The sequence below is a fragment of the uncultured Nocardioides sp. genome, from assembly GCF_947488025.1.
Taxonomy (GTDB): Bacteria; Actinomycetota; Actinomycetes; order Propionibacteriales; family Nocardioidaceae; genus Nocardioides.
Map to the genome: position 1 here is coordinate 57,672 of NZ_CANKYS010000004.1, position 54,489 is coordinate 112,160.

The following is a 54,489-nucleotide window of genomic DNA, read 5'->3' on the forward strand; positions in this document are numbered from 1 at the left end:
GCAGCGAACCGGAGTTGATCGCCTGGAGGTCGAAGAAGAAGGCCTGGATCATGTTCTTGGCCTGCTGGTTGACGACCAGGTTGGTGAAGTAGCGGCTCTCGATGCGCGAGGCGGTGTCGAAGTCGACCTGCGCACCCTCGACGGCGGCGCTCATGATCGCGCGCGGCGCCGGGTAGACCGCGCCCTTGGTCTGCTTGCGCAGCAACGCCGGGAAGGCCGGCAGGAACTGCGCGAGCGCGGGGGTCTTCGGCGTCCCGCCGGGCATCTTGTAGCCGGCGCGGTCCCACGGGTTCTTCGCGGAGTCCTCGTCCTGGTGCTCGAGGATCCACTTCTTCGCGGCGGGCAAAAGCTCCTCGCGGGTCGGCACGAGCTCGTCGACGAGGCCCTTCGCCAGCGCACCCTGCGGGTCGAACTGGGTGCCGGGCATGAGCACGTCCATCAGCGCGGACTGCAGGCCCAGCATGCGTACGACGCGGGTGACCCCGCCGCCGCCGGGCAGCAGGCCGAGCGTCGCCTCGGGCAGCCCGATCTTGACCGAGCGGTCGTCGACGGCGATCCGGTGGTTGGTCGCGAGCGCGATCTCGAGGCCGCCACCGAGGGCGGCGCCGTTGATGGCCGCGACGACGGGGCGCGGGTAGGTCTCGAGCCTGCGGAGGCTGGCCTTGACGGCCTCGCCCATCGCGAAGATCTCCTCCGCGTCGTCGGGCGTCGCCTTCATCATGTTCTTGAGGTTGCCGCCGGCGAAGAAGGTCTTCTTCGCGCTCGTCACGACGACGCCGGTCACGTCGTCGACCTCGTCGTGCAGGCGCCGCACGGCGGCCTCCATCGACGCCTGGTAGAGCTCGTTCATCGTGTTCGCGCTGGCCGTCGGGTCGTCCAGGGTCAGCGTCACGATGCCGTCGGCGTCGCGGTCGTAGCGGACGGCGGTCTGGGTGTCAGTGGTGCTCATTGCTCTCCTTCGCTGGTCGAGGAGGGACGAAGTCCCGTCACGAGACCAGGCTCGGCAGGTAGGGGTGGTCTCGTGACGGTCGCTGCGCGACCTCCTCGACCAACGGGAAGGTCAGACGAGCTCGACGATGGTGGCGATGCCCATGCCACCGCCGACGCAGAGCGTGGCGAGGCCGCGCTTCTGGTCGCGACGGGCGAGCTCGTCGACGAGGGTGCCGAGGATCATCGCGCCGGTGGCGCCGAGCGGGTGGCCCATGGCGATGGCGCCGCCATTGACGTTGGTGACATCGTGGCTGATGCCCATGTCGCGCATGAAGCGCATGGCGACGGCGGCGAACGCCTCGTTGATCTCCCACAGGTCGATGTCGTCGACCTCGAGGCCCGCCCGGGCGAGCGCCTTGCGCGCGGCGGGGGCCGGGCCGGTGAGCATGATCGTCGGGTCGGCGCCCGAGACCGCGGTGGAGATGATCCGGGCGCGCGGCGTCAGGCCCAGCGACGTACCGACCTCCTCGGTGCCGATCGCCATCACGGCCGCGCCGTCGACGATGCCCGAGGAGTTGCCGGCGTGGTGGACGTGGTCGATGGCGGGGACCCAGTGGTACTTCTCGAGCGCGACGTCGTCGAACCCGGCGTCCCGGCCGATCTGGGCGAACGACGGCTTCAGGCCGGCGAGTCCCTCGACCGACGTGTCCGGGCGGACCGTCTCGTCGCGGTCGAGCACGGTGATCCCATTGGGGTCCTTCACCGGGACGACCGCGTCGTCGAAGTAGCCGTTGGCCCACGCCTTCGCGGCGCGGTGGTGCGACTCGGCGGCGTACGCGTCGACGTCCTGGCGGTTCCAGCCCTCGATCGTGGCGATCAGGTCGGCGCCGATGCCCTGCGGAACGAAGCCGGTCTCCAGCGCAGTGGCGGGGTCCATCGCCCAGGCGCCGCCGTCGCTGCCCATCGGCACGCGGCTCATCGACTCGACGCCGCCCGCGATCACGAGGTCCTCGAAGCCGGAGCGCACGCGCTGCGCGGCCTGGTTGACGGCCTCGAGGCCCGAGGCGCAGAAGCGGTTGAGCTGCACGCCCGCGACGGTCTCGGGGTAGCCGGCCTTGAGCGCGGCGGTCTTGGCGATGTCGCCGCCCTGGTCGCCGATGGGGGTCACGACACCGAGCACGACGTCGTCGACGCGGGCCGGGTCGAGCGTGGGGTTGCGGGTCTTGAGCTCGTCGAGGAGTCCGACGACCAGGTCCACCGGCTTCACCTCGTGCAGCGAGCCGACGGCCTTGCCGCGGCCGCGAGGTGTGCGGATGTGGTCGTAGACGAATGCTTCTGCCATGTGGGCGATTGTGACACCATTACTGTCACAGTCCAACAGGTGTGGCGCGCGTCACCTGCCGGCCCCGGGTCGCCCACCCGGCGGGGTCTTCGGCGGACGGTGCGCAGACGAGAGGATGGTCCGGTGGAGACCGAGCTGCAGGCCGACCGGGAGACCGGGACGGACGTCGAGCTGCTGACGCTGGACGAGCTGACCGCGCGCACGGGCGTGAGCGCGCGCAACGTGCGGTTCTACGCCTCGCGCGGCCTCGTCCCGCCTCCCGTACGCCGCGGCCGCTCGGGCTACTACGGTCCCGACCACGTCGCCCGCCTCGAGCTCGTGCGCGAGCTGCAGGGGCACGGGTTCACGCTGTCGGCGATCGAGAAGTACGTCGAGCAGATCCCCGCGACCGCCACGCCGTCCGACATCGCCCGCCACCTCTCGCTGCTCGCCCCGGTCACCGGGGACCGGGACGTCGACGTGCCGGGCGGCCTGTCCGGCATGGGCATCTCCCCCGACGCCGCCGAGGCCGTCGCCGAGGTGTACGCCGAGCACGGTCGCCAGGTCGCCGAGGAGCTCTCCGAGATCGTGCGCACCAAGGTGTGGCCGCAGTTCCGCGAGGCCGGCTACACCGCCGAGCAGCTGCGCGAGTTCATCCACCGCCTCAAGCCGCTCACCATCGCCGGCCTCGTCACCGCCTACGAGCAGGCGATCGACGACAGCCAGGCGTCGTACGACGCCAAGCGGCCACGATGACCGGGGGTGCGGTCTACCTCATCCTCGGGCTGTCGCTGCTGCTGGCGACGCTCCTGCCGCACCTCACCCGCCGGGTGGCGCTGTCGCCGCCGATGGTCCTCGTCGGGGTCGGCCTCGCCATCGGCCTGCTGCCCCTCTCGGACGACGTGAGCCTGCAGCCGGAGGACAACCGCGAGCTCATCACCCACGTCACCGAGTTCACCGTGCTGGTGTCCCTCATGGGCGTCGGGCTGGCGATCGACCGGATCCTCCAGCTGCGGTCGTGGCGCTCGTGGCGGACCTGGTCGCCGGTGTGGCGGATGCTCCTGGTCGCCATGCCGCTGACCATCCTGGGCACCATGCTCCTCGGCTGGTGGGTCGCCGGGCTGGCACCCGCGGTCGCCCTGCTGCTGGGCGCGGTGCTCGCTCCCACCGACCCGGTGCTCGCCTCCGACGTGCAGGTGGGCGAGCCGCTCACCGATGACGTCGCCGAGGCCGAGGCCGAGGACGGGGTGGAGGAGGACGACGACATCCGGTTCTCGCTGACGGCCGAGGCGGGCCTCAACGACGGGCTTGCCTTCCCCTTCGTGCACCTGGCCCTGCTGCTCCTGGCCGGCGGCTTCGGGCTCGCCGATGCCGGAGCATGGCTCGGGTGGTACGTCGTCGGCAAGATCGCGATCGGGGTCGCGGTGGGGCTCGGCGCCGGATGGCTCCTGGGCCGACAGGCCTTCCACGCCCGCAAGGAGGAGCTGCGGCTGGCCGACGCGGGCGAGCCCCTGCTCGCGGTCGCCGCGCTGCTGGCGTCCTACGGCGCAGCGGAGCTCGTCGGCGGCTACGGCTTCCTGGCCGTCTTCGTGTGTGCGGTGCGGTTGCGCGCCTCCGACCGGGGCAACTCCTACCACCGTGCGATGCACGGCGTCGTGGAGCGCCTCGAACGACTCATGACCCTGCTGATCCTGCTCGTCCTCGGGATGGCGATGACCCGCGGGCTGCTCGACCACCTGGACTGGCGCGGCGTCGCCGTGGCGCTGGCGCTCGTGCTGGTCGTACGCCCGCTGGCGGGCTGGGTGGCCCTCGCGGTGCTCTCGCGCGACGAGCGCGAGGACGGCGGCCTGGACCGCGGGGAGATGGCCGCGGTGGCCTTCTTCGGGGTGCGCGGCGTCGGCTCGCTGTTCTACCTGGGCTACGCCGTGACCCATGAGCACGTGCCCGACGAACCGTGGCTCTGGTCCACCGTCGCCTTCACGATCATCGTCTCGGTGATCCTCCACGGCGTCACCGCGACGCCGGCGATGGCGCGCCTCGACGCCCGCAGGAGGGCCGCCTCCACGACTGGGTGAGGCGGACGTGCGGTGCGGGCTGACAGAGTGGGTGCATGTTGAGCACCCCACGACGTTCCTCTCCTCCGCTGCGCTCCCCCGACCAACGTCGCGGGGACCCCGCATGAGCACAGTTCTCGTCACCGGTGCCACCGGTTTCATCGGCCGCCGCCTGGTCCCCGCCCTCATCGAGGACGGCCACGACGTCCGTGCCATGACCCGGCACCCGGAGTCGTACGACGGCCCGGGTGAGCCGGTCGGCGCCGACGTGTCCGACCGCGCCTCGCTCGACGACGCACTGCGCGGCGTGGACGTCGCGATCTACCTCGTCCACTCCCTCGACGACCCCGACTTCGAGCGCAAGGACGCGCAGGCGGCCCGCAACGTCAGCGCCGCCGCGGCCGCCGCCGGCGTGAGGCAGATCGTCTACATGGGCGGCCTGGGCGACGACGGGGACGACCTGTCCGCCCACCTCCGCTCGCGTCGCGAGGTCGAGCGGCTGCTCGGCGAGGACGGCGTACCCGTCACGGTGCTGCGCGCGGCGATCGTCGTGGGCCACGGCGGGATCTCGTGGGAGATCACCCGCCAGCTGGTGAAGAACCTCCCGGCGATGGTCGTGCCCAAGTGGGTCAACACGCGCACCCAGCCGATCGCGCTCGACGACGTGATCCGCTACCTCGCCGGCGTCGTCGACAACGAGCAGGCCCTCGGCCGGGTCTTCGAGATCGGCGGCACCGAGCAGCTGACCTACCTCGAGATGATGCGCGTCGCGGGCGAGCTCATCAACGGCCGCTCGATCCCGATCGTCACGGTCCCGGTGCTGACCCCGCGGCTGTCCTCGCGCTGGCTCGCGCTCGTGACCGACGTCGACGCCACGACCGGGCGCAACCTGATCGACTCGATGTCGCACGAGGTCGTCGTCACGGACACCTCGATCCGCGACGTCGTGCCCGGAGAGCCGCTGTCCTACCGCGAGTCCGTACGACGCGCGCTGGCCGAGCGGGCCGCCTCGGGGGCCTGACCTCAGAACAGCAGCGGTAGCAGGAACAGCATCGACAGCGACCACGTGATGTGGGTCAGGATCGGCGCCAGCACGCCGCCGCTGGCCCGCCGCTCGAGGCCGCACACCGCGCCCAGGACGATGGCGGCGAAGCCGAGCATGATGTTGCCGGTGGCGAGGGTGGCCACGACGTAGGCCAGCGTCGTCCACAGCACCGGGTGCCGTGGGATGGCGGCGTACATCGCGCCGCGGAAGAACAGCTCCTCGGCGATGCCGTTGAAGAAGGTGATGACCGCGAGCACGGCCAGCGAGCCCTCGTCGGCGTAAGCCAGGACGGAGCTCACGTAGTCGGCGAGCGGCTCGATCTCGCGCACCACGAGCGATCCGAGGACGAACACCCCGACGAGCAGCAGTCCCAGCAGGATCGGCGCCACGACGGGCCGGATCAGGCCCTCCCCGTGCGCGATGCGGCCCAGGTGCAGCCGCCCGGACAGGAACGCGCCGGCCGCCCACACGCCGGCCAGCACGACCGCCGCGACGTAGAAGACGTTGCTGCCGGGCTCGAGGCGCAGTGACCAGCCGAGGACTGCCGCCCCGACCAGCACGACGATCGCCGCGACGACCTGGCGGCGGCGGAACGCGGCGGCGGTGTCGCGCTGGTCGCGCGGCACCACGTCCCACAGCGATCGCCGGATGAAGGTGCGCATGTGCGCCAGCCTAGGAGCCCGCCAACAGCGCGCGGACCCGCGGGATCACTTCCTCGCCGTAGAGGCGCACCGACTCCAGCCGCTGCTCGTGCGGGAGCGAGCCGACGGAGTACTTGAGCTGGAAGCGGGAGAGGCCCAGCGTCCGGACCGCCCAGGCGATCTTCTGGGCCACGGTCTCGGGCGAGCCGACGAAGAGCGCGCCCTGCGCGGAGGCGGCCTGCTCGAACTGGATGCGGGAGTACGGCGGCCAGCCGCGCTCGCGGCCGATGCGGGTGAAGACCTCGGCCTGGTGCGGGTAGAGCTGCTCGCGAGCCTCGTCGTCGGTGGCCGCGACGTGCCCCGGGGAGTGCATGCCGATCGGCAGCTCGGGGAGCTCCATCCGGCCGAGGGCCTCGCGGTAGAGGTCGGCGAACTGGACGAAGCCCGCCGGCGACCCGCCGATGACCGCCAGCATGAGCGGCATGCCGTACTGCGCCGCACGCACCACCGACTGCGGGGTGCCGCCGACGCCGATCCAGGCGGGCAGGCGGCCGGCGGCGGTGGTCGGGTAGACCCGCTGGCCGGTCAGCGGGGGACGGACGCTGCCCTCCCACGACACGGGGCCCTCGGCCTGGAGCGCGGCGAAGAGGTCGAGCTTCTCGGCGAAGAGCCGGTCGTAGTCCGACAGCTCGAGCCCGAAGAGGCCGAACGACTCGACGAACGAGCCGCGGCCGAGCTGCACCTCGGCGCGACCGTCGCTGACCGCGTCGAGGGTGGCGAAGCGCTGGTAGACCCGGATCGGGTCGTCGGAGGACAGCACCGTCACTCCCGTGCCGAGCCGGATCCGCTCGGTCTGCCCCGCGATCGCCGCGAGCACGACGTCGGGTGCGGAGATGGCGTAGTCGGGGCGGTGGTGCTCGCCCAGGCCGAGGTAGTCGACGCCCACCCGGTCCGCGAGCACGGCCTCCGCGACGACCTCGCGGAGGGTCTGCGGGTGGTTGCCGGGAGCGCCGTCGAGCGGAGCGTCGCCGAACGTGTCGAGCCCGAGCGTGGGGTGCTCGCGGGTGCCGAGCACGGAGAAGTCGAAGTCAGCCATCGGTTCCAGTCCTCCAGGTTGGTTGAAGGGTGAACCATCGTTGCGGGCGCGACATTCCACGCCTTCGACGCGCCACACCGCTGGTCGAGGAGGTCGCGCAGCGACCGTCACGAGACCGGGTCTCGTGACAGGCGCCAGGGCGCCTTCCTCGACCAGCGGTGGTGAGGCTCAGGTGGGACGAGGGTCAGCGACCGCGGCTGAACGACGACGCGCTGTGCGCGCGGCCGCCAGCCGACTGCCCGGCAGACTGACCGCCGCCGCTGCGACGACGCCCGCCGCCCTGGCCGCCGCCCTGGCCGCCACCCTGGCCGCCGCCGCCGGAGCGACGCCGCTGGCCACCACCGGTGGAGGACCCGCTGGGGGTCTCGCTGGTGTAGCTGGTCGGGTTGCCGCGACGCGACTGGCCGTTGGTCTGGCCCTGGCTGCGGGCGCGCTTGCGCTGGGCGTTCGCGCCGGTGGAGCGACGACCGCCGCCACCACCGCCGGTCGAGGCGGGCGCCTCGACGACGAGGCCGCCGGGGAGGCTGCGCACACCGGGAGCGAGCTGCTCGAGCATCGCGTGGCCGGGGCCGTTGACCTTGGTCGTGGTCGCCTTGATGCCGGCCTGACGGGTCAGGTCGCGCACGTCGCGCTGCTGCTCGTCGGTCATCAGGGTGATCACGGTGCCCTCGTTGCCGGCGCGAGCCGTACGGCCCGAGCGGTGCAGGTAGGCCTTGTGCTCGGTCGGCGGGTCGGCGTGGATCACGAGCGCCACGTCGTCGACGTGGATCCCGCGGGCGGCGATGTCGGTCGCGACCAGGGTCGTGGCCTTGCCGGAGTGGAACATCTCCATGTTGCGCGTGCGCGCGTTCTGGCTGAGGTTGCCGTGCAGGTCGACCGACGGGACGCCGCTCTTGTTGAGCTGGCGGGCGAGCGCCTTGGCGCCGTGCTTGGTGCGGGTGAAGACCACCGTGCGGCCAGGCGCGCTGGCGAGGTCCACCAGGACCGGCACCCGCTGCTCGCGGCTGAGGTGGAGGACGTGGTGCTGCATGCTCGCGACCGGGGACTGCGCCGAGTCGGCCTCGTGCGTCTTGGGCTGGCTGAGGTAGCGCTTGACCAGGACGTCGATCGCCTTGTCGAGGGTCGCGGAGAACAGCATCCGCTGGCCCTGCTGGGGCGTCTTGTCCATGATCCGGCGCACGCCGGGCAGGAAGCCGAGGTCGGCCATGTGGTCGGCCTCGTCGAGGATGGTGACCTCGATGTTGGAGAGGTCGGCGTAGCCCTGGCCCATCAGGTCCTCGAGGCGACCGGGGCAGGCGATGACGATGTCGACGCCCTTCTTGAGCGCGGTGACCTGCGGGTTCTGGCCGACGCCGCCGTAGACGACGACGGTCGACAGGCCGGCGGCCTTGGCCAGCGGGAGGAGCGAGGCCTGGATCTGGCCGACGAGCTCGCGGGTCGGCGCGAGGATCAGCGCGCGCGGCTTGCGCGGCATCGCGGGCAGCTTGCTCGCGTCGAGGCGGGCGACCAGCGGCAGCAGGAAGGCGTACGTCTTGCCGGAGCCGGTGCGGCCGCGGCCGAGCACGTCGCGCCCGGCGAGGCTGTCGGGCAGCGTCGCGGCCTGGATGGGAGTGGGAGTGGTGATGCCCTGCTGCGTCAGGATCTGCGCAAGCGAGGAGGGCACGCCGAGTTCGGCGAAGTTCATGTGAGTTGCTTTCGGTTGGCGTCTCGCCACCGTGAGCCGCTGGCCCGGGGGCGATGAGCGGCGTACGTGCCTCAGAAGTGAGGAAAGATCCCGAGGGACCTGCGTCCGGGGCAAGACCGGCCGGACGTCTGTGACCCCAACGCTAGTGGGACTGGTGGTGTTCGCGCGAATCCCTCGCCGTGTGGGGCGCGTCTCAGTCGCCCTCGCGCCGCCGCTCGAGCAGGACGGTGTCACGCCACACCCCGTCGAGCTGGGCGATGCGTGTGCGGACGGCAAGGGTGCGGTAGCCGGCCGAGCGGTGCAGGGCCAGGCTGGCGCGGTTCTCCGGGAAGATCGAGGTCTGGAGCGTCCACAGGCCCGCCCGGTCGGCCTCCGTCACCTGCGTGAACAGCAGCGCCTTGCCGACCCCCCGGCCGCGGGCCGCCTCGGCGACGTAGACCGAGCTCTCGCCCACACCGGAGTAGCACTCCCGCGACGACACCGACGTGATCGCCGTCCAGCCGACCACCTGCCCGTCGAGCTCGGCGACCCACGACAGGTCAGGCAGCCAGCGCGCGCGCATCTGCTCGGCGGTGGGCACCTGGGTCTCGAAGGTGGCGTTGCGGGTCGCGAGCCCCTCCGCGTAGATGTCGAGGACCGCCGGAAGGTCGGCATCGACCGTCGGGCGGGTGGTCACGTCGGTCGGCAGGTCCTCCGGGCAGCACGGCAGCGAGGACAGCGTGCCCATGACCACGTCGGCCGCGTGCGGGAGACCGGTGCAGCAGGCGACGTCGACCGAGACCATGCTCGAGGTGCCGACCTTGTCGACGACCACGAAGCCCACCTTCCTGAGCAGCTCGACGTGGTGGGAGCACGTGGACTGGCTGATCCCGAGGGCAGCCGCGAGGTCGCCCACCCTCATGGTGCCCGCGCCCGAGGTGGACAGGGTGTGCAGCAGCCGCACCCGCGTGGGGTCGGCCAGCACGGAGAACCACTCCGCGTAGTGGTCTGCGTCGTCCCGGGTCAGCGCTTGCGCCGTCATGCGACGAGAATACCTTGCCTTCATCGATATCGATCGATACAGTCACTTCATCGACGTCCGTCGATATGTGACCTGATCAGGAGACCGCCATGCAGCACCCCGTCGTCATCATCGGAGCCGGCCCGATCGGTCTGGCCGCCGCCGCCAACGCCGCCGAGCGGCGGATGCCCTTCCTCGTCCTCGAGGCCGGCGCGGACGCGGGCGCCACCGTCGGCGAGTGGGCGCACGTCCGCCTCTTCTCCTCGTGGGCGGAGCTCATCGACCCCGCGGCCCGACGCCTCCTGGAGGCGACCGGCTCGTGGACCGCCCCCGACGACGCCGCCTATCCCACGGGGGGCGAGTGGCGCTCCGCCTACCTGCAGCCGCTCGCCGACCTGCTCGCGACCGTTCACGGGGGCGAGGTCCGCTACCGCAGCCGCGTGGTGGGCGTCGGCCGCTCCGGGCGCGACCTGATGGTCGACTCCGGACGGGAGGCGGACCCCTTCGCCGTGCACACCGACGGCCCCTCGGGTCCCGAGCGAATCCTCGGCAGCGCCGTCGTGGACGCCTCGGGCACCTGGACCCGACCCAACCCGCTGGGCGCCGACGGCTACCCGGCACTCGGCGAGACCGCGCACGCCGACCGCCTGACCTACGGCATCCCCGACCTCCGCGACCCGGCTGTCGCAGCGACGTACGCCGGCAAGCACGTCGCCGTCGCCGGCAAGGGCGCGTCGGCGCAGGGCGTCCTCGTCGGGCTGGCCCGGCTCGCCGAGGCGCACCCCGGCACCCGTGTCTCGTGGCTGCTGCGCCGACCCTCCGTGGGTGACGCGTTCGGCGGCGGTGACAACGACCAGCTCGAGCAGCGCGGCAAGCTCGGCCAGGACGCGAAGGCTGCAGCCACCGGTGGCCTGGTGACCGACGTGACGCAGTTCCGCACCGAGTCCGTCACCGCCCAGGCCGACGGGCGCCTCACCCTCACCTCGATCGACGGCCAGCAGGTCACCGACGTCGACGAGGTCATCGTCGTCACCGGCTTCCGCCCCGACCTCGGCTTCCTCTCCGAGGTCCGGCTCGACCTCGACCCCGCGCTCGGCGCCGCGCGCGTGCTGGCGGAGCAGATCCACCCCGACCACCACAGCTGCGGCGACGTCGCGCCGCACGGCTACCGCGAGCTCGCCCAGCCCGAGCAGGACCTCTACCTGGTCGGGATGAAGTCCTACGGCCGGGCTCCGTCCTTCCTGGCCATGACCGGCTTCGAGCAGGTCCGCTCCGTCATGGCCGCGCTCGACGGCGACCTCGAGGCCGCCGGGCGGGTCGAGCTGGTCCTCCCCGAGACCGGGGTGTGCAACGGGGCCGGTGCCTTCGACGACCCCGACGCGGTGAGCGACGCCGGCGGCGGATGCTGCGGCGCGCCCGCCGTCGAGCCGCAGCTCGTCACGCTGGGCCGCTCCGGCCGGTGACGTACGCCGTGCAGCCCGGCGCCCTCGACGCGACCGGGCTGCGGCAGGTCGTCGCCGTGCTCAGCACGGTCCAGATCGTCTCGTGGGGCGTCCTCTACTACGCCTTCGCGGCCCTGCAGTCCTCCATCACCGCCGACACCGGCTGGTCGGGCGTGGCTGTCACGGGTGCGTTCTCGCTGTCCCAGTTCGTCGCGGGCGGCGCAGGCATCTGGGTCGGCCGGCACATCGACGCCGTCGGACCGCGGCGGGTGATGACGGCGGCGTCGCTCGTGGCCGTCCCCGGGGTGGGCGCCGTGGCGCTGGCACCCACCCTCGGCGTCTTCTACCTGGGCTGGGTCCTGGTCGGAGTCGCGATGGCCGGCGCGCTCTACCCGCCGGCCTTTGCCGCGCTGACTCGCTGGGCCGGAGCCCGTCGGGTCCGCGCGCTCACGACCCTCACCCTCGTCGCCGGACTGGCAAGCACCGTCTTCGCGCCGCTCGCCTCGGTCCTCGACGACGCGCTCGGCTGGCGCCAGGCCTACCTGGTCCTCCTCGGCGGCCTCGTGGTCATCACCCTGCCGCTGCACTGGTGGGGGCTCGACCATCCGTGGCGCGCCGCCCACCACCCCGCCCATCACGTCGAGCGATCCGACACGGTCGCCGCCGTCTCCCGCAGCACCCCCTTCGTGCTCCTGGCCGCGGCGAACGCCCTCACCGCACTGGCGGTCTTCGCGGTGGTCATCAACCTGGTGCCCATGCTGGTCGAGGCCGGCATGAGCCGGAACCTCGCGGCGGTGGCCCTCGGGCTCGGCGGCGTCGGGCAGGTCCTGGGCCGCCTCGGCTACGCCCGGTTCGCCGCGACGACCTCCGTGACGTCCCGCGGCGTGATCGTGCTCGCCGGGGTCGCCCTCACCACAGCAGCCCTGGCGCTCGCCCCCGCGTCGAGCGGCCTCCTGATCGGCATCGGGATGGCGCTCGGCCTGGCCCGGGGCGTCTACACCCTCGTGCAGGCCACCGCGGTCACCGACCGGTGGGGACCCGCGTCGTACGGCGCCCTCAACGGCATCCTGACCGCGCCGGCGTTGGTCGCCGGAGCGGCAGCGCCCTTCGCGGGCGCGATGCTGGCGGACCTGCTCGGCTCGTACGCCGATGCCTTCCTCGTGCTCGCAGGCCTCGCCGCGGTCGCCGCGGTGCTCATGGCGTACGCCACCCCGCGCGCGGCACGCGCCTGAGCCCGGCTCAGGCCTCGGTCAGCACCGACGGGGGCAGCTCGATGTCGGGCACCAGCTCGACCAGCAGGTCGCGAACGCGGCCGTCGAGGTCGGCGATGATCGCGCGCACGGTGGCCTCGTCCTGCCCGCCGGGGTCGGCGACCGGCCAGTCGACGTAGCGCACACCGGGCACGTAGGGGCACTCCTCGCCGCAGCCGAGGGTGATGGCCATGGTGCTGGCGGCGACCGTCTCCCGGGTCAGGAGCGTGGGCCGCTCGCGGGACGTGTCGAGGCCGAGCTTCTCCAGCACGGCGGCGACCTCGGGGTGGATGTGGTCGCCGGGCTGGGTGCCGGCGGAGTGGGCGACGACCCGACCGCCCGCGTAGTGCTCGGTGAGCACCCGGCTGATCACGGAGCGACCGCCGTTGCGGACGCACGCGAAGACGACCTGCGGCGTGGTGTCGGCGGCGTCGCTGGTGGCGGATGGGGTGGTGCTGGTCATCGGGTGGCTCCTGGGTCGGGGACGGTGGGTGCGGGGCTCGGGGGGTCACGGAAGAACCGCCGAGCCCAGAGGCTGACGTAGACGAGGGCCACCAGTGCCGGGACCTCGATCAGGGGACCGACCACGCCGGCCAGGGCCTGGCCGGAGGTCACGCCGAAGACACCGATGGCCACCGCGATGGCGAGCTCGAAGTTGTTGCCGGCGGCGGTGAACGAGACCGCGGTGGCGCGTGGGTAGTCGAATCCGAGGAGGTGGGTCAGCAGCATCGAGCCGCCCCACATCAGGACGAAGTAGGCCAGGAGCGGGACGGCGATGCGCGCCACGTCGAGCGGCTGGCTGGTGATGGTGTCGCCCTGCAGCGCGAACAGCAGGACGATCGTGAACAGCAGGCCGTAGAGGGCGGCGGGCCCGATCCGGGGCAGGAACGTCGACTCGTACCACTCCCTGCCCTTGGCCCGCTCCCCGAGCGTGCGGGTGAGGAAGCCGGCGAGCAACGGGATGCCGAGGAAGACGAGGACGGACTTCGCGATCCCCCACACCGAGACGTCGAGCGCCGTCTGCTCGAGACCGAGCCAGCCGGGCAGGACCTGGAGGTAGAAGTAGCCGAGGAAGGCGAACGCCAGGATCTGGAAGACGGCGTTGATGGCCACGAGGATCGCGGCGGCCTCCCGGTCACCGCAGGCGAGGTCGTTCCAGATCAGCACCATCGCGATGCAGCGGGCGAGCCCCACGATGATGAGCCCGGTGCGGTAGTCCGGCAGGTCGGGCAGGAGGAGCCAGGCGAGGGCGAACATCAGCGCGGGCCCCACCACCCAGTTGAGGAGGATCGAGGCGCCGAGCATGCGCCGGTCGCTGGTGACGTGGCCCAGCTCGTCGTAGCGGACCTTGGCCAGGACCGGGTACATCATGACCAGCAGGCCGATCGCGATCGGCAGCGACACCGACCCGACCTCGACCGCGGCGAGCGCGTCGTCGAGCCCGTCGACCGTCCTTCCGAGGAGGAGCCCGACGGCCATCGCGACGCCGATCCACACCGGCAGGAACCGGTCGAGGGTCGAGAGCCGCTGGAGGACGGGGTCGGTCGCAGCGGCGGGTGCCGTCTCGCCGACGGTGTCACTCATGCGCCCGCCCCGGCCAGGGTCGGCGCCGCCGCTGCGGCGAAGAGGCTGCCGAGGGCGTGCATCGCCTCGGGGCGGGCGATGTAGTAGACCCACGTGCCGCGCTTCTTCCGGTGGAGGAGACCGGCGTCGTGCAGCACCTTGAGGTGGTGGCTGATGGTGGGCTGCGAGAGGTCGAAGTAGGGCAGCAGGTCGCACACGCACGCCTCGCCGCCCTCGTGGGACAGCACGAGTGACAGCAGTCGCAGTCGGGCGGGATCGGCGACCGCCTTGAGCATCGACGCCGCGCCGGCCGCCTGCTCGACCGTGATCGGCTCGCGGGCGAGGGGCACGCAGCACGCGAGCCCGTCGGCGGTGGAGGGGACGCAACGGTCCGGTGACTTCGACATGTGTCTATGTTGACAGACGTCGATGCGGTGCGCCACCTTGGGAACCACGACATCGACCGATGTCGATATTGCTCCTGGAGGTCCGCCATGCCCCCGTCCCCGACCGATCCGGCTCTGGACCCGACCGTCTCAGGCGGACACCGCGACGCGATGGCCTCGGCGAGGACAGCGCTCCTCGAGGAGTTCGCCGGCACCTTCGCACCCGAGACCGTCGCCGCGTGCCTGGCGGACTCCTACGCGCGGCTGCTTCCGGCGAGCATCACCGCGCACGTCCCGCTGCTCGCCCACCGGTTCGCCCGCGAGCGCCTCCGGGCGGCGACCCGCGGCAGGACGGCGTACGACGGCGGCGTGGCGCGGGCGCCGATGGTGCTGTTCGTCTGCACCGCCAACTCCGGTCGCTCGCAGCTCGCAGCCGCCCTGGTCGTGCACCGCTCCGCCGGCCTGGTCGAGGTGGCATCGGCCGGCACCTCGCCCGGCCCCGCGGTGCAGGCGGAGGTCGTGGCCGCACTGGCAGAGATCGGCATCGACGCCTCCGACCTCTTCCCCAAGCCGCTCACCGACGAGGTCGTGGCCGGCGCCGACGTCGTCGTCACCATGGGGTGCGGGGACTCCTGCCCGGTCGTGCCGGGGCGCCGCTACCTCGACTGGGGTGTCGCCGACCCGGCGGGGCAGGACCTCGACGCGGTCCGCGCGATCCGCGACAACATCGACGCCCGGGTGACCGGGCTGCTCGCCGGACTGCGTGGCCCACGCGGGGCGTACCTTGCCCCTCATGCCCCCTGAACCCGTCGACGTCGAGGTCGCCGTCGTCGGTGGAGGTCAGGCCGGGCTGGCCACCGGCTTCTACCTCAGGCGGGCCGGGCTCGCGCCGGGGCGCGACCTCGTCGTCCTCGACGCGGCGGACCGACCGGGCGGTGCGTGGCCCCGCACCTGGGACGGGCTGCGCCTCTTCTCCCCGGCCGGCTACTCCTCCCTCCCCGGCTGGATGATGCCGCCGTGGGACGACGCGACCCGCGGCTACCCGCCCCGCGACCACGTCGTCGACTACCTGACGCGCTACGAGCAGCGCTACGACCTCCGCGTGCTGCGTCCGCGCCGGGTCGAGGCGGTGACCCGGGCCGACGACGACCCCGACGGCCGGCTGCTCGTCACGGCCGGCGACCGCTCCTGGGCCGCGCGGGCCGTGGTGTCCGCGACGGGCACCTGGGAACGGCCGTTCTGGCCGACCTACCCCGGGATGCGGACGTACGCCGGCCGGCAGCTGCACGCCGCCGACTACCGGGTCCCCGACGACTTCGCGGGCCAGCGGGTCGTGGTCGTGGGCGGCGGCAACTCCGCCGCCCAGGTGCTGGCCGAGGTGTCGACCGTCGCGCAGACCACGTGGGTCACCGCGCGGGAGCCGCGGTTCCTGCCCGACGACGTGGACGGCCGGGTCCTCTTCGCGACGGCGCGCGAGCGGATCGCCGCGCTGGAGCAGGGCCGCGAGCACGCCGGGGTCGCGGGCCTGGGGGACATCGTCATGGTCGCGAGCGTCAAGGAGGCGCGCGACCGAGGTGTGCTGCGGGCCCGCCCCGCGTTCAGCCGCCTCGACCGCGACGGCGTCGTGTGGGCCGACGGGTCCCGCCAGGACTGCGACGCCGTCATCTGGTGCACCGGCTTCCGACCCGCCCTGCGCCACCTGCAGCCGCTCCGGCTCCACACCCGTGACGGCCACGTGCGCGTCGGTGGCCCGTCAGGGACGGCCGCCCTCGACGAGCCCCGGCTCCACCTCGTCGGCTACGGCGACTGGACCGGCCCGGCGTCCGCCACCCTGGCGGGCGTCGGACCGTCGGCGAGGGCCACCGCCGCCACGATCGAGCAGCGGATCTCGTCCCCGGCCTGACCGGGATTCAGGCGCTGCCGCGCCGCACGAGCGTCGGCGGGATGATCACCCGCATCGGACGGCTGGAGGCGGGGTCGTCGACGCGCTCGAGCAGCAGCCGGGTCGCGCGCTCGGCCATCTCGGTGACCGGCTGCCGGACGGTGGTCAGGGCCGGAGAGGTGCGCTCGGCGACGCCGAGGTCGTCGAAGCCGACGACAGCGATGTCGTCGGGGACCCGGCGACCGAGCTCGGCGAGCACCCGCAGGGCGCCGGCGGCCATCAGGTCGGAGGCCACGACCAGGCCGTCCAGGTCGGGGTGGCGCTCCATGAGGGCGCGCGCCGCGGCCTCGCCGCTGGCCTCGGTGAAGTCCCCGTGCTCGACCGCGTCGGCGGGAAGGCCGGCGGCCGACACCGCCTGTCGCCACCCGGCGAGCCGGTCCTCGGCAGCAGTCATGTCGGCGGGTCCGGCGATGGTGCCGATGCGGGTGCAGCCGCGCGCGAGCAGCGCCTCGGTCGCCTCGCGCTCCCCCGCCACGTTGTCCACGTCGACGTACGCCACCCGGTCGCCGCCGGTCCACGGACGACCGCCGAAGACGCAGGGCAGGCCGATGTCGGCGAGGTGCTCGGCGAGCCGGTCGTCGCGGTGGTGGGACGTGACCAACGCACCGTCGACGTGCCGGTTGGTGAGGTAGCGCAGGGTCCGTGCCGTCGACGCGCCCGGTCTCGCGAGCAGGAGCACCAGCTGGATGTCACGCTCGGCGAGGACCCGGTTGACGCCGCGCAGGGTGCCGGCGAAGAACGGGTCGGAGAAGACCCGGTCGTCGGGCTCGGGCACGACCACGGCGATCGAGTCCGTACGCCGTGTGACGAGGCTGCGGGCCGCCGGGTTGGGGACGTAGCCGAGCGTGCGCACCGCCGTGTCGACGGCCGACTGGGCGCGCGCGCTCACCCGCTGGCCGCCGTTGATCGCGCGCGAGGCCGTGGCCCGGGAGACACCGGCGACCCGGGCCACCTCGTCGAGGGTGGGCTGACCCGCGCCGGCCGGGGTGCGCGAAGTGGTCACGCGCGACACGCTAGTCGGCCGCGTCCTCCGGCGCTGGCAGGACGCCGGTGCGGGCCAGCTCGGCGTACCAGTGGGCGCTCGACTTGGGCGTACGACGCTGGGTGGCGTAGTCGACGTGGACGAGGCCGAAGCGCTTGGCGTAGCCGAAGGCCCACTCGAAGTTGTCGCAGAACGACCACTGGTAGAACCCGCGGACGTCGACGCCCTCCTCGATCGCCCGGTGCACAGCGCGCAGGTAGGAGTCGAGGAACGCGATCCGGTCGGGGTCGTGCACCCGCCCCTGCTCGTCGAGCCGGTCGTCGAAGGCGGCGCCGGTCTCGGTGAGGTGGATCGGGAGGTGGGGGTAGTCGTCGTGGAGGCGGCGCAGCAGCCGGTGGAGGCCCTCGGGCTGGATCTCCCACCCCATGGCGGTCAGCGGGAGCCCGCGGCTGGGGAAGGTGACGTGCTCCGAGCCCGGGAAGGGCGAGAGCGCGACCCGGGCGGGGTGGTCGGCACCGATGCCGACGACGTCCGTGCGCGGGTGACCCGAGACCTCGTTGCCGTGGTAGTAGTTCACGCCCAGCACGTCGATCGGGGCCGAGATGACGTCGAGGTCGCCGTCGCGCACCGCGTCGAGCCAGGGCCGGTCCTGCCAGGTGAGCCCGGCGGTGTCCTCGAGCACGTCGGCCGGGTAGGCGCCCCGGAAGATCGGGTCGAGGAAGAACCGGTTGTGGAGGCCGTCGATCCGCCGCGCGGCGTCGACGTCGACCGGATCGGCTGGGTCGCTCGGGTCGGGCACCGTGAGGTTGAGGCTCAGCCCCAGCCGGTCGGCGCCGCGGCTGCGCAGCTCCTGGGTCGCGAGGCCGTGGGCGAGCAGCAGGTGGTGGCCCGCGACCAGGCCGGCCGCCCCCTCCTGCCGCCCCGGGGCGTGGTGTCCCGCGGAGTAGCCGAGGAACGCCGAGCACCACGGCTCGTTGAGCGTGGTCCACGTCGGCACCCGGTCGCCGAGCGCCTCGTGCACCGAGACGGCGTACTCGACGAAGCGGTGCGCGGTGTCGCGGTTGGTCCAGCCGCCGGCGTCCTCGAGGACCTGCGGCAGGTCCCAGTGGTAGAGCGTCAGCCACGGCGCGATCCCGTGGGAGAGCAGCTCGTCGACGAGCCGGTCGTAGAACGCGAGGCCGGCGGGGTTCACCGGTCCGGCGTCGGGGCGCACGCGCGGCCACGCCACCGAGAAGCGGTACGACGTCGCGCCGAGGTCGGCGAGCAGCGCCACGTCGGCGGGCATGCGGTGGTAGTGCTCGCAGGCCACGTCGCCGGTGTCGCCGCCGAGCACGGCACCGGGGATGCGGGAGAAGGTGTCCCAGATCGACGGCGTACGTCCGTCCTCGGCGACGGCCCCCTCGATCTGGTAGGACGCGGTCGCCATGCCCCACACGAAGTCGGGCGGGAACTGGACGGTGGTGGCCGGGCTGGTCCCGGTCGTGGTCGTGGTCTGCACGCTCATCCCTTGACTGCTCCTTGCATGATGCCGGCGACCATCTGGCGGCCGGTGAGGACGAAGAGGACCAGCAGCGGGATCGTCGACAGCGTGGCGCCGGCGAGGACGAGGCTGTAGTCGACGTAGTAGCCGCTCTGCAGCTGCTGGAGGGCGATCTGGACGGTCGGGTTGCTGGCGGGCAGCACGATCAGCGGCCAGAAGAAGTCGGTCCACGTGGCCATGAAGGTGAACAGCCACAGGATCCCGGCGGCCGGACGCGCCGCCGGCAGGGCGACGGTCCAGAAGGTGCGGAAGAGCGAGCACCCGTCGACCCGCGCCGCGTCGATCAGCTCGTCGGGGAGGGCGTCGAGGAGGTACTGCCGCATGAAGAAGACGCCGAACGCGGTCACCAGGCTCGGCACGATCAGCGCCCACAGCGAGCCGACCCAGCCGAGCTTGGCCATCACGATGAAGAGCGGGATGACGCCGAGCTGGGTGGGGACGGCCAGGGTCGCCACGACGAAGACGAGCATCGGCGTGCGCCCGCGGAAGGTGAGCTTGGCGAACGCGAACCCCGCGAGGGTGGAGAAGAAGACGACCGACGTCGCGACCGTGCCGGACACGATCAGGCTGTTGCCGAGCGCCTTCCAGAAGGGTACGGCGTCGAACGCGCGCTGGGCGTTGTCCCAGAAGTGGCCGCCGGGAAGCAGCGGCGGCACCCGCTTGGTCAGCACCTCGCGGCTGTGGGAGCCGACGAGGAAGGACCAGTAGAGCGGTGCGCACGAGCCGAGCACGAACGCGGTCAGCAGGCCGTAGACGAAGAAACCTGGTCGGCGGTTCACCGGCGTGCTCCCTTCAGAGGTGCGGACCGTCGGTGGTGCCCCTTCAACGTCCCGGCCCGTCGGCTGACGAGCAGGCTGACGAGCGCGAAGACGACGATGATGAGGAACAGCAGCCACGCCACCGCCGAGGCCATGCCGAGGTCGCGGACCCGCCAGCCGAGCTCCCAGAGGTACATCGTGAGCGTCTGGTACTGCCGGTCGGAGCCGCCGAGGCCCTGGGTGTCGAAGAGCCGCGGCTCGGCGAAGATCTGCAGCCCGCCGATGGTGGAGGTGATGATCACGAAGATCACGGTCGGCCGGATCATCGGCACGGTGATGGAGGTGAACTGCCGGATCCGCCCGGCGCCGTCGAGGGCGGCCGACTCGTAGACGTCGCGCGGCACGGCCTGCATCGCGGCGAGCAGGATGAGCGCGTTGTAGCCGGTCCAGCGCCAGTTGACCATCGACGCGATCGCGACGTGGCTGGCGAGGGTGTCGACGTGCCAGCGGATCGGCTCGAGCCCGATCCAGGTGATCACCTCGTTGGCCAGGCCGTAGCGGTCGCCGAAGACGTTGCCGAAGATCAGGGCCACGGCCGCCGGCGCGACCACGAACGGCAGCAGCACGCTCATCCGCCACAGCGTCCGCGCCCGCAGCTGCGTGTCGAGCAGGCCGGCGAGCGCGAGGGCGATCAGCACCTGCGGGATCGAGGAGAGCAGGAAGATGCTGATCGTGTTGCGCAGCGCGTTCCAAAAGTAGCGGTCCTCCAGGACCCGGCGGTAGTTCTCGAGGCCGGTGAAGTCGCCCTGCCCGGACAGCAGGCCCCACTGGTGCACCGACACCCATGCCGTGTAGCCGAGCGGGAACATCCCGACCACGAGGAACAGCACGAAGAACGGCGAGACGAAGAGGTAGGGCGAGACCTTGGCGTCGAGCATCGAGAGCCGCTGCCGCCAGGCGGGTCGTCGTACGACGTCACGCCGCGGCTGTCGTGGCCGGTCCCCCGTCGGAGACACCGAGGCACCGGTGTCCCCGACGGGCTTCACGGCATTGGAACCTGCCTCCATCGCCGTGGCTCAGCCCAGCCGCTCGACGTCGGCGAGGAAGGAGTCCCAGGCCTCGTCGGCCGACTCCTTGCCCTCGTCGACGCGCTGGATGGCCTGCTGGAACGCCGTGTTGATGTCGGCGAACTTCGGACCCTTGTGGGCGATGAAGGGCACCGCCTCGGCGCGGTCGGCCAGGATCTGGCCCGTCGGGGCGCCGTTGAAGAACTCGTTGGTCGACCCGGTCAGCGCCGGGTCGGTCAGGGCGTCGACCTGGCTCGGGAACGTGCCCTTCGCCTCGAACGCCTTGATCTGCTGCTCCGGAGCGGTCAGCCACTTGGCCAGCTCCTGGGCCTCCTCGACGTTGTCACCCTGCGCCGGGACGGTCAGGTAGGAACCGCCCCAGTTGCCGCCGCCGCCGGGGAAGACGTTGGCGATGTCCCAGCCCTCGACGCCGTCGGCGTTGCCCTCGATGACGCCGAGCATCCAGCCCGGGCAGGCCATGGTGGCGAAGCCGTCGTTCTGGAAGGAGGCGGTCCAGTCCTCGCTCCACTGCACGAGGTTGGTGGAGAGTCCCTCCTCGGACAGCGAGGTCACGGTGTCGAAGACCTCCTTGACCTCCGGGTTGTCCGCGGCGATGACGGTGTTGTCCTCGTCCTCGAAGGAGTACTCGACCTGGTTGACATGGCCTGCGCGGTCGCGCCGGAGGAGTCGTACCAGGCGACGTCGGGGACCTTATTGACGAACTGGCGACCGGCCTCGAAGTAGTCGTCCCAGCTGCCGAACATCTGCGCGACCTTCTCGCGGTCGGTGGGCATGCCGGCCTTCTCGAACAGGTCGGACCGGTAGCAGATGCCCTCCGGGCCGATGTCGGTGCCGTAGCCGATCAGGGCCCCGTCGGGCGTCGTCGCGGCCTCGGTCTTCCAGTCGAGCCAGCGACCCTCGACCTCGGGGTCGGAGAGGTCGGTGAAGGCGTCGGACTGCTCCATGAGCGCGGACCACCAGTCGACCTCGATCGCCTCGATGTCGGAGAGACCCGACCCGGCGGCGAGCTTGGTGTAGAGGTTGTCCTGGTGCTCGTTGGCCGTGCCGGCCTTCTTCTGCTCGACGACGACGTCGTCCTGCATCGCGTTGTACTCCTCGATGAGCTCCTCGTAGCCGAACTCGTTGAAGGTCGCGACGGTGAGCTTGGTCTTGCCGTCCGCGGTCGCGCCGTCGTCGTCACCGCCGCCGCACGCGGCCGCGGTCGTTGCCAGGGTGAGCGCCAAGATCGCGCTCGAGGCGAGTCGGAATCGCCGGGTCTTCGATGTCTGCACCACTGCACTCCTGCCGTCCTGCGGGGCGCCGGGCTGGTTGCCGGCCGGAAGGTGGACGTCAGCGGTGTGAGAGCGCTTCCACTTGCGTCCGGCAGCAACTATGACCGGCGTCACATCAACCTGTCAACGGTCGGGGCGTGGATCGTCCCCGAAATGTGGGAGCGCTTCCATTCGAGACGCGAGCGGACGTCATGGGAAAGCGAGGTTCGAACCGCGGAATTCCATGACGTCCCGGGCATTCGCGACGTCAGGACCAGCGGAGTACGCCGTCGTCGAGCGGCGCGCGACGGATGGTCCGCGCGTCGTGGAGGTAGCTCTGCTTGAGCGTCCAGGGGGCGCGGGTGCCCTGGCGCGGGAGCGTGTGGACGACGCGCTGGACGTAGCCGGCGTCGAAGTCCATCAGCGGGACCTCCTCGACGTCGGGGTCGCGCACCGGCACGACCGACCGGGTGCCGGTGGCCCGCAACCGCTGCAGCAGCCGGACGACGTACTCCGCGACAAGGTCGGCCTTGAGCGTCCACGAGGCGTTGGTGTAGCCGATGGTGAAGGCGAAGTTGGGGACTCCCGAGAGCATCATCGCCCGGTAGGCCATGGTGCTGCTCGGCTCGACCCGCTCGCCGTCCACGCTCAGCTCGGCGCCGCCGAAGACCTGGAGGTTGAGGCCGGTCGCGGTGACGACGACGTCGGCCTCGAGCCGCTCCCCCGACTCCAGCTCCAGCCCGGTCTCGGTGAAGGTGGCGATGCGGCCGGTGACGACGTCGGCGCGGCCGTCCGTGATGGCCCGGAAGAGGTCGCCGTCGGGCACCAGGCACATCCGCTGGTCCCACGGGTCGTAGGTCGGCCTGAAGTGGGTGTCGACGGCGTAGCCGGGCGGGAGCTGGGCGACGTTGGTCCTGCGGACGAGGCCGCGCACCAGGTCGGGGCGGCGCCGGCTGGCGCGGTAGAGCGCGGACTGCAGCGCGATGTTCTTCCACCGCGTCGCGACGTAGGACCGCTCCTCCCCGACGAGCCTGGTCAGCCGGCCCTTCACCTTGTCCTTCGCCGGCACGGAGAGGACGTACGTCGGTGAGCGCTGCAGCATCGTGACGTGCGCGGCGCCGCTGCTGGCGAGGGCGGGGACGAGGGTCACGGCCGTGGCGCCCGAGCCGATGACGACGATCCGCTTGCCCTTGTGGTCGAGGTCGTCGGGCCAGTGCTGGGGGTGGACGACCTGTCCGCGGAAGCGCTCCTGGCCCTCGAAGTGCGGCGTGTGGCCCGCGTCGTAGTCGTAGTAGCCGCTGCACGCCCACAGGAAGTCGGCGGTCATCGCGCGCTGCTCGCCGGCGACCTCCGCGACGACCGTCCAGCGCGCGGTGGTCGAGTCCCAGTCGGCCGAGACGACGCGGTGGCCGTGGCGGACGTGCCGATCGACGCCGTACTCCCGGGCCGTGTCGCGCAGGTAGTCGAGGATCGAGGCGCCGTCGGCGAGCGCGGTGTCGCCGCGCCACGGCCGGAACCGGTAGCCCAGGGTGTGCATGTCGGAGTCGGACCGCACCCCCGGGTAGCGGAACAGGTCCCACGTCCCGCCGCTGACCTCGCGCCGCTCCAGGACGGCGTACGACGTCCCCGGCAGGTCCTTGGCGAGGTGGGCCGCCGCTCCGATGCCCGACAGGCCCGCCCCGATGATCAGCACGTCCACGTGCTCGGCACTCGTCACGCCTCGAGCCTAGGTCAGTCGAGGGCGGAATGTAACTGCGAGTTACCCCCGGTCAGCGCGCGTGGAGCTCCACGAAGCGGGCGAGCAGCCGCACCGGCTCGGTCACCAGCGCCTCGCGCGCGGCGGCCTTGAGCTGCTCCTGCTCGTGCGGCTCGTAGTAGCCGTGGGCGCTGTAGGCGTCGATCCGGTCGCAGATCGCGACCGGGTCGAGCTCGGGGTGGAACTGGGTGGCGTACACGTTGCGGCCGATCCGGAAGGCGTGGACCGGGCAGGTGTCGGTCGAGGCCAGCAGCACCGCCCCGTCGGGCAGCCGGGCCACGGCCTCCTTGTGGCCGAGGTAGGCCGCGAACTCCGCCGGCAGGGCGCCGAAGAGCGGGTCGGTGCGGCCCTCCTCGGTGAGCCGCACCGGCAGCGCGCCGATCGGCTCGCCGTAGGTCCGGTCGACCACGCCTCCGTCCAGGGTGCCGAGCACGCCGATGCCGTAGCAGGCGCCGAGGAACGGGACGTCCGCCTCGACCACGCGTACGGCGAGGGCGTGCAGCTCGGCCTCCGCGCGCCGCTGGGCCGGCGACTTCGCGTCGTCGGGGTCCGACATGTTGAAGGGGCCGCCGCCCAGGATGATGCCGGACCAGTCGTCGAGGTCGACGTCTCCGAGGGGGCGCTCCTCCAGGCGCACCCGCACCAGCTCGTCGGGTCGCAGGCCGCAACCGGCGAGCACGGCGTCGTACTCCTGCTGGGCGACGTCGTCCTCGGCGCGGGTGCCGAGGAAGAGGAACGGCTTCACGCCTGCGTCGCAGCTCCGCCGGCGATGAGCGCGTCGACGTCCTCGAGGCCCCAGGCGGCAAGCGCGTCGCGGGTGTGCTCGCCCGGCAGTGCGGGCGCGCTGCGGATCGTGGAGGCGGTTCGCGAGAAGCGCGGCGCCGGGGCCGGCTGGGTGACGCCGTCGTGCTCGACGAAGGTGCCGCGCGCGGCGAGGTGCGGGTGGGCAGGCGCCTCGGCGAGGGGTACGACGGGCGCGACGCAGGCGTCCGTGCCGTCGAAGACCTCGGCCCACTCGGCCTGCGTCCGCTCCTTGAAGCGGCGGGTCAGGGCTTGCCTGATCGCACGCGAGCTGCCCGGGTCGTCGCGGTCGGGCAGCTCGACGCCGATGCGCTCGACGAGCGCGGCCCAGAACTGTGGCTCGAGCGCGGCGACGCTCACGTGCTCGCCGTCGGCGGTCTCGTAGACGTCGTACCAGGGGGTTCCGCCGTCGAGCAGGCCGGAGCGCCGCCGCCCGGTGTCGAGACCCATCGCGGCGAAGGTGGAGGCCATCGCGTTGAGGTGGGCCGTGCCGTCGACGATCGCGGCGTCGACGACCTGTCCGCGACCACTGGCGCGGGCCTCGAGGAGCGCGGCGAGGATGCCGATGACGAGGTAGGTGGAGCCGCCGCCGAAGTCCCCGAGCAGGTTGCTCGGGAAGTGCGGCCGGTCGCGGTCCTGCCCGAGGCCGTGGAGGGCGCCGGTGATCGCGATGTAGTTCATGTCGTGGCCCGCGGCCTGGCTCCACGGCCCGTCCTGGCCCCAGCCCGTCATCCGGCCGATGACCAGTCGCTCGTTGCGGGCGTGGCAGTCCTCAGGGCCCAGCCCGAGCCGCTCCATCGCCCCGGGACGCATCCCCTCGACCAGCACGTCGGCGCGTTCGACGAGCTCGAGCACCGCCTCGACCGCCTCGGGTCGCTTGAGGTCGAGCGCGACGCTCGGCCGGCCACGGTTGAGCACGTCCTTCTCCCCCATGTCGAACATCCCGCCGCCCGGGCGGTCGATGCGCAGCACGTCGGCGCCCAGGTCGGCCAGCAGCATGCACGCGTGCGGCCCCGGCCCGATGCCGGCGACCTCCACCACCCGCACGCCCCGCAGCGGCCCGGTCCCCTGCCCCAGCTCATACGTCATGCGGCTGATCATGACAGCAGCGCTGTCACCGTCGCGAGGGTCGGGGTCGCCCCCCGGGGACTCCCCGCTCGAGCGGGGAGTCCGCCACTTGGTGGGGCACACAACCCCCTCCAAGTGACGGACTACCCCCTCCAGTGCGCATCGACTGCGGGCGCCGCTCGGGGTTGCAACTCGTTGCATAGGTCGGGCACCATGGTCCGCATGGCCCTCGAGCACGCCCTCCTCGTCGCGCTGAGCGAGCGCCCGGCGAGCGGGCTCGAGCTGACCCGGCGGTTCGAGAAGTCGCTCGGCTTCTTCTGGCACGCCACCCACCAGCAGATCTACCGCGTGCTCGCGCGGATGGAGGCCGAAGGGTGGGTGCGGGTCGAGGTCGTCGCCCAGGAGGGGCGCCCCGACAAGAAGGTCCACACCCCCTCGGAGGCTGGTCGTCGCGTGCTCGCGGAGTGGCTGGCCGAACCGATGGCGATGGAGACCTTCCGGAGCGAGCTGGCGGTCAAGCTGCGCGGGGCGTCGTACGGCGACCGCGCGAGGCTGCTGGACAACCTCCGCGCCGCGCGGGCCGAGCACGCGACCCGGCTCGCGCACTACGAGCAGCTCGAGCGCGAGCAGTTCCCCGACCCCACCGACCTCACCGGGCCCGAGCTCGACCAGTGGTTGGTGCTGCGCGGCGGCATCCGCCTCGAACGCTTCTGGATCGACTGGACCACCGACTACCTGCACGCCCACGGCAGGGACCCCGAAAACGGCACGAAGAAGGACTGACATGACGCACCCCCGCTACCCCCACCTCCTCGAGCCGATCACCCTCGGTGCCGGGCCCGACGCGCTGACGCTGCGCAACCGGGTCGTCATGGGCTCGATGCACACCGGGCTCGAGGACCACCCGTGGGACATCGACAAGCTCGCGGCGTTCTTCGAGGAGCGGGCACGCGGCGGCGTCGGCCTGATCATCACGGGCGGCTACGCCCCGACCAAGCGCGGCTGGCTCAAGCCGTTCGCCAGCGAGATGACCAACCGCCTCCACGCGAAGCGGCACGAGCGGGTCACGGGTGCGGTGCACGAGGCCGGTGGCGCGATCGCGCTGCAGGTCCTGCACGCCGGCCGCTACGGCTACCACCCGTTCTCGCAGAGCGCGTCGGACAAGAAGTCGCCGATCACGCCCTTCAAGCCGAGCGCGATGTCGAGCAAGGAGGTCGACCACACCGCGACCGCCTTCGCCAAGAGCGTCGCGCTCGCCCGCAAGGCCGGCTACGACGCCGTCGAGATCATGGGCTCCGAGGGCTACCTCATCAACCAGTTCCTCGCCGCCCGCACCAACGACCGCGACGACCAGTGGGGTGGCTCGCCCGCGCGCCGGATGCACTTCGCCGTCGAGGTCGTACGCCGCTCGCGCGAGCTGGTCGGCCCCGACTTCCCGATCGTCTACCGGATCTCCCTGCTCGACCTCGTCGAGGGCGGGCAGACCTGGGAGGAGGTCGCCGAGCTCGCGCTGCACCTGCAGGCCGCCGGCGTCACCGTCTTCAACACCGGCATCGGCTGGCACGAGGCGCGGGTGCCGACGATCATCACGCAGGTCCCCCGCGGCGCCTGGCGCTCGCACACCGCCCGCCTCAAGGAGGTCGTCGACGTCCCGGTCTGCGCCTCCAACCGGATCAACACCCCCGAGCTCGCCGAGGACATCCTCGCGGCCGGGGAGGCCGACCTGGTCTCGATGGCGCGCCCGCTGCTGGCCGACCCGGCCTTCGTCGCCAAGGCGATGGACGAGCGCGCCGACGAGATCAACACCTGCATCGCCTGCAACCAGGCCTGCCTCGACCACGTCTTCAGCAACGAGCGGGCCTCCTGCCTGGTCAACCCGCGCGCCTGCCACGAGACCGAGCTGGTGCTCATGCCCGCCCTCCGCAAGCAGACCGTCGCCGTCGTCGGCGCCGGCCCCGCCGGTCTCGCCGCCGCCACGAGCGCTGCCGAGCGCGGCTTCGCAGTGACCCTCTTCGAGAAGTCGCCCGAGCTCGGCGGCCAGTTCCGCCTCGCGATGGCGGTCCCGGGCAAGGAGGACTTCGCCGACACCCTGCGCTACTTCACCCGCCGCCTCGAGGTGCTCGGCGTCGACGTACGTCTCTCGACCGCGGCGACCGCCGCCGACCTCGCCGGCTTCGACCAGGTGGTCGTCGCGACGGGCGTGCAGCCCCGCATCCCGGAGATCCCCGGCATCGACCACCCGTCCGTGGCGTCGTACGCCGACGTGCTGAGCGGCGCCGTCGTGCCGGGCAGGCGGGTTGCCGTGATCGGCGCGGGCGGCATCGGTGTCGACGTCAGCGTGTTCCTCACCCACGAGCACGAGGACCTCGACGACTGGATGGCCCACTGGGGCGTCGGCGACCCCGCGCTGCACGAGGGCGGCCTGGTCGAGGCGAAGCCGCGCACCCCGGCGCGCGATGTGACGCTGGTGCAGCGCAAGACCACACCGATCGGCATCGGCCTGGGCAAGACGTCGGGCTGGGCGCACCGCGCGGTGCTCAAGCAGTCCAAGGTCACCCAGGTCAGCGGCGCGACCTACGACCGCATCGACGACGCGGGCCTCCACGTCACCGTCGACGGCGTCCCGCGGGTGATCGAGGCGGACACGATCGTGGTCTGCGCCGGCCAGGACTCCGTGCGGGAGCTGTACGACGACCTCGACGGGTCCGGCGCCCACCTGATCGGCGGCGCCACGGTGCACCTGATCGGCGGAGCCGATGTGGCCGCCGAGCTCGACGCCAAGCGCGCGATCAAGCAGGGCACGGAGGTCGTCGCCGGGCTGTGACGCCCGGGCGTCACTCCTGGCGCACCACGACCCGGGTGCCGCTCGGGACCACGACCACGTCCTCCTCGTGGGCGGCGACGTCGACGAGGACCTCGAACAGGTCGCGCATCGAGACGAAGCCGGCGATCTCGGCACCCTGGAGCACCGGGAGGTGCCGTACCTGCGCCTCCACCATCCGCCGCGCCGTGTCGAGGATCCGGTCGTCCGGGCTGACGGTGACGAGGTCGGTGGCCATCACGTCCGCGGCCGTCACGTGGTCGGGGTTCGCCCCCTGCGCCAGGTGCTGCACGACGTCGCGCTCCGACACGACACCGACGAGGTGCCCGCCCTCGACGACGCCGAGGGCGCCGATGCCGTCGGCCGCCAGCGCCTCGGCGACCTCGAGCAGGGAGGCCTCACCGGGCACGGTCGCCACCGGCCACACCATCACCCGGGCGACCACGTCGGTGGGATGCATGCTGCGTCTGCTGCTGGTGATCACGGTGGCCTCCACTCGGCGTCTGCTGGTGACCCGAGCCTCCTCCGCGGTGGGCGCCGGCGTCAGGGGCCTTGGTCCCCGGCGGGTGGGACCGACTGCCCCTGTGGCCCGGCTCCCGGGGCGATACGTTGGCACCGTGCCGGCTCAGCAGCCCCCGTGGGCAGACTCCTACGCGCCCGGGGTGCCCCTGCACCTCGACTACGGCGACACCACGGTGCTCGACCTGTGGGAGGGCGCCGTGCGGCGGCACCCCGATCGGCCGGCGCTGGACTTCCTGGGGCGGGTCTCGACCTACGCCCAGGTGGACGACGAGGTACGCCGTGTGGCGGGCGGCCTGCACGCGATCGGCGTACGTCCCGGCGACAACGTCGCACTGGTGATGCCCAACTGCCCGCAGAACGTCATCGCCTTCTTCGCGGTGCTGCGCCTCGGGGCGACCGTCGTCGAGCACAACCCGCTCTACACCGCGTCAGAGCTGCGCCACCCGTTCGTCGACCACGGCGCCCGGGTCGCGATCGTCTGGGACAAGGTGGTGCCGGTCGTCGAGGAGCTCGTCGACGGCTCGGCCGTCGAGCACGTCGTCGCGGTCGACCTGACCACCCGGCTCCCGTGGACCAAGCGCCTCGCGCTGCGCCTGCCCGTCCCGAAGGCGCGTGCGGCCCGCGACCAGCTGACGTCCCCGGCGCCGCAGGTCATGCAGTGGTCCGAGCTGGCCTCCGGCGTGCCGCTGGACGACTCACACCCGCGGCCCCGAAAGGACGACGTCGCGCTCCTGCTCTACACCTCCGGTACGACCGGCGTGCCCAAGGGAGTGCCGCTGCGGCACCGCAACCTCGTCGCCAACGTCGTCCAGGGCCGCGCCTGGGTGTCGGGGCTCGAGGAGGGCGAGGAGTCCTTCCTGGTCGCGCTGCCGCTGTTCCACGCGTACGGCGTCACGGTGAGCGTGCTGCTCGGAGTGGCCCTGGCCGCCAAGCTGGTGCTGCTGCCCAAGCCCGAGATCGGCCTGATCATGGACGCCATCGGGCGCGAGGTGCCGAGCTTCGTGCCCGCGGTGCCGCCGCTCTACCAGCGCATCGTCGACGAGGCGGAGCGCCGCGGGGTCTCGATCCGGGGCATCCGCTACGCCCTGTCCGGGGCGATGCCGCTCCCGGCCCGGCTCGTCGAGCGCTGGGAGGCCGCCACCGGCGGGCTGCTCGTCGAGGGCTACGGCCTGACCGAGACGTCACCGGTGATCGTCGGCAACCCGATGACCAGCGCGCGGCGCCCGGGCGCGATCGGCGTGCCCTTCCCCGACGTGGAGATCCGCATCGCCGACCCCGAGGACCTCGACCGCGAGGTGCCGCAGGGCGAGCGCGGCGAGCTGCTGGTGCGCGGTCCGCAGGTCTTCTCCGGCTACCGCGGGCTCCCGGAGGAGACGGCGGCCGCCTTCCACGACGGGTGGTTCCGCACGGGGGACGTGGTGACCATGTCGCCCGACGGCTTCCTGACGATCGTGGACCGGATCAAGGAGATCATCATCACCGGCGGGTTCAACGTCTATCCCTCCGAGGTCGAGGCCGTGCTGCGCACCCACGCCGGGGTCGTCGACGTGGCGGTGGTGGGCCTGCCGCACGACGACGGTGGCGAGGAGGTCGTCGCGGCCGTCGTGCTCGTGGAGGGTGTGCCGGTGGAGCCCGACGAGCTGCGCGCGCACTCCCGCCAGGGGCTCACCCCCTACAAGGTGCCGCGGCGGGTGGTGTTCGTCGACGAGCTGCCGACCAACCCGATGGGCAAGGTCCTGCGCCGCGAGGTGGTCGAGCGGCTGCGACCGTCGCGCGACTGACCTGCCGCTCGCCCGCCGGCGCCAGCCGCGAGGCCTCATGATGGGGGCATGACCACGTCCGACGTGACCGCGACCGGTGTCGACCAAGCGTCCCTGGGGTCGTTGCGGCGCTGGAACCTCGCCCTCACCCTGCTGCACCTCGGGCAGGCGGTCGCGGTGCTCGCGCTGGCGACGGACTTCGCGATCACGATCACCCGGACGCTGCCCACGGGCCCTCCCGGTTCGGCACCGGCCTCGCCCGAGGCACTCGTCGACCTCCCGATCGGTGCCACCATCGCGGTCTTCCTCCTCCTGGCGAGCCTCGACCACCTGCTCACGGCGACCGTCGCGCGGCGCACCTACGAACGCGACCTGCGGGGCGGGATCAACCGGTTCCGCTGGGTCGAGTACTCCTTCAGCGCCACGATCATGGTGGTGCTGATCGCCCTCTACTCGGGCGTCGTCGACATCGCGGCCCTCATCGGCATCATCGGCGCCAACGTGGCGATGATCCTCTTCGGCTGGCTCCAGGAGTCGGCCAACCCGCCCGGCAGCCCGACCCGGACGATGAAGCCCTTCTGGTTCGGCTGCGTCGCAGGAGCGACGCCGTGGATCGCCATCGGCTACAACCTCGTCGCCGCCGAGGAGGTGCCCGGGTTCGTCGTCGGCATCTTCGTGTCGCTGTTCGTCTTCTTCAACAGCTTCGCGCTCAACCAGTGGCTCCAGTACCGCGGCCTCGGGCCCTGGCGGAGCTACGCGTTCGGCGAGAAGGCCTACCTCGTGCTCAGCCTGGTCGCCAAGTCAGCGCTCGCGTGGCAGATCTTCGGAGGGTCGCTGGCTTCGTAGGGCGCGGGGAGGTCGCTGCTCGGGCGTGGCCCGGTCATCGGTCGCGGGGTGTGTCCCCGCATCCCCGCCGCGATCGGCCGTGAAGGCCGACGTCACGGTCCGCATCGCCTCGCTGAGCTCGCCGGGGATCACGAAGTAGCCGTTGCCGTTCTCGGCGAGGCGCGGCAGCATCTCGAGGTACTTGTAGGCGAGCACCTGCGGGTCGGCGTCGTTGTCGTGGACGGCCTGGAAGACCCGCTCCAGCGCCCGGGCCTCGCCCTCCGCCTCCAGGATCTTGGCCTGCTGACGGCCTTCGGCAGTGAGGATCAGCGACTGCCGCTCACCCTCGGCGTGCAGGATCACCGCGCGCTTGTCGCGCTCGGCGCGCATCTGCTTCTCCATCGCCTCCTGGATGCTGCGCGGCGGGTCGATCGCCTTGATCTCCACCCGGTTGACCCGGATCCCCCACCGTCCCGTCGCCTCGTCGAGGACCTCGCGCAACCGCTCGTTGATGGTCTCGCGCGAGGTGAGCGTGCTCTCGAGGTCCATCGAGCCGATGAGGTTGCGCAGGGTGGTGACGGTCAGCTGGTCGATCGCGCGGAGGTAGTCGGTGACCTCGTACGCCGCCGCCCGCGGGTCGGTGATCTGGTAGTACAGGACCGTGTCGATGGCGACCACCAGGTTGTCCTCGGTGATCACCGGCTTCGGCTCGGACGTGTAGACGTGCTCGCGCACGTCGAGCTTGGTGTTGACCCGGTCCACCAGCGGGATGATCAGGTTCAGCCCCGGCTGGAGGGTGCGCTGGTAGCGACCGAACCTCTCGATGTTGTAGCGCCGCGCCTGCGGCACGATCCGGATCGACGAGGCCACCACGAAGGCGACCAGGGCGGCCAGCACGACCAAGGGCACCCACAACAGTTCCATCGCACTCACGTCTCTCTGGGTAGGGGTTCGAGCAGGGCGTCACGGGGGTGCACCAGCGCGGTCGCACCCGCGATCTCGAACACGTCGACCTGCACCCCGGCCGGGATCACCAGCCCCTCGACGTAGGGCCGCGCCGACCAGTCCTCACCGGAGAGGTGCACCACGCCGCCGGCAGCGCTGACCTCGCTCGTCACCACGGCGGACCGACCCACGAGCGCGTCGGTGCCCTCGCGCGAGACGGGCGGCAGCGCGAGGTGCCGCTTCGCGATGGGCCGTACGGCGATCAGCCCGATGCCGCCGGTCACCGCGAAGACCAGCAGCTGCACCGGTACGGACGCGCCGACGCCCGCAGCGACGGCCGCTGCGAGAGACGCAGCCGCGAGGAGGCCGAACGCCAGCGTCAGCGTGAGGAACTCCGCCACGCCGAGGAGCACTGCGGCAATCAGCCAGGCAAGCCACCACATCGCACGTCCAACCAAGGGGGTGCTTCAAGAGTACGACGCCGCGGAAGGCACGAGGACTGGGTGAGCCCGGACATCGCCGGGACGATCCGCGACCACGGGGCCGGGGTCGACGGTCCCCGCCCCGGCCCGGCTACCCCGCCCCGACGAGGAGCATCGTCCCCGCGAAGACCAGGCCGGACGCGATCATCGTGACCAGGGTGTAGCCGAGGATGTCGCGGAGCTTGAGTCCGGAGATGGCCAGCACCGGAAGTGCCCAGAAGGGCTGGATCATGTTGGTCCACTGGTCGCCGTAGGCGATCGCCATGATCGTCACGGACGGGTCGACACCCAGGCGGGCCCCAGCGTCGAGCATGACCGGTCCCTGCACGGCGAACTGCCCGCCGCCCGAGGGCACGAAGAAGTTCACCACCCCCGCCGAGAGGAAGGCCAGCAGTCCGAAGGTCGACGGCCCGGCCGTGTCGACGATGAAGTCGGAGAAGACGGTGATCAGCCCCGAGGTGGCCATGATTCCCATGATCCCGGCGTAGAGGGGGAACTGCAGCAGGATCTCGCCGACGTTGGACGCGGCGTTCTTGACGAGCGCGATCAGCTCGAGCGGGCTGCGCACGAGCAGGAAGATCAGCGCGAGGAAGGTCCAGTTGACGATGTCCAGGGTCGCGGTGCCGCCGTCCGCGTAGTGGATGACGAGGTACGCGACGAGGGCCAGGCCCACCATCAGCGTGAGGACGCGGCTCGCGTCGACGCGGTCGGCCGGCGTGACGACCTCGTCGTCGATCACGATCTCGTCGTCGAAGCGGGCGTCGGCCTTCATCTCCACGACGTCGTCGCCGGCGCGAGGCGCGACGAGGGCGATGCCGATGCCCACCGCGGCGATCGTGACGACGATCGCGAGCAGGTTCCACCAGGCGAAGGTGGTCTCGCTGATCGGGATCGTCTCCCCGAGCTGCTCGGCGATGAAGGAGCCCTCGGTCGCTGCGGTGAGGGTGCCGGAGCCGGAGTAGCCCATGTGCCAGATCACGTAGCCGGAGTAGCCCGCCGCCACCAGCAGCGGGAAGTGCAGGGCCAGGCCCTTCTCGCGACCCTGCCGCGCGACCTCGACGGCCAGCAGCACTCCGACGACGAGGCCGAGGCCCCACGTGATGAGGGAGGCAACGGCGGCGACCCCGAAGACGAACAGGTAGCCCTGCAGGGCCGTCCTCGGCAGGCCACCCAGGGTGGCGAGGAGCCGACGTACCGGGCCGGTGTTGGCCAGGGTGTGGCCCAGCAGCAGGATCAGCGCCATCTGGGTCATGAACGCCAGCAGCCCCGAAAGGCCGTCACCCCAGCCGCGTACGACGTCGGCCGGGCCGGCGTCGGTGAGCAGCAGCGCGAGGATCGCCACGACGAAGGTGAGCACGATGGCGAAAACCAGAGCACTGGGGATGAAGCGCTCGACGACCGAGTTGATCGGCCGCATCACCCCCGACAGTCCCGGAGATCGTTCCTTCTCGCTGGTGCTGGGCATGACGATCTCTCCTCGTCCTCGAGACACGGGGTCGGGGGTCACCCTTCGACGGGAGCGGATCGGATGTCAAGGCGGACCGACACGTGCTGCAGCCCGCCGACCCGGCCTGCTGCCCGGCCACGGCCGGGCACTGCGAAGATCGACGGGTGAACCGTCGCGCCCTCGTCCGCCGCCCCAGTCCCCGTCTCGCCGAAGGCCTGCTGACCCACATCGACCGCGTCCCGGTCGACCTCGACCTCGCGCAGCGTCAGTGGGAGGCCTACGTCGCCGCGCTGCAGGCCGAGGGCTGGGAGACGATCGAGGTCGCACCGGCCCCCGACTGCCCGGACTCGGTGTTCGTCGAGGACACCGTGGTGGTGTACGACGACCTGGCGGTCATCACGCGCCCCGGAGCCGACGAGCGCAAGGCCGAGGTCGCCGGCACGGAGCAGGCGCTGCGCGACCTGGGCTACCGGATCGCCCACATCGAGTCACCCGGCACCCTCGACGGCGGCGACGTGCTCAAGCACGACGGCACGGTGTGGGTCGGGCTGGGCGGGCGCACCAACCAGGCCGGCATCGACCAGCTCGCCGAGCACCTCGGCCCGCTCGGCGCCCGCGTGGTCGCCGTACCGCTGACGAAGGCGCTGCACCTCAAGTCCGCGGTCACCGCACTTCCCGACGGCACCGTCGTCGGGTGGGAGGAGGTCGTCGACGACCCGTCCACGTGGGACTCGTTCCTCGCGGTCCCCGAGGAGCCCGGCTCGCACGTCGTGCTGCTCGACGAGCGGACCGTGCTGATGTCGGCGGCCGCACCCCGCACCCGGGCGCTCTACGAGGACCGCGGGCTGCGGGTGGTCACGGTCGACGTCACGGAGTACGAGAAGCTCGAGGGCTGCGTCACCTGCCTGTCCGTGCGGCTGCGCGGCTGAGGGCTGCGCGCGGGGTTGCCCGCGCGCACCCGGGTTCGTCCGCGCGCGGCCGGCACCGACGGGCCGGGTCGGAGACCCGGCCGCCGGGCAACCCCTGCCGATGTGGTCGGACCACTGTTCACGGATCCCGGTCGCCGCGCAGGTCGAGCCTGCGGAGCCCGGTCGCCCCAGGGGTGGGGCGAGGCCTCGAGGCTAGCCCGCGGCACGTCGGACGCGCACGCGCATTGAGCTGACGTCAATCATGTGGATCCGCCACCGGTACGACGACCTCGTTGCGCCGCAGGAACCACGGCGTCCACGGCGGGTCGAAGCGCGCGAACCGCGGCCGTCCGACGACCTCGAGGCCGGCCGCGTCGAGGGCGACGAGGAGGCGGCGGGCGTGCTCGTCGTACCGGTCACGCGTCCAGCGCCCGGAGAACCTCAGCGCAGCGGCCGTGTGTGCCGGGACCGCCCGCAGGCGGACGTCGGGGTCCGTCGGGTCGGGAGCGCCGGCGAGGTCGAAGTCGGCGGGCATGACGAAGCCGACCACGAAGCGGCCGGCCGTTTCGCCCTCAGCCTCCTGGACGACCGGCGCGGTCATCGCGACCTTGCGGGACTGGGTGTTGCGCCCGCCGATGTAGCCCACGAGCCGTCGGAAGGAGGTGTTCCCGGCACCCTCGAACGTCGCAGTCACCCGCGTCTCGGCGACGACGTGCTCGGGGTAGCGGCGCAGCTCGAAGCCGGGGTGCTCGCGCACGACCTCGTAGGGCTGCTGCTCGGTCATGGCTCCACTCTCCCGCTGCAGACAAGGACCTCCTCACGTCCGCCTGGTGAAGCGGACCTTGCCGTGCTTGTCGAGGGAGTGCTGGAACGTCGGGTCGTGGATGCGTCGGTGGTGGGGCGGGCAGAGCAGCCGACCCTTCTCGACGCTCGTCCCGCCGCCCTCGCCCCAGGACACCTCGTCGTGGTGGGCCTCGGTCATCGCAGGTGGGGCGTCGCAGCCGGCGGCGGTGCACCCGCCGTCGCGGACCCCCATCGCGATCCGCTGGGCCTCGGTGTGGAAGCGCCGCTTGCGGCCGACGTCGAGCGGCACGCTCGGTCCGCCGAGCACCACGGGGATGATGCCCGCGCGGCAGGCGAGCCGTCGCGCCTCGCCGGCGCTGATGCGGCCGCCAGTGTCGAGCGACGCCGCCTTGATACCGCCGAGCAGGGTCTCGAGGTCCATGGTCACGACCACCGTTGCGGCCACGCCGCCGGCCTTGGGCGCCGGCGCCGACGATCGGGTCTCGATGTAGTCCATGAACGCCCGGCCCACCCGGTGCCGGCTCAGCGGCACGGGCCGCTCCTCGTCCGTCACAGCTCCGGTCGCGCCCTTCCTGCACTCGCGTGCGACGCGGGCCTTCAGGTCCTTCATGAGCATCGCGCCGTAGCGCGACGGAATGGTGAAGCGACCGTGGCACGTGCCGTGCCCGTCGTCGACCATGGTGAACGAGGCTGCAGCCACGGCGTCGGCCTCCTCGCCCTCGAGGCGGCGCGCCTCCTCCGCGTCAGCGGCCGCGGGGTCGACCGCCTCGAGCACCCGGCGCCCCAACGTGCGGAGGTCCTTTGCGTCGTGCTCGGCCGCCTTGTCGAGCAGGAACCGGGTCGCAGCGGCCGGCACCCACTCCTCGACCGCGTCGGGCAGGTCGTCCACCGCGTCGACGATCACGCGCGCCTGGTCGGTGCGCAGGTCGCCGGTCGCCAGCCCGTGGGCGACCTCGTCGTGCTCCTCCAGGGACTTCGCCAGCCGCGCCATCCGGTGCGCCTCGGCACGGGTGGTTCGGGTCGCGTGCGACCACCAGCTGGGCGTCGACGTCGCCCCGGTGCCCATCCCGGCACCCACCGCCTCCGCCTGCCGCAGGACGCGCATCAGCAGCGCGTCGAGCTGGCCCCGGACCCGGGTCAGCGACAGCAGCGCCGCCTCCGTGTCCTGGGTCGACATCGACCACAGCGGCCGCTCGGACAGTGACGCGAGGTCGGCCTCCAGCCACCGCGCGAACGCCACCACGTCGTGGTCGTCGAAGTGCGCGATCGCTGTCATGCACGCACTCTTCCAGAGGGCACCGACACTGAGGGCGGGTCGCTGACCGGTCCTGTGGAACAGTCCAGTGGTAGATCGATCCCTCGCCTGTCGGCACCTTCGAGGAGACCCCCTGAAGACCGAGTACCACGCCTTCGTCGACGGAGATGTCGGACGATGCGGCGCCATCCTTCGCCACCTCGAGCCGCGGAGCCTGCGGACGCGCACAGTGTTCAAGATGGGCGAGGACGGTCCCCTCTACCTCGTGGACCACGTCGTCGATCACGACGGTGACGCTCGACGGTGGCGACGGTTCGCGTACGCCTCGCCCAGCTCGGAGAGCCAGCACTACGGCACACGAGATGCCGACGGCACGGTCCACGTGGACGGCGCGCCGGCGCCGTCGCTCACCGACACGATCGGCGCCTATGGCGAGCACCTGGTCCTGAGGCAGATGCTTCGCGACGATGCGGACGCCGTGTCCTACCTGCAGTTCGACGAGAGCGAGCCCGACCAGGACCCACAGGCGGCGGAGCTGCACAGGATCGGGATCGAGGCCACGCAGCTGCTGGACGGCTCCAGCGTGGACGCCGAGCGCATCCAGCTCGTCCTGGCCGGACACCGCACCAACGCGCACTGGTGCATCGACGGTGTCGTCGTGAAGTCCGACTGGTGTGGCGCTCAGTCGTTCTTGGTCGACGACCTCGACGCTCTCCGCGCGGGGCTCGACTCGGAGGTGGCGGCGCGGATCAGCGAGTTCGCTGAGCAAGCGGCCGACGGAGGCAGCGACTAGCCGCGGGGCTCGAGACCGCATCCAGCTGGACCACCCGTGAACGGCGGCCGGAGCCCCAGGGTCGAGTCAGTCCTGCTCCTCCGACGGCGGGTCGAGGGAGTGGAGCAGCGTGTGCTGCAGCTTGCTCCATTGGTTGCTCCAGGCCTGGAGCGGCGCCAGCGAACGCTCGAGGACCTCGAGCTGGTCGTCCAGGACGGACAGCTCGGCCTCGATGGCCTGGATGGTCAACCGCTTGGCGCGGATCTCCCTCATGACGATCTCGAGCTCGGCTCCGACCTGCGGGGCCGACTCGACGACCTCCCGCATGGACGTGAGCATGTGGTCGGCCGTCGAGAGGACCGACCCGGGGACGACCGCCTGCGCACCCGCCCCTCCCACCTTGGCGATCTGCTCCACCAGCATCCGTGTGCTGCTCAAGAACCGGTCCGTCGCCGAGTGCACGATGCCCGGGTGGTTCTTGTGGTCCTGCGGCGGCCCGTCGCCGGACCCCTCGGCCTCCACGCTGTCGTCCTGGTCCATGTCTCCCAGTGTCGCGCACGTCCGGCGCGGCTGGCCGCCGCTCACGCCCAGGGGTCGGTGATCCCCCGCAGCATCCGCATCGTCTCCTCGAGCTCCCTCATCCGTGCGGTGCCGACGTGCTCCTCCCACTCCCCGAGCGCCCGGGCGACCTCGGCGTTCGCCTCGGCGCCGACGGTGCGGGCGCGGTCGGTGAGGCGGACGAGCTTGGCGCGGCCGTCGGCGGGATCGGGGACGCGCTCGACGTAGCCGGCACGTTCGAGCTGGTCGACGAGGGACGTGGCGGACTGCTTGGTCGTGCGCGCCCGGGCGGCGAGCGTGACCACCCGGGTCCCGTCGGGATCGATCTGCGCCATCAGCCGCGCCTGCGTCGGCGTCAGGTCGTCGGCGCCGGCGGCGACAGCGGCGTCGTACGCCCGCGCCTCCAGCGACCGGGAGGCGACGTACATCAGCACTCCCACGTTGGGGTCTGGAGAGGGCGTTGACGTGTGCGTGGCCACAGGTGCATATTAGTCAGACAGTCTGACCAATTGTGGGAGGCGCGTCATGGACACCGACACGATCTGGCGCCACGTCGACACCGAACGGGCCGCGCTGGCCGACCTCCTCGAAACGCTGCCGGACGACGCGTGGCGGGTGCCCTCGCTGTGCGAGGCCTGGACCGTGCGCGACGTGGCGGCGCACCTCTGCTTCGCCCAGGCGCGCGTCCGCGACGTGCTCGGACCGGCGCTCCGGTCGGGCCTGCGCTACCACGCGACGATCCGCGACACCGCGATCGACAGCCCGCTGACGCACGAGCAGGTCGTGGCCACGCTGCGTGGGTTCGTCGGCTCGCGGCGCAAGGTCCCGGGCGTCTCCGACCTCGAGCCCTTGCTCGACCTCCTGGTCCACACCCAGGACATCTGCGTCCCACTCGGCCTCGACCACCCGGTGCCGCAGGACGCGGCCGTCGCGGCGCTGGAGCGGACGATCTGGTGGTCGCGACGCTTCCCGCTCGGGCCCCGGCTCCGCGGCTTCCACCTGGTCGCCACCGACGTGGCGTGGGAGTGGGGCTCCGGTCGCCGGGTCGAGGGGGAGGTCCGGTGGCTCCTCCTCGCCGCCGCGGGTCGCTCGGTCGCGCACGAGCACCTCAGCGGGGACATGCGTGCCCTCGCCTGAGCGTGACCAGCGGGCTCAGGCCACGGCCGCCGGCACGGCCACCTGCCGCGCCGACCGCCGCGGCAGCCAGCGCACCGCGCGGAAGGTCTCCTCCGACGAGCCGTAGACGAGCAGCGCGAGGAAGACGCCGTACACCGGCAGGTGGCCGACCATCTCGGTCTGGCCGAAGAGGAGAAGCGTCGCGTTGAAGGGCACCATCGCGACGAGCACGGCCACCTGCGGGAAGGCGCCCGAGATGACGAGCAGCCCGAACAGCAGCTCCGTGGCTCCGGCGATCGCGACGAAGGTCTCCGGCGAGACGTGGACGCCGACGAGCGCGAAGACGTCGAGCGCCGGGTAGCGCTCGAGGGTGTCGACGGCCATCGCCGGGTTGGTGAGCTTCTCGGAGAAGGCGAGCACGATCAGTGCGGCGCCGACGCCGAGGCGCAGCCACAGCAGCGCCCAGCGCAGCTGCGCGCGCGACGGGTGGGCAGCGCCGTGGGCGTCAGGACCGGGCGGTACGACGACCAGGAAGGCCGCGACAGCCGCGAGGTTGGCGCACTCGCCGAGCGCCGTGAAGCCGGCCACCAGGGCGAGCGCCGGGGCGAGGCCGAGGACCAGCGCGGCGGCCGTGCGCAGCTGCCAGCCGGTGACCAGCCAGATGCCGAGCGCAGCCTCGACGAGCAGCAGTGCGTTGCCGCCCGGGCCGGAGAGGTGGTCGTTGGACGGCGTGATGAAGGCACCCGTCGCGGCCAGCGCGAGCAGCGCGACGCCGAGGTGGATCCCGAGCAGGCGCGGCACCCACGGCACCAGCCGGCCCAGCGGACGGAGCACCGGCAGCTCGGGGCGGTCGACCCGGAGGGCGATCGCACGCCACGCCACGGCCACGACGACGACGGCAGCGGTCAGCACGAGCGGCAGCGGCGAGAAGAAGAACGACCAGTCCCCGGCCTGCTGGGACTCGACGAACCAACGCTCGTGGGTGGGCAGGGCAGGCACGAGCACGGCTTCCGGGAGGGTCATGGCTCCACCCTCGTCGGAGGTGAGGGACGCGGTGAGCGGGACAAGGTCCGCAGGTGGCCGGGACCTTGGACCCGAGTCCGCGAGCAGAGCTCTCCAGCAGGGCCGTCCAGCAGGGCCGTCGACGTACGCTCGCGGCATGCCACGTCTCCCGCTGCGCGGCCAGCAGCTCCTGTCCACCGCGGGCGTCCGCACCCGGGCCCGGCCCCACGACGACCCGCACGACCTCGACCGTCCTGCCGGTCCGCCGACGGGTCGGACGATGCTCGGCGAGGTCGGGGCCGGCCTCGACGCGGCCCGCCTGGTCGGCGCCGTCCCGCGGCTGACCGGGGCTCCCCGCGGCGACGGCCACCTCGTGGTCGACATCCCCGGGTGGAAGGCGCCCGAGCTGACCGGTGCGCCGCTGCGCGCCTACCTCTCCCGACTCGGGTACGACGCCCGCGGCTGGGGCTTCGGCACCAACACCGGCGACCCGCGCCGCGACGTCGAGCGGCTGTCGGAGCGGGTCCGCGACCTGGTCGACGAGGCGGGCCGGCCCGCCTCGCTGGTGGGCTGGAGCCTCGGCGGCGTGATCGCCCGCGAGGTCGCCCGACGGCACCCCGACGTCGTACGTCGCGTCATCACCTATGGCACGCCCGTGGCCGGCGGTGCCCGCCACACCAGCGTGGCCCGCGCCTCCAGCGCGGGTGGGGACGCCGACGCCGACCGCGTCGCCCGCCGGTTGGACGCCGCCTCGCCGATCCGCGTGCCGCTCACGGTCCTGTTCTCCCGGCGCGACGGCGTCGTCTCGTGGCAGGCGTGCATCGACCGCTCCACGCCGCAGGCGGAGCACGTCGAGGTGGCGTCGACGCACCTCGGGATGGGGTTCGACCCCGACGTGTGGCGCATCGTGGCCGACCGACTGGCGCGCGCCTGACTCAGCAGGGCGGAGCGAGCTCGATCGAGCCGCTCGCCACCTCGCCGCGCACGGTCTCGTCGGTCATCCCGGCCCGGCGCAGGAGGCGCAGGATGGGCTCGTTGTCCGCCATCATCTCGGCCCGGAACCGCTTCACCCCCACCTCGACCGCCCGCGCGGTGAGCACGCGCAGCAGGGCGGTGGCGAGCCCGCGGCCGTGCCACGTGTCCGCGACCGTGATCGCCAGCTCGGCGTCGTCAGGAGCGGACACGTAGCGGATGAAGCGTGCGACGCCGATGATGTAGGTCTCGTCGTCCGGGGAGTGGGCGACGTACGCCTCGTGGCCCACGTGGTCCACGGCGGTGAAGTAGGCCGCCTGGCTGTCGGTCAGCCGAGGGGTGCCCGTCATGAACCGCCGGTACTGCGACTGCTCGCTCATCAGCGCGAACGCGCGCTGCAGCTCGAAGGCGTCGCTGTCGCGGATCGGCCGGACCCGGACCACGTCGCCGCTGCGAAGCTCCACCTCGCACGCGCCGTCCATCGGCGACTAGCCCAGCGGCGGGAGGGTGACGACCTGGCCGGCGTACGACAGCCCGGCCCCGAACGCGATGAGCAGCGCGGTCTGGCCGGCCTCCGCCTCCTCCTTGCGCAGCATCGCCTCCATCGCGAGCGGCACGGACGCGGCCGAGGTGTTGCCGGAGTCGATGACGTCGGTGGCGATGGCGACGGATTCGGGGATCTGGATGTTCTTGGCCAGGGTCTGGGTGATCCGCAGGTTGGCCTGGTGCGGGATGAAGGCGTCGAGCTCGTCGACGGAGACGCCGGCAAGGTCGAGCGCCTCGTGGGCCACCTTCGCCATCGCGAACGGCGCCCAGCGGAAGACGGCCGTGCCCTCCATCTGGACCACCGGGTGGTCGACCTCGGAGTGCCCGCCGAGGCAGCTCGGCGTCTGTGTGATGACGTGGGACTGCGAGCCGTCGGAGCCCCACGCGGTCGGACCGATGCCGGGGGCCTCGGAAGGACCCACCACGACCGCGCCGGCGCCGTCGGCGAAGATGAACGCCGTGCCCCGGTCGGTCGGGTCCATGAAGCGGCTCAGCTGCTCGACCCCGATCACGAGCACGTGGCTCTCGGCGCCGGAGCGCACCATCGACGCGGCCAGGTTGAGGGCGTGGCAGAAGCCTGCGCACCCGGCGGAGATGTCGAACGCGGCCGCGGTGATCCCGAGCGCGGTCGCGACCTGCGGCGCCGACGCGGGCGTGTGCTCGGGGTGGGTCGAGGTCGCGACGATGACGCAGCCGACCTGCTCGGGGCCGACTCCCGCGGCCGCGAGTGCCTTCTCGGCCGCCGAGACCGACATCCCGATGAGCGTCTCGTCCTCACCCGCGAAGCGGCGCGTGCGGATGCCCGACCGGGTCTGGATCCACTCGTCGGAGGAGTCCAGCACCTCGCAGATCTCGTCGTTGGTCACGAGCCGCTCGGGCCGATGGACACCGAGGCCCAGCATCGCGGCGTGCGTGAGCTCGGTGGGCTGCTGGATCGTCATGGCGCGAGCATAGGCAGATCGGCGAGGAGTGCTACTTCTCGCCGGCCGGCTGGGTCTCGGGGATCGGCGAGTCGGGCACCTCGCCGGGGTCGATCGGGGCGACACCGGGGTCACCGGACGGGACGACGTCGGGGTCGGACTCGGGCTCAACTGGTGTGGTGGTCATCTGCAAGTCCTACGCCGGCCCGGCGGACGTCGCAACGGCTCCCCACCCCAAGTGGTGGGGCGCAGGACCGACACGGACGGGCGCGGCCTCAGCCGAGCAGGGCGAGCGTCCGCTCGTCGGCCACTCCGTCGAAGAAGCGGTCCAGGACGTCGGGGAAGACCCGCTGGTCGGGGTCGGCGCGCGCGAAGAGCGTCATCGACGAGCGGAGCTTCATCGCGTCGACCGCCCCGAGCACCTGCTCGGCGGTCGAGCCGTCGTCCAGCTCGAGCAGGGCGCGGCAGCACGCGAGCAGGCGCGGGCCGAGCACCTCGTGGTCGACGTACGCGCGGGCCTCCTCGAGGCCGGCGAGCTCGTAGTGCTTCGCGGTCGGGCTCTGGCCCAGGCCGGCCACCTGCGGGAACACGAACCACATCCAGTGGCTCGTCTTCCGGCCGGCCCTCAGCTCCGACAGCGCCCGGTCGTAGGTGGCGTGGTCGTCCTGCGCGGCGACGAAACGGTCGAGGTCCATGCGCTCAGTGTCTCCCGGGGCGTGGCTACGTTGGCCGGGTGCCCGACACCCCGACCCGCGCCGTCCGGCTCGGCGCCCTCGTCCTCCTGCTCCGCCCGACCTACATCGCCGCCGAGGTGGTCACGGCCGCCGCGACGACCGGCGGCTACAGCTTTCTCGCCGACTCGGTGAGCAGGCTCGGCGAGGTCGGGTGCACGGCGGCGTACTGCTCACCGCGCCACGAGGTGATGAACGGCGCCTTCATGGTCTACGGCGTCGCGCTCGCCGGAGGGGCGCTGCTGATGGCGAGGCCGCTCGGCCCGTGGGTGACCGGCCTGCTCGTGGTCTCGGGACTCAGCTCGTACGCCACGGGGCTGACGCCGCTCGACCAGGACGCCACGCTGCACGCTCTCGCCGCGGCTCCGCTGTTCGTCGCCCAGCCGCTGGCGCTGCTGCTCCTCAGCCACCGCGTGCGGAGGACCCGGCCGCGGCTGGCGAAGGCGCTGCTCGCCACCGGCGCCCTCACCGCCGCGGTGGCGGTGGGGTTCGTGCTCTCCGGCGAGGGCCGGGCGGCGGGTGCGCTCGAGCGGGCCGCGCTGTGGCCCGTGCTGCTCGCCCTGGCGGCGTACGCCTGGGCGGTCGGGGTGCGTGGCACCCCGACCCGGACCGCTCAGTAGCGCTTGGCGCCGCGGCGCTCCTGCATCTTCTGCACGGCCTGCTTGATCTTGGCCTGGTTGTGGGGCTTGCGCGCCTCGTCGTAGACCTTCTTGGCGATGCCGAAGGCCGCCATCTTCTTTGCCATACCCATGCCTGGACCGTACCCAGAAGCGGCAAGGGCGATACCCACCCATCCGTGACCCGGGTCACTCCGAACCACTGGGGAGCCGCCATCCCAGCGGGCACGTCGACGAAGGGTCCCAGACCGATGCGCCTCCCCTCTCTCCGCCGTCCGTCCCCCTCCATGGCCGACCGCGGCTGACCCCCACGTCGGGCAGGCCGCGCGGTAGACATGGACCATGCGCCTGCTCGAGCACCTGGTCGACCGGCTGCGCGACGCGCTCGCCGGTCGGCCGGCGCCGGGTCGGGAGCCGCTGTCGCCCGACCCGCTGCGCGGTGCGCAGGCCGGCGCGTTCCGTGGGGTGCGCGCCGGCCTCGTACAACCCGATCGGACCACCTGCGGATCGGCGTGCCTCGTCGTCGCGCGGATGCTGGGCGACGACGACTACGCCCGGTGGCTCGGGACCGGTGAGGTCACCGGGCGCCCACGCGACCCCCGTCCGCGAGACCGCCGCTTCGCCGACGAGGTCCTCGCCACGCACGTGCGCACCAACCGCTGGTACGGCGCCTCCGGGGCGCTGCAGGTCGCATGGCCGCGCGCCCTCGGCACCGCTCCGTGGGCCCTGGCGCACGAGCTGACCATCACCGGCGGGACGTCCCCACCGGGCACCCGCCACCGCGTCCGGTCCGTCTCGCCGCGACGCCGCGGTGAGGCGTACGACGACGTGGTGCACGCCGTCTCCCTCGGGCACGCCGTGCCGCTCTACGTCGGCAACCGGTCGCTGCCGCGCCACGTCGTGCTGGTCGTGGGCCCGCTCATCGGCGGCGACGACGGGCTGACGGCGTACGACCCGGCGACGGGCCGACCCGCGACGATCACGCGGGACGCCTTCGAGCGTGGCGACCTCCGGGTCTCGGGGTGGTCGGAGCCGTGGTTCGCGGTCCTGCCGGCAGGACGTACGGCACACTGACCGCGTGACCACGAAGATCTCCGTCGCCGGCCTCGGCTACGTCGGCCTGTCCATGGCCGTGCTGCTGGCCCGGCACAACACCGTCGTCGGCCTCGACCTCGACGCCCCGCGCATCGACACCCTGCGCCGCGGCGAGAGCCCGATCCACGACGACGACATCTCGCGCTTCCTGGCCGAGGAGGAGCTCGACGTCACCTTCACGACCGACGCGGAGGAGGCGCACACCGGTGCCGACTTCGTCATCATCGCGACGCCGACCAACTACGACCCCGTCACCAACTACTTCGACACCAGCTCGATCGAGGCCGTCATGCGCGACGTCCACCGCATCGAGCCGGGCGCCACCATGGTCGTGAAGTCCACCGTGCCGGTGGGCTACATCGAGGACGTCCGCACACGCCTGGGCATCGAGGGCGTCATCTTCTCCCCCGAGTTCCTGCGCGAGGGGCGGGCGCTGCACGACAACCTGTACCCGGCGCGGATCGTCGTCGGCGAGGACTCCGAGCGGGCCCGCGCGTTCGCCGAGCTGCTGGTCAAGGGCGCCGACGCCGACGACGTGCCCGTGCTCTTCACCGAGCCCACCGAGGCCGAGGCCATCAAGCTCTTCGCCAACACCTACCTCGCGATGCGGGTGGCCTACTTCAACGAGCTCGACTCCTTCGCGCTGTCCCGCGGCCTCGACAGCCGGCAGATCATCGACGGCGTCGGCCTCGACCCGCGCATCGGGACGCACTACAACAACCCGTCGTTCGGCTACGGCGGCTACTGCCTGCCGAAGGACACCAAGCAGCTGCTGGCCAACTACTCCGACGTCCCGCAGACGCTGATCTCCGCCATCGTCGAGGCCAACACCACCCGCAAGGACTTCATCGCCTTCGACATCCTCGACCGTGCGCCGCAGGTCGTGGGCATCCACCGGCTGATCATGAAGGCCGGCTCCGACAACTTCCGCGAGTCGTCGGTGCAGGGGATCATGAAGCGGCTCAAGGGCAAGGGCGTCGAGGTCGTCGTCTACGAGCCCGAGCTCGACGTCGAGGAGTGGTTCGGCTCCGAGGTCACCGACGACCTCGCCTCCTTCAAGGAGCGCGCCGACGTCATCGTCGCCAACCGGATGGTCGAGGAGCTCGCCGACGTGCAGGACAAGGTCTACACGCGCGACCTCTTCGGCGCCGACTGACCGACCGGCCGCCTCTGGGCAGGTGCGTCATACGAAGGCGCACCCATAGGTGCGGTGACGCATGACGCAAGCCGGACGGCTCGCAAAGGAAGCGCCCGGTCAGCGCCTCCAAACGGCAGGAAGCGCCCGGTCGGCGTCAGCGGCGGCGGCCGAAGAGCCCACGCCGGTGGTCGCCGTCCCCGTTGACGGGAGCCGTCGGGTCGTCGGCGGACTCGCGCGAACCCGCCCCCTGGGCGAGCGCCTTGCGCAGCCGACGCTCGGACTTGTCGGGGTCCATCGGCGGGCGGGCGCCGAGGACGAACCGCTCGACGACGCGATCGACGACCGGCACCCAGCCGACCGACGTCGCGGGGTAGGTCTTCACGCCGAACGACTCCTCGAGCAGCGCCTCCGGGTCGTCGCCGGGAGCGGCGAGGCGACCGACGCGGGCCAGCGCGGACGTCCGTTCGAGCCGCGCGGCCGCGCCCGAGTCGTACGACAGCACGCGGGCGCCGTGGTGGGTGCGCTCGAGGTCGTCGAGGAGGGCCGCCAGCGCGGCCGGGAGCGGCGCGAGCGACACGTCGGGCAGCGTCAGCACGAACTCGGCCTCGGAGCCGCTCGGCGCCTCCTCGACGAGGCGCACCCGCGGCTCGTGGACGAACGACCGGTGCACCAGGCGGGTCTCCAGCACCGGGTCCTCGACGGGCTGCACGCGGTCGTCGTGGACGGATCCCCACGGGCCGACGACGGTGACCCGGAGATCGGGCACGTCGCCGTCGAGCAGCGAGTCGACGACGTGGATCGTCTCGTCGGCCGCACCGGCGTGGAGGACGACCTCGAGGTAGGGCACCTGGTAGGTGCGGCCGCGGCGGTTGCGCTTCGGGCGCATCGTCGGCACGAGGTCGGCGAGGTAGGGGTCGTTGAACCGGTTGACCTGCTCGGCCCGGCGCAAGACCTGCGAGCGACCGAGGTGCCAGCTGCGGGCCTCGCGGTCGACGACGAAGACGCCGCCGGCCTGGGCGAGCGAGTGGCCGAGGTGCATGTCCTCCCCGAGGCGCAGGGTGCGGTCGAAGCCGTCGGAGTCGAGGTAGAGCGCCTTCGTCACCGAGCCGGTCATGCCGATGTGGTAGCGCTGGGCGCGCGGGCCCGCGGTGCGGAGGTCGTCGGTCTTGGCCCAGTAGTCCTCCACCCACTGGTGCGGCTCGTGCTCCTGGCCGGGGAAGAGGTCGCCCGCCTCGCCGGCCGCCACCCGGTCACGTACGACGGCGGGGTCGACCTCGAGCAGGGACGTCGGGTCCACGAACAGCTTGGCCCCGCCCGGGACGGCGTAGTCGACGAGGTGGTGCCACCGGGCGTGTGCCTCGACCTCCTCGCGGTAGGCCAGCATGTCGGCGTCGTACCAGTGCAGGACGTCGCCGTCGGCCGCGAGCGCGCCGAGGTGGCAGGCGTTGGCGCGGCCCCAGCCCTCCTCGACCCGGATCAGCCGGGTGTGGTCGGGGCGGACCTCCGGCAGCTCCTGCGGCGGCGAGCTCTGGTCGTCGACGACGAGCACCTCGAGCAGGTGCGAGGGGTAGGACTGCGCGGCGAGCCCGGCCAGGACGTAGGGCAGCGTGTGCTGGTAGTTGAACGTCGGGACGACGACGGTGACCGCCAGCGTCGGCTCCCAGGCGCCGAGCGTCGCAGGGGTCAGCGACCCCCAGTCGTTGTGCCGCACCACCGGCTGCCGCGCCATGTCCTAGCTCCCCCCTGTCGAGTCCGGGCCAGGCCGGTCGACCGGGTCGACCTCCAACGCCAGGCTGGGCTGGAAGCCCGGCCACTCCGAGGCAACGATGTCAGGTCGGCGGAACTCCTCGTCGTCGCGCTGCCACGTGTGTCCCGCGCCGGTGCGGCGCAGGACGTAGCCGAGGCCGTGGGTGCGGTAGATCCGGCCGCCCGCCGCCTCGACGCCCGAGAGCAGCTGCGCGTCGACGTACTTGCGGACCCGACGGAAGTCGCCGAGCGCGTGGAGCGTGCCGCGGTCGAGCAGCAGGGTGCCGCCGGCGACGAAGCGGGCGAAGAGCTCCGAGGGGTGGCGGCGCCGCACGGTGAGGGCCTCGCGGTCCGCGTTGGCGTGCAGGTAGACGAACTCCGAGGGCATCCCGACCACGTCGGCGCCGGAGAAGCGGCGGGCCATCAGCAGGTCGTGGACGGCGTCGGGGGCGTACCAGTCGTCGTCGTCGACCTTGAGCAGCACCTCGCTCGACGCGGCCCGCGCCGCGGCGGTGAGGACGTCGCCGAAGAAGGCCGACCCGTCGAAGGTGAGGACCTGATGCGGCCGGTCGCCGAGGGCCCGGCGTACGGCGTCGCGGTCGGGCTCGAAGCCGTGCGCGGCGAGCACCAGCTCGACCTCCGCGCCCCGCTGCCGGGCGACCTGCCGCAGGGCGAAGTCGAGCATCTCGGGCCGCTTGGTCGACAGCAGCGCGCTGACCGCCGGCAGCCCGACGTGGCGCACACCGGCGCGCGAGGCCAGCGCCGACCTCCACGCCAGGGTCGAGTGGTGGTCGAAGGCCGCGCGGCGCACGGCCAGGCTGTGCTCCTCGCGCCGGAGCGGGTCGTCGAGGTCCACCTCGGCGTCGAGGGCGGCAGCGAGCGGCGGCGCCACGTCGAGCACGCCCTCGGTGACGACCGGCACGCCGGAGATCGCCAGCGCCAGCACGTCGGCGGTGGGGGTGTCGGCGGGGAGGCGCACGCCCTGGAAGGCGCGCGCGGCGGCGACGACGCCCTCGGTGACCGGGCCCGGACCGGCACGGTCGACGAGCCGGGCGAGGTCGACGACGGGGTGGTCCCAGTCCTTGCGGAAGCCGATCGGGTTGAAGACCCGCTCGTCGACCGGCTCGGGACCCGGGTCGGTGACGACGGTCGGGGCGCGGTCGATGACGTGGTGCTCGGCGACGCTCTGCTGAGAGGTGGCTCCGCGGCGGGCGACCACCACGTCGGGCGGCACGTCGCGCTCGGCGTCGCCGGCGTCCGCGACGTCGCGCAGCAGCACCGACCGGGCGTCGAGACCCGGCGCGGCGGGGCGACCGGCGTACGCCACGACGAGGCCGCCGTGGGTGGTGTCACCGGGGCCGGCGGCCTGGCGGGCCATCTCCATCACCACGAGCTGGGCGCGGGCGCCGGAGGCGAAGCGGGCGACCGTCAGGACGCCGCGGTCACCGGCCTCGCGGGCGGCGAGGTGCACCAGCCGCGGCCACTCCGGGCGCGGCACGAGCACCCACGGCACGGGCGAGTCGGTGAGCCAGCAGGCGACGGCCTTGCACTGCCCGAGGAGGGGTACGGCGCTGGCCATCCGTCGCAGCCGCGCGCGGTCGGCCGCCACGACGAGCACCGAGCCCCAGCCCTTGCGCGGCCCGTCGAGCGTGGACAGCGGGACGACGGTCGGCTCGAGGCCGGGCAGGTCCTCGATGCCGTGCAGCGCGTCGAGGGCGAGGCTGTCGGAGTCGTCGACCAGCACCAGCGTGGGTCCGGGCAGGCGGAGGTCGTGGAGAGGGTGGGTCACGGTCACACGTGCTCCTTCGGCCCTCGGTGCCTCAGGGCGGCGGGCAGCGAGTGCTGCACGAGCGGTCGGGGCTGGCGCCAGAGCCAGTCGCGGCTGACGTGGTCGATGATGTGGACGCCGGCCGGCGCGGTCACCTTCACGAGCCCGCCGAGCGCCTCGGGGTCACCGTTGCGGATCGCCTCGTCGACCTCGAACTCCCGCAGCTTGCGGTAGAGCCGGGTGTTGGTGAAGTCGACGCCGTCGCGGCGCCAGTGGGCGTACTCGTCGGCGTCGAGCCACTTCACCTCGACGACCAGCCCCTGCTGGAGCACGATCCGCTCGATGCCGGGCGGCTGCTCGCGCAGCTCCCAGTCGAAGGCCTTCACGAAGGTCGTGTCCGGGCCCATCGGGTAGACCCACGGCTCCAGGAAGCGCAGCGACAGGTCGAGCCAGCCGGTGGACTCGTCGACCACGGTCAGCGGGTGGCGCGGCATCGCGACGATCGCGCGGGTGGGCTGGAGCTGCCATGCCAGGTCGCGCAGGATCCCGGCGCCCTCGGGCGTGAGCACCATGTCGCCGTCCCACTTCATCGAGTAGGTCGTGCGGACGTGGGAGAAGCACCAGTTGTAGAAGTGGGTGAGCGAGTGGACGCTCGTGGCCGGCGTGGCGAGGTGCTCGCCACCGGCGCGCGCCACCTGGTGGGGGTAGTCCAGGACGGTGAGGCGGTCGGTGGCCCCGCACTGCTCGGCGACGGCGCGCGCGACGTCGGCGGTGCCGTCGTCGGAGCCGTTGTCGACGACCAGCACGTGGTCGACCGCCGAGAAGACCGGCGGCAGCACCCACGGCAGGTTGCGCGCCTCGTTGCGGACCCGGAAGACGCACGTCAGCCCGGGGACCAGCGGCTCGCCGGACGTCCAGGGCCACGTGACGTCGTACGCCGGGTCCCCCTCGAGGGAGGCGATGTCGGGCATCAGGCGGGCCGCTCCCGGCCGATCACCCGGCGCAGCTTCTGCCGGGCCGCGGGCGGCACCATCGCGCGGACTGCGTGCGGCACCCGGTCGGCGCCGCTGCGGGCGGCCTGTCCGGCCTCGCGCCGGGCCTCCGCGGCGGCGGCGCGCCGCTGGGCCACCACCGTCGAGTGTGCGAACGCCTCCGCCTCGGCGTAGTCCTCGGCGTAGGCGGCACGCAGCTGGTCACACCGCTCCTGGTGGGCGGGCGAGTCGTCGCGGGCGATCGCGTCGAGCGCCTGCCACGTCTCGTCGGCGAGCTCGCGGAGCCGGGCCGGCACGCCGATGTCGTCCCACGTCATCGTCACGCGCCGCAGCGACGGGTCGATGAAGCGGTGCACCTCGGCGATGTCGACGGCCATCGCGGTCTTGACCGCGGCGAGGTCGAAGGCCTCGCCGAGCGCGAAGACCGGCTGCGTCCAGTCGTCGAGCAGGTCGGCGTAGTGGACGAAAGCCCGCTGCTGGCCGCGCGTGGCGCGCTCGGTGTGGAGCATCATGTTGATCCACGCGGCGGTGCGGGTGACGGCCCCCTGGTCGGAGCCCGCGCCGACCTTGCCGTAGTAGGCCTGCTTGGAGCCGACCACCTCGGTCACCGGCCTCAGCATCGTGACGTACGACGACGTGGCGCCGCAGCGGTCGGCCGCGGCCCGCCACAGGCCGAGGAACCAGGCCGCGCGGGGGTCCTTGATGACCAGCTCGTCGCCGAGGTCGAACTGTCCCTCCAGCCACGCGGTGACGCGCTCGCGGGTGGCGTGGTCACCGCTGGTGGTGCCGGTGTCGAGCCACGCGCGGGGCCGGGCGTCGGAGACCTGGACGTTGCTCCGGGCGAGGAGCTCGGTGTGCAGGTCGACGACCCAGCGCGGCTCGCCGAACCCCTTGGGGTTGGTGGCGTCGGCGACCACCTCGGGCTGGGGCACGTGCAGGCCGAGCGTGCGCAAGGTGCCGGCCATCGTGCTCGTGCCGCTGCGGCCCGAGCCGACGACGAACACGACGCGGCGACTGGTGGGCTCGGTCATGATCGGAGCCTATCGGGGGCGCCGGGCACCGCTCAGTGCTCGGGGGTCGCCCGCTCCTGCTGGGCCCGCGCGGCGGCGTCGGCCTCCAGGAAGGCCTCGTCCTGCTCGAGCTCCTCGCGCAGGGCGGACAGGCTCGAGCCGAGGTGGGCACGGGCGGCCTCCGCCGTCGGGTCGTCGTCCGCGCCGGACGCGATGTCGCGCCACGACGTCTCCCCGGCGTCGACGCGGCGCTGGAGGCGCTCCTGGTCCGGGCCGAGCTCGCCGCGGCGGGCCTGGGCCTGGAGGTCGGCGATGCGGCGGGCCGACTCGGCGCGGAACTTGTCGCGCTCGGCACTGAGGTGGGCGGCGAGGCGACGCAGCGACGCTGAGGCCTCGTTGGCCTGGCGGCGCGAGTCCTGGAGGGCGGCCTGCAGGCCGGGGTCGTCGGAGAGGGCCATCAGAATCCTTGCTGGGCGGAGTCGTCGGTGCGGTTGCCGGCCGAGGAGTGCTGGGCGGTGCTGATCGAGGTCAGCACGGCGTTGGCGCCGCCGAGGCCGGCGTTGACGTAGCGCAGGACCTTGAGCAGTGCCTGCGCCGCCTCGGTGAGCTTCTCGATCGCCCGCAGGCCGTCGTGGATCAGCTCCACGATGCGGCGGGCCTTGCCGGGTGCGGAGACGCCCGCCTTGAGCCACCCGATCGGGCCCGCGAGACCCGAGATGATCAGCTCCTGGATGACGCCGTCGATGAAGTCGATGGCGATGACCAGCACGTCGAGAGTGGCCTTGCCGACCTCGATGACGTGGCCGAGCTGCTCGGCGATGTAGCCCGAGGCCTCCTGCTGGTCGGCGTGCATCTCGCCGATGTCGGCCATCCGCGACGCCGCGGCGCTGCCGGCCGGCCCCGTCCACACCGAGGGGAGCTGCTGGCCGAGCGAGGTGTAGTTCTGGCCGACCCCGGCGCAGGCGTTGCCGACGTTGCCCCACGCGAGCTGCATGGACGACACGGCGTTGAAGTCGCCGGCCACCGGCTTGAAGAGCGCCTCGAGCAGGCTCCAGCCGGTGATCTTGTCGACGATGCCGTCGATGGCCGGGATGATCAGGCCGCACTCGCCCTTCTTGTCCTCGATGTACTGGCCCTGGGTGCCCGGCGGGGTGCCGCCGGCCACCGCCGACAGCGGGTTGACGTGCTCGGTGATGGTGGTCATCGTCCGGCCCACTCCTGTGCGGTCTCGTCCTCGTCCTGGGACTGGTAGTCGTCGTAGCTGCCGAGGTCCTCGGCGTTGTCGCCGATCTCGTTGACGCTGTCGACCAGGTCGTTGACCTGCTCGACCGTCTCCTTGCCCTCGTTGTAGAGGTCGTTGTAGGTGCTGGCCGTGCTGCCGATGTCGCGGCGCCGGTCGTGGTCGGCGGAGTCGCGCGAGCGCGAGTCGGCGTAGGCGTCGTTGGCGCGCTCGCGGGCGTCCTCGGGGCTGGCGCCGTCAGCGATCGCGCGGTCGTACTCGTTGTTGTAGGCGTCCTCCGCGGTGCGGTTGATCCGGTCGTGGTTGATCGTGTCGGCGTGCCCGTCGATGCCGTCGGTCTTGGCGAACTGCAGCGCCTCCTCGTCGGAGTAGCCCAGCGAGCGGTAGTACTGGTACTCGTCCGTTCGGCGCTCGAAGGCGTCGGTGACCGCGTCGGAGGCGGCCTTCTGCGGGTCCATCCACGGCGGCGGCTTGTCGACGTCGTTGCCGGGCCTGACCTTGTCGCCCACCGCGGAGGCGCCGTCGGAGATGCCGGGGTGCTTGTCCTCGAGGTCGGGGATCCTGCTGCCGTCCTGCGGGGCGTTGGACAGCGGTCCGCCCGGGGTGTCGTTGCCGCTGCCGGCCGGCGCGTAGGGCGGGAAGCCGGCCGGGTCGGGGGCGAGCGCGCGGAAGCGGTCGTACGTCGCCTCGTCGGTGTCGAGGTAGTCGTCGCGCGAGTCGATGAAGGCGTCGCGCACCTTGTCGGCGACGGCGCGGGAGTCGCGCAGCCCGTCGTGGGCCGTGGCGACGGCCGACTCGTAGCTGCCCTGGAAGAGGTTGAGCACTCCGGAGAACGCGCCGAAGTTGCTGCAGGAGGCGCCGATGTAGTCGTCGATCGCGCCGATGTGGTCACGCTGCTGG

Annotated in this window: 57 protein-coding genes (2 of these 57 running past the window's edge); 18 read left to right on the plus strand and 39 right to left on the minus strand. The window is 72.4% G+C overall.

Annotated features, from left to right (window positions below; all coding sequences use genetic code 11):
• Together Q1B24_RS09005 and Q1B24_RS09010 are read right to left on the minus strand one after the other, a co-directional pair.
• On the minus strand, positions 1-949 hold the beginning of the coding sequence (locus Q1B24_RS09005; protein ID WP_299926583.1) for a 3-hydroxyacyl-CoA dehydrogenase NAD-binding domain-containing protein. It extends 1,271 nt beyond the left edge of the window; only the first 949 of its 2,220 coding nucleotides appear in the window; it begins with the start codon at positions 947-949; the stop codon falls past the left edge of the window.
• 111 nt (positions 950-1,060) lie between these two features.
• A complete protein-coding gene (locus Q1B24_RS09010) occupies positions 1,061-2,272 on the minus strand; it encodes an acetyl-CoA C-acetyltransferase (protein ID WP_299926586.1) in 1,212 nt (403 codons plus the stop codon).
• Between the two features lie 123 nt (positions 2,273-2,395).
• Between Q1B24_RS09010 and Q1B24_RS09015 the strand changes: the two genes are divergently transcribed.
• The 3 genes from Q1B24_RS09015 to Q1B24_RS09025 all read left to right on the plus strand — a co-directional run bounded on the left by Q1B24_RS09015 (position 2,396) and on the right by Q1B24_RS09025 (position 5,326).
• Positions 2,396-3,007: a helix-turn-helix domain-containing protein gene (locus tag Q1B24_RS09015; protein WP_299926589.1), complete on the plus strand. Its 612-nt coding sequence runs from the start codon at positions 2,396-2,398 to the stop codon at positions 3,005-3,007.
• Complete coding sequence (locus Q1B24_RS09020) at positions 3,004-4,326, plus strand: cation:proton antiporter (protein ID WP_299926592.1); 1,323 nt, start codon at positions 3,004-3,006, stop codon at positions 4,324-4,326. Before Q1B24_RS09015 ends, Q1B24_RS09020 begins: the two co-directional genes overlap by 4 nt.
• 103 nt (positions 4,327-4,429) lie before the next feature.
• Positions 4,430-5,326 (plus strand): NAD(P)H-binding protein, encoded by an 897-nt coding sequence (locus tag Q1B24_RS09025; RefSeq protein WP_299926595.1) that lies wholly within the window; start codon positions 4,430-4,432, stop codon positions 5,324-5,326.
• A gap of 2 nt (positions 5,327-5,328) precedes the next feature.
• Here Q1B24_RS09025 and Q1B24_RS09030 read toward each other — a convergent pair whose 3' ends face one another.
• From Q1B24_RS09030 to Q1B24_RS09045, 4 genes are all read right to left on the minus strand, one after another.
• On the minus strand, positions 5,329-6,012 hold the full coding sequence (locus Q1B24_RS09030) for a CPBP family intramembrane glutamic endopeptidase (protein WP_299926598.1): 684 nt from the start codon (positions 6,010-6,012) through the stop codon (positions 5,329-5,331).
• A 10-nt stretch (positions 6,013-6,022) separates the two neighbouring features.
• Positions 6,023-7,087 carry an LLM class flavin-dependent oxidoreductase gene (locus Q1B24_RS09035; RefSeq protein WP_299926601.1) on the minus strand — a complete coding sequence of 355 codons (1,065 nt, stop codon included), beginning with the start codon at positions 7,085-7,087 and terminating at the stop codon, positions 6,023-6,025.
• Positions 7,088-7,271: 184 nt separating this feature from the next.
• A complete protein-coding gene (locus tag Q1B24_RS09040) occupies positions 7,272-8,771 on the minus strand; it encodes a DEAD/DEAH box helicase (protein ID WP_299926604.1) in 1,500 nt (499 codons plus the stop codon).
• Positions 8,772-8,964: 193 nt separating this feature from the next.
• On the minus strand, positions 8,965-9,792 hold the full coding sequence (locus Q1B24_RS09045) for a metalloregulator ArsR/SmtB family transcription factor (RefSeq protein ID WP_299926607.1): 828 nt from the start codon (positions 9,790-9,792) through the stop codon (positions 8,965-8,967).
• 89 nt (positions 9,793-9,881) lie between these two features.
• On the opposite strand from Q1B24_RS09045, the gene Q1B24_RS09050 reads away from it, so the two are divergent.
• Positions 9,882-11,234 carry an NAD(P)-binding protein gene (locus tag Q1B24_RS09050; RefSeq protein ID WP_299926610.1) on the plus strand — a complete coding sequence of 451 codons (1,353 nt, stop codon included), beginning with the start codon at positions 9,882-9,884 and terminating at the stop codon, positions 11,232-11,234.
• Positions 11,231-12,445 (plus strand): MFS transporter, encoded by a 1,215-nt coding sequence (locus Q1B24_RS09055; protein WP_299926613.1) that lies wholly within the window; start codon positions 11,231-11,233, stop codon positions 12,443-12,445. The genes Q1B24_RS09050 and Q1B24_RS09055 overlap by 4 nt, the downstream gene beginning before the upstream one ends.
• Before the next feature lie 7 nt (positions 12,446-12,452).
• On the opposite strand, the gene Q1B24_RS09060 is transcribed toward Q1B24_RS09055, so the two are convergent.
• The 3 genes from Q1B24_RS09060 to Q1B24_RS09070 are packed head-to-tail and all read right to left on the minus strand — an operon-like array spanning position 12,453 to position 14,433.
• Positions 12,453-12,926 (minus strand): heat-shock protein HtpX, encoded by a 474-nt coding sequence (locus tag Q1B24_RS09060; RefSeq protein WP_299926616.1) that lies wholly within the window; start codon positions 12,924-12,926, stop codon positions 12,453-12,455.
• Positions 12,923-14,047: an ACR3 family arsenite efflux transporter gene (arsB, locus tag Q1B24_RS09065; RefSeq protein WP_299926620.1), complete on the minus strand. Its 1,125-nt coding sequence runs from the start codon at positions 14,045-14,047 to the stop codon at positions 12,923-12,925. The genes Q1B24_RS09060 and arsB overlap by 4 nt, the downstream gene beginning before the upstream one ends.
• Entirely contained in the window at positions 14,044-14,433 is a 390-nt protein-coding gene (locus Q1B24_RS09070; RefSeq protein ID WP_299926623.1) for a metalloregulator ArsR/SmtB family transcription factor, read from the minus strand. Before Q1B24_RS09070 ends, arsB begins: the two co-directional genes overlap by 4 nt.
• 87 nt (positions 14,434-14,520) lie before the next feature.
• Between Q1B24_RS09070 and Q1B24_RS09075 the strand changes: the two genes are divergently transcribed.
• Entirely contained in the window at positions 14,521-15,216 is a 696-nt protein-coding gene (locus Q1B24_RS09075) for an arsenate reductase ArsC (RefSeq protein WP_299926626.1), read from the plus strand.
• Entirely contained in the window at positions 15,206-16,315 is a 1,110-nt protein-coding gene (locus Q1B24_RS09080) for an ArsO family NAD(P)H-dependent flavin-containing monooxygenase (protein ID WP_299926630.1), read from the plus strand. Before Q1B24_RS09075 ends, Q1B24_RS09080 begins: the two co-directional genes overlap by 11 nt.
• A 7-nt stretch (positions 16,316-16,322) precedes the next feature.
• Here Q1B24_RS09080 and Q1B24_RS09085 read toward each other — a convergent pair whose 3' ends face one another.
• The 9 genes from Q1B24_RS09085 to Q1B24_RS09125 form a co-directional block, all read right to left on the minus strand.
• Positions 16,323-17,357 carry a LacI family DNA-binding transcriptional regulator gene (locus tag Q1B24_RS09085; protein WP_299926633.1) on the minus strand — a complete coding sequence of 345 codons (1,035 nt, stop codon included), beginning with the start codon at positions 17,355-17,357 and terminating at the stop codon, positions 16,323-16,325.
• Between the two features lie 10 nt (positions 17,358-17,367).
• On the minus strand, positions 17,368-18,840 hold the full coding sequence (locus Q1B24_RS09090; RefSeq protein ID WP_299926636.1) for a GH1 family beta-glucosidase: 1,473 nt from the start codon (positions 18,838-18,840) through the stop codon (positions 17,368-17,370).
• A complete protein-coding gene (locus tag Q1B24_RS09095; protein ID WP_299926639.1) occupies positions 18,837-19,655 on the minus strand; it encodes a carbohydrate ABC transporter permease in 819 nt (272 codons plus the stop codon). The genes Q1B24_RS09090 and Q1B24_RS09095 overlap by 4 nt, the downstream gene beginning before the upstream one ends.
• The gene (locus Q1B24_RS09100; protein WP_299926642.1) at positions 19,652-20,680 is read right to left on the minus strand and encodes a carbohydrate ABC transporter permease; all 1,029 of its coding nucleotides are present in this window, start codon (positions 20,678-20,680) and stop codon (positions 19,652-19,654) included. Before Q1B24_RS09100 ends, Q1B24_RS09095 begins: the two co-directional genes overlap by 4 nt.
• 30 nt (positions 20,681-20,710) lie before the next feature.
• Entirely contained in the window at positions 20,711-21,274 is a 564-nt protein-coding gene (locus tag Q1B24_RS09105; RefSeq protein WP_299926645.1) for an extracellular solute-binding protein, read from the minus strand.
• Positions 21,271-21,993 (minus strand): extracellular solute-binding protein, encoded by a 723-nt coding sequence (locus Q1B24_RS09110; RefSeq protein WP_299926650.1) that lies wholly within the window; start codon positions 21,991-21,993, stop codon positions 21,271-21,273. The genes Q1B24_RS09105 and Q1B24_RS09110 overlap by 4 nt, the downstream gene beginning before the upstream one ends.
• 247 nt (positions 21,994-22,240) lie before the next feature.
• Entirely contained in the window at positions 22,241-23,689 is a 1,449-nt protein-coding gene (locus Q1B24_RS09115) for an NAD(P)/FAD-dependent oxidoreductase (protein WP_299926653.1), read from the minus strand.
• A gap of 52 nt (positions 23,690-23,741) precedes the next feature.
• Positions 23,742-24,473 carry a glutamine amidotransferase gene (locus Q1B24_RS09120; protein WP_299926656.1) on the minus strand — a complete coding sequence of 244 codons (732 nt, stop codon included), beginning with the start codon at positions 24,471-24,473 and terminating at the stop codon, positions 23,742-23,744.
• Positions 24,470-25,618: a CaiB/BaiF CoA-transferase family protein gene (locus tag Q1B24_RS09125; protein ID WP_299926659.1), complete on the minus strand. Its 1,149-nt coding sequence runs from the start codon at positions 25,616-25,618 to the stop codon at positions 24,470-24,472. Before Q1B24_RS09125 ends, Q1B24_RS09120 begins: the two co-directional genes overlap by 4 nt.
• A gap of 201 nt (positions 25,619-25,819) precedes the next feature.
• On the opposite strand from Q1B24_RS09125, the gene Q1B24_RS09130 reads away from it, so the two are divergent.
• Both Q1B24_RS09130 and Q1B24_RS09135 read left to right on the plus strand, forming a co-directional pair.
• Positions 25,820-26,380, plus strand: a complete 561-nt coding sequence (locus Q1B24_RS09130; protein WP_299926662.1) for a PadR family transcriptional regulator — start codon at positions 25,820-25,822, stop codon at positions 26,378-26,380.
• 1 nt (position 26,381) lies between these two features.
• Positions 26,382-28,421 carry an NADPH-dependent 2,4-dienoyl-CoA reductase gene (locus tag Q1B24_RS09135; protein WP_299926665.1) on the plus strand — a complete coding sequence of 680 codons (2,040 nt, stop codon included), beginning with the start codon at positions 26,382-26,384 and terminating at the stop codon, positions 28,419-28,421.
• A 10-nt stretch (positions 28,422-28,431) separates the two neighbouring features.
• Here the strand turns inward: Q1B24_RS09135 and Q1B24_RS09140 are convergent, their stop codons facing one another.
• Positions 28,432-28,878 carry a CBS domain-containing protein gene (locus tag Q1B24_RS09140; RefSeq protein WP_299926668.1) on the minus strand — a complete coding sequence of 149 codons (447 nt, stop codon included), beginning with the start codon at positions 28,876-28,878 and terminating at the stop codon, positions 28,432-28,434.
• A gap of 157 nt (positions 28,879-29,035) precedes the next feature.
• Between Q1B24_RS09140 and Q1B24_RS09145 the strand changes: the two genes are divergently transcribed.
• Together Q1B24_RS09145 and heR are read left to right on the plus strand one after the other, a co-directional pair.
• Positions 29,036-30,721, plus strand: a complete 1,686-nt coding sequence (locus Q1B24_RS09145) for a long-chain-fatty-acid--CoA ligase (protein WP_299926671.1) — start codon at positions 29,036-29,038, stop codon at positions 30,719-30,721.
• A gap of 48 nt (positions 30,722-30,769) precedes the next feature.
• A complete protein-coding gene (gene heR / locus Q1B24_RS09150) occupies positions 30,770-31,546 on the plus strand; it encodes a heliorhodopsin HeR (protein ID WP_299926674.1) in 777 nt (258 codons plus the stop codon).
• On the opposite strand, the gene Q1B24_RS09155 is transcribed toward heR, so the two are convergent.
• The 3 genes from Q1B24_RS09155 to Q1B24_RS09165 form a co-directional block, all read right to left on the minus strand.
• Complete coding sequence (locus Q1B24_RS09155) at positions 31,502-32,449, minus strand: SPFH domain-containing protein (RefSeq protein ID WP_299927209.1); 948 nt, start codon at positions 32,447-32,449, stop codon at positions 31,502-31,504. The genes heR and Q1B24_RS09155 overlap by 45 nt on opposite strands.
• A gap of 5 nt (positions 32,450-32,454) precedes the next feature.
• Positions 32,455-32,913 carry an NfeD family protein gene (locus Q1B24_RS09160; protein WP_299926677.1) on the minus strand — a complete coding sequence of 153 codons (459 nt, stop codon included), beginning with the start codon at positions 32,911-32,913 and terminating at the stop codon, positions 32,455-32,457.
• Between the two features lie 130 nt (positions 32,914-33,043).
• Complete coding sequence (locus Q1B24_RS09165) at positions 33,044-34,417, minus strand: TIGR00366 family protein (RefSeq protein WP_299926680.1); 1,374 nt, start codon at positions 34,415-34,417, stop codon at positions 33,044-33,046.
• Positions 34,418-34,563: 146 nt separating this feature from the next.
• Here Q1B24_RS09165 and ddaH point away from each other — a divergent pair, with 146 nt between their 5' ends.
• Positions 34,564-35,328, plus strand: a complete 765-nt coding sequence (gene ddaH, locus Q1B24_RS09170; RefSeq protein ID WP_299926683.1) for a dimethylargininase — start codon at positions 34,564-34,566, stop codon at positions 35,326-35,328.
• A gap of 235 nt (positions 35,329-35,563) precedes the next feature.
• On the opposite strand, the gene Q1B24_RS09175 is transcribed toward ddaH, so the two are convergent.
• Together Q1B24_RS09175 and Q1B24_RS09180 are read right to left on the minus strand one after the other, a co-directional pair.
• Positions 35,564-36,091: a heme-binding protein gene (locus Q1B24_RS09175; RefSeq protein WP_299926686.1), complete on the minus strand. Its 528-nt coding sequence runs from the start codon at positions 36,089-36,091 to the stop codon at positions 35,564-35,566.
• 33 nt (positions 36,092-36,124) lie between these two features.
• Positions 36,125-37,387 carry an HNH endonuclease signature motif containing protein gene (locus Q1B24_RS09180; RefSeq protein ID WP_299926689.1) on the minus strand — a complete coding sequence of 421 codons (1,263 nt, stop codon included), beginning with the start codon at positions 37,385-37,387 and terminating at the stop codon, positions 36,125-36,127.
• Between the two features lie 217 nt (positions 37,388-37,604).
• Between Q1B24_RS09180 and Q1B24_RS09185 the strand changes: the two genes are divergently transcribed.
• Positions 37,605-38,159, plus strand: coding sequence for a hypothetical protein (locus tag Q1B24_RS09185; RefSeq protein WP_299926692.1), 555 nt, complete (start codon positions 37,605-37,607; stop codon positions 38,157-38,159).
• 66 nt (positions 38,160-38,225) lie between these two features.
• Here Q1B24_RS09185 and Q1B24_RS09190 read toward each other — a convergent pair whose 3' ends face one another.
• The gene (locus tag Q1B24_RS09190) at positions 38,226-38,678 is read right to left on the minus strand and encodes a hypothetical protein (RefSeq protein ID WP_299926695.1); all 453 of its coding nucleotides are present in this window, start codon (positions 38,676-38,678) and stop codon (positions 38,226-38,228) included.
• A gap of 41 nt (positions 38,679-38,719) precedes the next feature.
• Positions 38,720-39,124, minus strand: coding sequence for a MarR family transcriptional regulator (locus Q1B24_RS09195; protein WP_299926698.1), 405 nt, complete (start codon positions 39,122-39,124; stop codon positions 38,720-38,722).
• 97 nt (positions 39,125-39,221) lie between these two features.
• Between Q1B24_RS09195 and Q1B24_RS09200 the strand changes: the two genes are divergently transcribed.
• Entirely contained in the window at positions 39,222-39,833 is a 612-nt protein-coding gene (locus tag Q1B24_RS09200; RefSeq protein WP_299926701.1) for a maleylpyruvate isomerase family mycothiol-dependent enzyme, read from the plus strand.
• Between the two features lie 15 nt (positions 39,834-39,848).
• Here Q1B24_RS09200 and Q1B24_RS09205 read toward each other — a convergent pair whose 3' ends face one another.
• Positions 39,849-40,835, minus strand: a complete 987-nt coding sequence (locus Q1B24_RS09205; protein ID WP_299926704.1) for a hypothetical protein — start codon at positions 40,833-40,835, stop codon at positions 39,849-39,851.
• A gap of 136 nt (positions 40,836-40,971) precedes the next feature.
• Between Q1B24_RS09205 and Q1B24_RS09210 the strand changes: the two genes are divergently transcribed.
• Entirely contained in the window at positions 40,972-41,748 is a 777-nt protein-coding gene (locus Q1B24_RS09210) for an alpha/beta hydrolase (protein WP_299926706.1), read from the plus strand.
• A gap of 1 nt (position 41,749) precedes the next feature.
• On the opposite strand, the gene Q1B24_RS09215 is transcribed toward Q1B24_RS09210, so the two are convergent.
• From Q1B24_RS09215 to Q1B24_RS09230, 4 genes are all read right to left on the minus strand, one after another.
• A complete protein-coding gene (locus tag Q1B24_RS09215) occupies positions 41,750-42,268 on the minus strand; it encodes a GNAT family N-acetyltransferase (protein WP_299926709.1) in 519 nt (172 codons plus the stop codon).
• A gap of 6 nt (positions 42,269-42,274) precedes the next feature.
• A complete protein-coding gene (locus tag Q1B24_RS09220) occupies positions 42,275-43,273 on the minus strand; it encodes a beta-ketoacyl-ACP synthase III (RefSeq protein ID WP_299926712.1) in 999 nt (332 codons plus the stop codon).
• Positions 43,274-43,304: 31 nt separating this feature from the next.
• Entirely contained in the window at positions 43,305-43,439 is a 135-nt protein-coding gene (locus Q1B24_RS09225; RefSeq protein ID WP_299926715.1) for a hypothetical protein, read from the minus strand.
• 88 nt (positions 43,440-43,527) lie between these two features.
• Positions 43,528-43,947, minus strand: coding sequence for a DUF1810 domain-containing protein (locus Q1B24_RS09230; RefSeq protein WP_299926718.1), 420 nt, complete (start codon positions 43,945-43,947; stop codon positions 43,528-43,530).
• A 38-nt stretch (positions 43,948-43,985) separates the two neighbouring features.
• Here Q1B24_RS09230 and Q1B24_RS09235 point away from each other — a divergent pair, with 38 nt between their 5' ends.
• Positions 43,986-44,603 (plus strand): DUF998 domain-containing protein, encoded by a 618-nt coding sequence (locus Q1B24_RS09235; protein ID WP_299926721.1) that lies wholly within the window; start codon positions 43,986-43,988, stop codon positions 44,601-44,603.
• Here the strand turns inward: Q1B24_RS09235 and Q1B24_RS09240 are convergent.
• Positions 44,597-44,734 carry a hypothetical protein gene (locus Q1B24_RS09240; RefSeq protein ID WP_299926724.1) on the minus strand — a complete coding sequence of 46 codons (138 nt, stop codon included), beginning with the start codon at positions 44,732-44,734 and terminating at the stop codon, positions 44,597-44,599. The two genes, Q1B24_RS09235 and Q1B24_RS09240, sit on opposite strands and share 7 nt — an antisense overlap.
• A gap of 208 nt (positions 44,735-44,942) precedes the next feature.
• Between Q1B24_RS09240 and Q1B24_RS09245 the strand changes: the two genes are divergently transcribed.
• Positions 44,943-45,674 (plus strand): hypothetical protein, encoded by a 732-nt coding sequence (locus Q1B24_RS09245; protein WP_299926727.1) that lies wholly within the window; start codon positions 44,943-44,945, stop codon positions 45,672-45,674.
• A gap of 4 nt (positions 45,675-45,678) precedes the next feature.
• The gene (locus Q1B24_RS09250; RefSeq protein WP_299926730.1) at positions 45,679-46,851 is read left to right on the plus strand and encodes a nucleotide sugar dehydrogenase; all 1,173 of its coding nucleotides are present in this window, start codon (positions 45,679-45,681) and stop codon (positions 46,849-46,851) included.
• Positions 46,852-46,987: 136 nt separating this feature from the next.
• Here Q1B24_RS09250 and Q1B24_RS09255 read toward each other — a convergent pair whose 3' ends face one another.
• The 7 genes in view from Q1B24_RS09255 to Q1B24_RS09285 are tightly spaced (at most 32 nt apart) and all read right to left on the minus strand, a layout consistent with a single transcriptional unit that may run on beyond the window.
• Positions 46,988-48,562 (minus strand): glycosyltransferase family A protein, encoded by a 1,575-nt coding sequence (locus Q1B24_RS09255; RefSeq protein WP_299926733.1) that lies wholly within the window; start codon positions 48,560-48,562, stop codon positions 46,988-46,990.
• Positions 48,563-48,565: 3 nt separating this feature from the next.
• Positions 48,566-50,368, minus strand: a complete 1,803-nt coding sequence (locus Q1B24_RS09260) for a glycosyltransferase family A protein (RefSeq protein WP_299926735.1) — start codon at positions 50,366-50,368, stop codon at positions 48,566-48,568.
• A 2-nt stretch (positions 50,369-50,370) separates the two neighbouring features.
• Entirely contained in the window at positions 50,371-51,318 is a 948-nt protein-coding gene (locus Q1B24_RS09265) for a hypothetical protein (protein WP_299926737.1), read from the minus strand.
• Positions 51,318-52,370: a sulfotransferase family protein gene (locus Q1B24_RS09270; RefSeq protein WP_299926739.1), complete on the minus strand. Its 1,053-nt coding sequence runs from the start codon at positions 52,368-52,370 to the stop codon at positions 51,318-51,320. Before Q1B24_RS09270 ends, Q1B24_RS09265 begins: the two co-directional genes overlap by 1 nt.
• A gap of 32 nt (positions 52,371-52,402) precedes the next feature.
• Positions 52,403-52,807, minus strand: a complete 405-nt coding sequence (locus Q1B24_RS09275; RefSeq protein ID WP_299926741.1) for a hypothetical protein — start codon at positions 52,805-52,807, stop codon at positions 52,403-52,405.
• Entirely contained in the window at positions 52,807-53,553 is a 747-nt protein-coding gene (locus Q1B24_RS09280) for a hypothetical protein (RefSeq protein ID WP_299926742.1), read from the minus strand. The genes Q1B24_RS09275 and Q1B24_RS09280 overlap by 1 nt, the downstream gene beginning before the upstream one ends.
• Positions 53,550-54,489, minus strand: the 3' portion of a protein-coding gene (locus Q1B24_RS09285) for a hypothetical protein (RefSeq protein WP_299926743.1). Its footprint extends 53 nt past the window's final position; only the last 940 of its 993 coding nucleotides appear in the window; its start codon lies beyond the right edge, outside the window — the gene reads right to left on this strand; the stop codon is at positions 53,550-53,552. The genes Q1B24_RS09280 and Q1B24_RS09285 overlap by 4 nt, the downstream gene beginning before the upstream one ends.

Coding starts and splice junctions, on each gene's coding strand:
- Q1B24_RS09255 (WP_299926733.1), bottom strand. CDS start 48,562: ATGGCGCGGCAGCCGGTGGTGCGGCACAACGACTGGGGGTCGCTGACC.
- Q1B24_RS09075 (WP_299926626.1), top strand. CDS start 14,521: ATGCCCCCGTCCCCGACCGATCCGGCTCTGGACCCGACCGTCTCAGGC.
- Q1B24_RS09245 (WP_299926727.1), top strand. CDS start 44,943: ATGCGCCTGCTCGAGCACCTGGTCGACCGGCTGCGCGACGCGCTCGCC.
- Q1B24_RS09190 (WP_299926695.1), bottom strand. CDS start 38,678: ATGGACCAGGACGACAGCGTGGAGGCCGAGGGGTCCGGCGACGGGCCG.
- Q1B24_RS09220 (WP_299926712.1), bottom strand. CDS start 43,273: ATGACGATCCAGCAGCCCACCGAGCTCACGCACGCCGCGATGCTGGGC.
- Q1B24_RS09010 (WP_299926586.1), bottom strand. CDS start 2,272: ATGGCAGAAGCATTCGTCTACGACCACATCCGCACACCTCGCGGCCGC.
- arsB (WP_299926620.1), bottom strand. CDS start 14,047: ATGAGTGACACCGTCGGCGAGACGGCACCCGCCGCTGCGACCGACCCC.
- Q1B24_RS09050 (WP_299926610.1), top strand. CDS start 9,882: ATGCAGCACCCCGTCGTCATCATCGGAGCCGGCCCGATCGGTCTGGCC.
- heR (WP_299926674.1), top strand. CDS start 30,770: ATGACCACGTCCGACGTGACCGCGACCGGTGTCGACCAAGCGTCCCTG.
- Q1B24_RS09030 (WP_299926598.1), bottom strand. CDS start 6,012: ATGCGCACCTTCATCCGGCGATCGCTGTGGGACGTGGTGCCGCGCGAC.
- Q1B24_RS09270 (WP_299926739.1), bottom strand. CDS start 52,370: ATGACCGAGCCCACCAGTCGCCGCGTCGTGTTCGTCGTCGGCTCGGGC.
- Q1B24_RS09165 (WP_299926680.1), bottom strand. CDS start 34,417: ATGCCCAGCACCAGCGAGAAGGAACGATCTCCGGGACTGTCGGGGGTG.
- Q1B24_RS09135 (WP_299926665.1), top strand. CDS start 26,382: ATGACGCACCCCCGCTACCCCCACCTCCTCGAGCCGATCACCCTCGGT.
- Q1B24_RS09205 (WP_299926704.1), bottom strand. CDS start 40,835: ATGACCCTCCCGGAAGCCGTGCTCGTGCCTGCCCTGCCCACCCACGAG.
- Q1B24_RS09045 (WP_299926607.1), bottom strand. CDS start 9,792: ATGACGGCGCAAGCGCTGACCCGGGACGACGCAGACCACTACGCGGAG.
- Q1B24_RS09215 (WP_299926709.1), bottom strand. CDS start 42,268: ATGGACGGCGCGTGCGAGGTGGAGCTTCGCAGCGGCGACGTGGTCCGG.
- Q1B24_RS09210 (WP_299926706.1), top strand. CDS start 40,972: ATGCCACGTCTCCCGCTGCGCGGCCAGCAGCTCCTGTCCACCGCGGGC.
- Q1B24_RS09185 (WP_299926692.1), top strand. CDS start 37,605: ATGGGCGAGGACGGTCCCCTCTACCTCGTGGACCACGTCGTCGATCAC.
- Q1B24_RS09280 (WP_299926742.1), bottom strand. CDS start 53,553: ATGACCACCATCACCGAGCACGTCAACCCGCTGTCGGCGGTGGCCGGC.
- Q1B24_RS09025 (WP_299926595.1), top strand. CDS start 4,430: ATGAGCACAGTTCTCGTCACCGGTGCCACCGGTTTCATCGGCCGCCGC.
- Q1B24_RS09265 (WP_299926737.1), bottom strand. CDS start 51,318: ATGCCCGACATCGCCTCCCTCGAGGGGGACCCGGCGTACGACGTCACG.
- Q1B24_RS09040 (WP_299926604.1), bottom strand. CDS start 8,771: ATGAACTTCGCCGAACTCGGCGTGCCCTCCTCGCTTGCGCAGATCCTG.
- Q1B24_RS09035 (WP_299926601.1), bottom strand. CDS start 7,087: ATGGCTGACTTCGACTTCTCCGTGCTCGGCACCCGCGAGCACCCCACG.
- Q1B24_RS09080 (WP_299926630.1), top strand. CDS start 15,206: ATGCCCCCTGAACCCGTCGACGTCGAGGTCGCCGTCGTCGGTGGAGGT.
- Q1B24_RS09155 (WP_299927209.1), bottom strand. CDS start 32,449: ATGGAACTGTTGTGGGTGCCCTTGGTCGTGCTGGCCGCCCTGGTCGCC.
- Q1B24_RS09180 (WP_299926689.1), bottom strand. CDS start 37,387: ATGACAGCGATCGCGCACTTCGACGACCACGACGTGGTGGCGTTCGCG.
- Q1B24_RS09060 (WP_299926616.1), bottom strand. CDS start 12,926: ATGACCAGCACCACCCCATCCGCCACCAGCGACGCCGCCGACACCACG.
- Q1B24_RS09225 (WP_299926715.1), bottom strand. CDS start 43,439: ATGACCACCACACCAGTTGAGCCCGAGTCCGACCCCGACGTCGTCCCG.
- Q1B24_RS09020 (WP_299926592.1), top strand. CDS start 3,004: ATGACCGGGGGTGCGGTCTACCTCATCCTCGGGCTGTCGCTGCTGCTG.
- Q1B24_RS09195 (WP_299926698.1), bottom strand. CDS start 39,124: ATGTACGTCGCCTCCCGGTCGCTGGAGGCGCGGGCGTACGACGCCGCT.
- Q1B24_RS09240 (WP_299926724.1), bottom strand. CDS start 44,734: ATGGGTATGGCAAAGAAGATGGCGGCCTTCGGCATCGCCAAGAAGGTC.
- Q1B24_RS09125 (WP_299926659.1), bottom strand. CDS start 25,618: ATGACGTATGAGCTGGGGCAGGGGACCGGGCCGCTGCGGGGCGTGCGG.
- Q1B24_RS09130 (WP_299926662.1), top strand. CDS start 25,820: ATGGCCCTCGAGCACGCCCTCCTCGTCGCGCTGAGCGAGCGCCCGGCG.
- Q1B24_RS09070 (WP_299926623.1), bottom strand. CDS start 14,433: ATGTCGAAGTCACCGGACCGTTGCGTCCCCTCCACCGCCGACGGGCTC.
- Q1B24_RS09275 (WP_299926741.1), bottom strand. CDS start 52,807: ATGGCCCTCTCCGACGACCCCGGCCTGCAGGCCGCCCTCCAGGACTCG.
- Q1B24_RS09230 (WP_299926718.1), bottom strand. CDS start 43,947: ATGGACCTCGACCGTTTCGTCGCCGCGCAGGACGACCACGCCACCTAC.
- Q1B24_RS09140 (WP_299926668.1), bottom strand. CDS start 28,878: ATGCATCCCACCGACGTGGTCGCCCGGGTGATGGTGTGGCCGGTGGCG.
- Q1B24_RS09160 (WP_299926677.1), bottom strand. CDS start 32,913: ATGTGGTGGCTTGCCTGGCTGATTGCCGCAGTGCTCCTCGGCGTGGCG.
- Q1B24_RS09175 (WP_299926686.1), bottom strand. CDS start 36,091: ATGACCGAGCAGCAGCCCTACGAGGTCGTGCGCGAGCACCCCGGCTTC.
- Q1B24_RS09200 (WP_299926701.1), top strand. CDS start 39,222: ATGGACACCGACACGATCTGGCGCCACGTCGACACCGAACGGGCCGCG.
- Q1B24_RS09090 (WP_299926636.1), bottom strand. CDS start 18,840: ATGAGCGTGCAGACCACGACCACGACCGGGACCAGCCCGGCCACCACC.